Source organism: Vibrio eleionomae (assembly GCF_009874545.1).
Classification (GTDB): Bacteria; Pseudomonadota; Gammaproteobacteria; order Enterobacterales; family Vibrionaceae; genus Vibrio; species Vibrio nitrifigilis.
Map to the genome: position 1 here is coordinate 1 of NZ_WEKT01000032.1, position 55,516 is coordinate 55,516.

Annotated in this window: 44 protein-coding genes and 1 pseudogene; 21 read left to right on the forward strand and 24 right to left on the reverse strand. The window is 41.1% G+C overall.

Going from position 1 to position 55,516, the window contains the following annotated elements:
• Positions 1 to 228: 228 nt before the first annotated feature.
• Both F9817_RS23855 and F9817_RS23865 read right to left on the reverse strand, forming a co-directional pair.
• Positions 229 to 1,363 (reverse strand): annotated as a pseudogene (locus tag F9817_RS23855) (Na+/H+ antiporter NhaC family protein).
• On the reverse strand, positions 1,306 to 1,740 hold the full coding sequence (locus tag F9817_RS23865; protein ID WP_202436482.1) for a Na+/H+ antiporter NhaC family protein: 435 nt from the start codon (positions 1,738 to 1,740) through the stop codon (positions 1,306 to 1,308). The pseudogene F9817_RS23855 and the gene F9817_RS23865 overlap by 58 nt, the downstream one beginning before the upstream one ends.
• Before the next feature lie 251 nt (positions 1,741 to 1,991).
• Here F9817_RS23865 and F9817_RS15350 point away from each other — a divergent pair, with 251 nt between their 5' ends.
• The 3 genes from F9817_RS15350 to F9817_RS15360 are packed head-to-tail and all read left to right on the forward strand — an operon-like array spanning position 1,992 to position 4,791.
• Positions 1,992 to 2,978 carry a TRAP transporter substrate-binding protein gene (locus F9817_RS15350; protein ID WP_161157047.1) on the forward strand — a complete coding sequence of 329 codons (987 nt, stop codon included), beginning with the start codon at positions 1,992 to 1,994 and terminating at the stop codon, positions 2,976 to 2,978.
• A 6-nt stretch (positions 2,979 to 2,984) separates the two neighbouring features.
• Complete coding sequence (locus F9817_RS15355; protein WP_237476265.1) at positions 2,985 to 3,491, forward strand: TRAP transporter small permease subunit; 507 nt, start codon at positions 2,985 to 2,987, stop codon at positions 3,489 to 3,491.
• 1 nt (position 3,492) lies between these two features.
• The gene (locus F9817_RS15360; RefSeq protein WP_161157048.1) at positions 3,493 to 4,791 is read left to right on the forward strand and encodes a TRAP transporter large permease; all 1,299 of its coding nucleotides are present in this window, start codon (positions 3,493 to 3,495) and stop codon (positions 4,789 to 4,791) included.
• A 58-nt stretch (positions 4,792 to 4,849) separates the two neighbouring features.
• Here F9817_RS15360 and F9817_RS15365 read toward each other — a convergent pair whose 3' ends face one another.
• Complete coding sequence (locus F9817_RS15365; protein ID WP_161157049.1) at positions 4,850 to 6,235, reverse strand: amino acid permease; 1,386 nt, start codon at positions 6,233 to 6,235, stop codon at positions 4,850 to 4,852.
• A gap of 405 nt (positions 6,236 to 6,640) precedes the next feature.
• The gene (locus F9817_RS15370; protein WP_161157050.1) at positions 6,641 to 7,597 is read right to left on the reverse strand and encodes an AEC family transporter; all 957 of its coding nucleotides are present in this window, start codon (positions 7,595 to 7,597) and stop codon (positions 6,641 to 6,643) included.
• 412 nt (positions 7,598 to 8,009) lie between these two features.
• On the opposite strand from F9817_RS15370, the gene F9817_RS15375 reads away from it, so the two are divergent.
• The gene (locus tag F9817_RS15375) at positions 8,010 to 9,395 is read left to right on the forward strand and encodes an SLC13 family permease (RefSeq protein WP_161157051.1); all 1,386 of its coding nucleotides are present in this window, start codon (positions 8,010 to 8,012) and stop codon (positions 9,393 to 9,395) included.
• Positions 9,396 to 9,465: 70 nt separating this feature from the next.
• Here F9817_RS15375 and F9817_RS15380 read toward each other — a convergent pair whose 3' ends face one another.
• Positions 9,466 to 10,122 (reverse strand): DUF2057 family protein, encoded by a 657-nt coding sequence (locus F9817_RS15380; protein ID WP_161157052.1) that lies wholly within the window; start codon positions 10,120 to 10,122, stop codon positions 9,466 to 9,468.
• Positions 10,123 to 10,419: 297 nt separating this feature from the next.
• Here F9817_RS15380 and F9817_RS15385 point away from each other — a divergent pair, with 297 nt between their 5' ends.
• From F9817_RS15385 to F9817_RS15410, 6 genes are all read left to right on the forward strand, one after another.
• Positions 10,420 to 10,791, forward strand: a complete 372-nt coding sequence (locus F9817_RS15385) for a GntR family transcriptional regulator (RefSeq protein ID WP_161157053.1) — start codon at positions 10,420 to 10,422, stop codon at positions 10,789 to 10,791.
• Positions 10,788 to 11,660 carry an ABC transporter ATP-binding protein gene (locus tag F9817_RS15390; RefSeq protein WP_161157054.1) on the forward strand — a complete coding sequence of 291 codons (873 nt, stop codon included), beginning with the start codon at positions 10,788 to 10,790 and terminating at the stop codon, positions 11,658 to 11,660. The genes F9817_RS15385 and F9817_RS15390 overlap by 4 nt, the downstream gene beginning before the upstream one ends.
• On the forward strand, positions 11,657 to 12,496 hold the full coding sequence (locus F9817_RS15395) for a hypothetical protein (RefSeq protein ID WP_161157055.1): 840 nt from the start codon (positions 11,657 to 11,659) through the stop codon (positions 12,494 to 12,496). The genes F9817_RS15390 and F9817_RS15395 overlap by 4 nt, the downstream gene beginning before the upstream one ends.
• Positions 12,497 to 13,210: 714 nt before the next feature.
• Complete coding sequence (locus tag F9817_RS15400; protein WP_161157056.1) at positions 13,211 to 15,097, forward strand: methyl-accepting chemotaxis protein; 1,887 nt, start codon at positions 13,211 to 13,213, stop codon at positions 15,095 to 15,097.
• Positions 15,098 to 15,435: 338 nt separating this feature from the next.
• A complete protein-coding gene (locus tag F9817_RS15405; protein ID WP_161157057.1) occupies positions 15,436 to 16,173 on the forward strand; it encodes an IclR family transcriptional regulator in 738 nt (245 codons plus the stop codon).
• Between the two features lie 8 nt (positions 16,174 to 16,181).
• Positions 16,182 to 17,018 carry an arginase gene (locus F9817_RS15410; protein ID WP_161157058.1) on the forward strand — a complete coding sequence of 279 codons (837 nt, stop codon included), beginning with the start codon at positions 16,182 to 16,184 and terminating at the stop codon, positions 17,016 to 17,018.
• 79 nt (positions 17,019 to 17,097) lie between these two features.
• On the opposite strand, the gene F9817_RS15415 is transcribed toward F9817_RS15410, so the two are convergent.
• Positions 17,098 to 17,928 (reverse strand): HDOD domain-containing protein, encoded by an 831-nt coding sequence (locus F9817_RS15415; RefSeq protein ID WP_161157059.1) that lies wholly within the window; start codon positions 17,926 to 17,928, stop codon positions 17,098 to 17,100.
• A gap of 415 nt (positions 17,929 to 18,343) precedes the next feature.
• Here F9817_RS15415 and F9817_RS15420 point away from each other — a divergent pair, with 415 nt between their 5' ends.
• Positions 18,344 to 19,108: a phosphatase PAP2 family protein gene (locus tag F9817_RS15420; protein ID WP_161157060.1), complete on the forward strand. Its 765-nt coding sequence runs from the start codon at positions 18,344 to 18,346 to the stop codon at positions 19,106 to 19,108.
• Between the two features lie 60 nt (positions 19,109 to 19,168).
• On the opposite strand, the gene F9817_RS15425 is transcribed toward F9817_RS15420, so the two are convergent.
• Positions 19,169 to 19,873 carry a DUF445 domain-containing protein gene (locus F9817_RS15425; RefSeq protein WP_161157061.1) on the reverse strand — a complete coding sequence of 235 codons (705 nt, stop codon included), beginning with the start codon at positions 19,871 to 19,873 and terminating at the stop codon, positions 19,169 to 19,171.
• Positions 19,874 to 20,155: 282 nt separating this feature from the next.
• Between F9817_RS15425 and F9817_RS15430 the strand changes: the two genes are divergently transcribed.
• Complete coding sequence (locus tag F9817_RS15430) at positions 20,156 to 21,169, forward strand: capsular polysaccharide synthesis protein (RefSeq protein WP_161157062.1); 1,014 nt, start codon at positions 20,156 to 20,158, stop codon at positions 21,167 to 21,169.
• A 74-nt stretch (positions 21,170 to 21,243) separates the two neighbouring features.
• Here F9817_RS15430 and F9817_RS15435 read toward each other — a convergent pair whose 3' ends face one another.
• Positions 21,244 to 22,032, reverse strand: coding sequence for a DUF5718 family protein (locus F9817_RS15435; RefSeq protein WP_202436483.1), 789 nt, complete (start codon positions 22,030 to 22,032; stop codon positions 21,244 to 21,246).
• A 1,089-nt stretch (positions 22,033 to 23,121) separates the two neighbouring features.
• On the opposite strand from F9817_RS15435, the gene F9817_RS15440 reads away from it, so the two are divergent.
• The 3 genes from F9817_RS15440 to F9817_RS15450 all read left to right on the forward strand — a co-directional run bounded on the left by F9817_RS15440 (position 23,122) and on the right by F9817_RS15450 (position 27,456).
• Positions 23,122 to 24,753, forward strand: a complete 1,632-nt coding sequence (locus F9817_RS15440) for a sodium/sugar symporter (protein WP_161157063.1) — start codon at positions 23,122 to 23,124, stop codon at positions 24,751 to 24,753.
• 120 nt (positions 24,754 to 24,873) lie between these two features.
• Positions 24,874 to 26,730 carry a DUF294 nucleotidyltransferase-like domain-containing protein gene (locus F9817_RS15445; protein ID WP_161157064.1) on the forward strand — a complete coding sequence of 619 codons (1,857 nt, stop codon included), beginning with the start codon at positions 24,874 to 24,876 and terminating at the stop codon, positions 26,728 to 26,730.
• 6 nt (positions 26,731 to 26,736) lie between these two features.
• A complete protein-coding gene (locus F9817_RS15450) occupies positions 26,737 to 27,456 on the forward strand; it encodes an exonuclease domain-containing protein (RefSeq protein WP_161157065.1) in 720 nt (239 codons plus the stop codon).
• Between the two features lie 50 nt (positions 27,457 to 27,506).
• On the opposite strand, the gene F9817_RS15455 is transcribed toward F9817_RS15450, so the two are convergent.
• The 3 genes from F9817_RS15455 to glgX form a co-directional block, all read right to left on the reverse strand.
• Positions 27,507 to 29,297: a GtrA family protein gene (locus F9817_RS15455; RefSeq protein WP_161157066.1), complete on the reverse strand. Its 1,791-nt coding sequence runs from the start codon at positions 29,295 to 29,297 to the stop codon at positions 27,507 to 27,509.
• Positions 29,272 to 30,234 carry a glycosyltransferase family 2 protein gene (locus F9817_RS15460; RefSeq protein WP_161157067.1) on the reverse strand — a complete coding sequence of 321 codons (963 nt, stop codon included), beginning with the start codon at positions 30,232 to 30,234 and terminating at the stop codon, positions 29,272 to 29,274. Before F9817_RS15460 ends, F9817_RS15455 begins: the two co-directional genes overlap by 26 nt.
• Before the next feature lie 340 nt (positions 30,235 to 30,574).
• Positions 30,575 to 32,542, reverse strand: a complete 1,968-nt coding sequence (glgX, locus tag F9817_RS15465; RefSeq protein ID WP_161157068.1) for a glycogen debranching protein GlgX — start codon at positions 32,540 to 32,542, stop codon at positions 30,575 to 30,577.
• A gap of 548 nt (positions 32,543 to 33,090) precedes the next feature.
• Here glgX and F9817_RS15470 point away from each other — a divergent pair.
• Positions 33,091 to 34,335 (forward strand): tetratricopeptide repeat protein, encoded by a 1,245-nt coding sequence (locus tag F9817_RS15470; protein ID WP_161157069.1) that lies wholly within the window; start codon positions 33,091 to 33,093, stop codon positions 34,333 to 34,335.
• A gap of 167 nt (positions 34,336 to 34,502) precedes the next feature.
• Here F9817_RS15470 and sstT read toward each other — a convergent pair whose 3' ends face one another.
• The 11 genes from sstT to F9817_RS15525 form a co-directional block, all read right to left on the reverse strand.
• A complete protein-coding gene (sstT, locus tag F9817_RS15475; RefSeq protein ID WP_161157070.1) occupies positions 34,503 to 35,735 on the reverse strand; it encodes a serine/threonine transporter SstT in 1,233 nt (410 codons plus the stop codon).
• 298 nt (positions 35,736 to 36,033) lie between these two features.
• Entirely contained in the window at positions 36,034 to 36,495 is a 462-nt protein-coding gene (locus tag F9817_RS15480; RefSeq protein WP_161157071.1) for a copper chaperone PCu(A)C, read from the reverse strand.
• Positions 36,496 to 36,672: 177 nt separating this feature from the next.
• On the reverse strand, positions 36,673 to 37,605 hold the full coding sequence (locus F9817_RS15485) for a polyprenyl-phosphate transporter (protein ID WP_161157072.1): 933 nt from the start codon (positions 37,603 to 37,605) through the stop codon (positions 36,673 to 36,675).
• 389 nt (positions 37,606 to 37,994) lie between these two features.
• On the reverse strand, positions 37,995 to 38,723 hold the full coding sequence (locus F9817_RS15490) for a PilZ domain-containing protein (protein WP_161157073.1): 729 nt from the start codon (positions 38,721 to 38,723) through the stop codon (positions 37,995 to 37,997).
• Between the two features lie 503 nt (positions 38,724 to 39,226).
• Complete coding sequence (locus tag F9817_RS15495) at positions 39,227 to 39,409, reverse strand: hypothetical protein (protein ID WP_161157074.1); 183 nt, start codon at positions 39,407 to 39,409, stop codon at positions 39,227 to 39,229.
• Between the two features lie 131 nt (positions 39,410 to 39,540).
• Positions 39,541 to 40,542 (reverse strand): endonuclease/exonuclease/phosphatase family protein, encoded by a 1,002-nt coding sequence (locus F9817_RS15500; protein WP_237476266.1) that lies wholly within the window; start codon positions 40,540 to 40,542, stop codon positions 39,541 to 39,543.
• A gap of 50 nt (positions 40,543 to 40,592) precedes the next feature.
• Entirely contained in the window at positions 40,593 to 41,435 is an 843-nt protein-coding gene (locus F9817_RS15505; RefSeq protein ID WP_161157075.1) for an energy-coupling factor transporter transmembrane component T family protein, read from the reverse strand.
• Positions 41,432 to 43,126 (reverse strand): ABC transporter ATP-binding protein, encoded by a 1,695-nt coding sequence (locus tag F9817_RS15510; protein ID WP_161157076.1) that lies wholly within the window; start codon positions 43,124 to 43,126, stop codon positions 41,432 to 41,434. The genes F9817_RS15505 and F9817_RS15510 overlap by 4 nt, the downstream gene beginning before the upstream one ends.
• Positions 43,127 to 43,132: 6 nt before the next feature.
• Positions 43,133 to 43,684, reverse strand: a complete 552-nt coding sequence (locus F9817_RS15515) for an ECF-type riboflavin transporter substrate-binding protein (RefSeq protein ID WP_161157077.1) — start codon at positions 43,682 to 43,684, stop codon at positions 43,133 to 43,135.
• A 307-nt stretch (positions 43,685 to 43,991) separates the two neighbouring features.
• Entirely contained in the window at positions 43,992 to 45,581 is a 1,590-nt protein-coding gene (locus F9817_RS15520) for a diguanylate cyclase (RefSeq protein WP_161157078.1), read from the reverse strand.
• Positions 45,565 to 47,061, reverse strand: coding sequence for a tetratricopeptide repeat protein (locus tag F9817_RS15525; RefSeq protein ID WP_161157079.1), 1,497 nt, complete (start codon positions 47,059 to 47,061; stop codon positions 45,565 to 45,567). The genes F9817_RS15520 and F9817_RS15525 overlap by 17 nt, the downstream gene beginning before the upstream one ends.
• A gap of 520 nt (positions 47,062 to 47,581) precedes the next feature.
• On the opposite strand from F9817_RS15525, the gene F9817_RS15530 reads away from it, so the two are divergent.
• The 4 genes from F9817_RS15530 to F9817_RS15545 are packed head-to-tail and all read left to right on the forward strand — an operon-like array spanning position 47,582 to position 51,694.
• Positions 47,582 to 48,535 (forward strand): YbgA family protein, encoded by a 954-nt coding sequence (locus F9817_RS15530; RefSeq protein WP_161157080.1) that lies wholly within the window; start codon positions 47,582 to 47,584, stop codon positions 48,533 to 48,535.
• Complete coding sequence (locus F9817_RS15535; RefSeq protein ID WP_161157081.1) at positions 48,525 to 49,352, forward strand: MerR family transcriptional regulator; 828 nt, start codon at positions 48,525 to 48,527, stop codon at positions 49,350 to 49,352. The genes F9817_RS15530 and F9817_RS15535 overlap by 11 nt, the downstream gene beginning before the upstream one ends.
• A gap of 10 nt (positions 49,353 to 49,362) precedes the next feature.
• The gene (gene phrB / locus F9817_RS15540) at positions 49,363 to 50,781 is read left to right on the forward strand and encodes a deoxyribodipyrimidine photo-lyase (protein ID WP_161157082.1); all 1,419 of its coding nucleotides are present in this window, start codon (positions 49,363 to 49,365) and stop codon (positions 50,779 to 50,781) included.
• Positions 50,782 to 50,785: 4 nt separating this feature from the next.
• Positions 50,786 to 51,694 (forward strand): L,D-transpeptidase family protein, encoded by a 909-nt coding sequence (locus tag F9817_RS15545; RefSeq protein ID WP_161157083.1) that lies wholly within the window; start codon positions 50,786 to 50,788, stop codon positions 51,692 to 51,694.
• A gap of 56 nt (positions 51,695 to 51,750) precedes the next feature.
• Here the strand turns inward: F9817_RS15545 and F9817_RS15550 are convergent, their stop codons facing one another.
• Entirely contained in the window at positions 51,751 to 52,020 is a 270-nt protein-coding gene (locus F9817_RS15550; protein ID WP_161157084.1) for an Lpp/OprI family alanine-zipper lipoprotein, read from the reverse strand.
• A gap of 321 nt (positions 52,021 to 52,341) precedes the next feature.
• Between F9817_RS15550 and F9817_RS15555 the strand changes: the two genes are divergently transcribed.
• On the forward strand, positions 52,342 to 53,685 hold the full coding sequence (locus tag F9817_RS15555; protein ID WP_161157085.1) for a DEAD/DEAH box helicase: 1,344 nt from the start codon (positions 52,342 to 52,344) through the stop codon (positions 53,683 to 53,685).
• A gap of 86 nt (positions 53,686 to 53,771) precedes the next feature.
• On the opposite strand, the gene F9817_RS15560 is transcribed toward F9817_RS15555, so the two are convergent.
• Entirely contained in the window at positions 53,772 to 55,415 is a 1,644-nt protein-coding gene (locus F9817_RS15560) for a methyl-accepting chemotaxis protein (protein WP_161157086.1), read from the reverse strand.
• Positions 55,416 to 55,516: the final 101 nt, after the last annotated feature.

Here is a 55,516-nt window from a genome sequence, read left to right on the forward strand (position 1 = left end):
GCCACATGTGTGTATCACTGATATCGAATGAAAAAACGTTCAAAGGTGGAGTAAAACGCAAAAGGAAGATGGCCGGAATGAGTGAAGCGTATTTAGAGAAGGTTCTCGCAGCCCTTTAATGATGGGCACCTTCATGCTTTTGCCCTGCCAATAATTGGATGTACCAATTATTGGGGTTTTTTATGTCTACAGGCATAAAAAGAAGTGGTCGCACTGAAAAACAAAGGCCTAGTTAGATGTGACTTGATGGAAAGGTCTTGTATGTTCAGCGCGTAATACAATTTCGTTGTTATCTTGCCATTGTTTCCTTTCCTCGCTGGTTGCTTTCGGTACGAATTTTCCTAATGCGGCATAAGCAAAACCGAGCAGCGGGGATAACCAACAAGAGATGCTACATACAATATAAAGTAGGTTCTCTGTGTGTCCTGCCGCTATCCCTAACCCTAGAGCATGTATAACAAACGCTCCCCCTGCATTCCAAGGAATTAAGGGAGAAAGCAAGGTTCCCCCTTCTTCAATCGACCGTGATAAACACAAAGTAGAGTAACCCATTCCTCGATACGCTTGGCTATACATTCGTCCCGGTAATGCAATCGAAAGGTACGGATCGCCAGCAATGATATTGGTGCCTAATGCGGTGCACGTTGATGCTACTTGCAGACCAAAGATCGAACGAACTTTCGTTAAAATATATAAAATAATCGTTTCCAAACAGCGGGTTTGCTCTAATACACCCCCAAAAGCTAAGGTGATAAGAATAAGGGTTAAAATCCACGTCATCGATTGGATGCCACCACGATTAAGTAAGGCATCAGTACTGGCTTGTCCAGAATTGATACTGAATCCACTTTGCAAATAACTCATCACATCATGGAAGCTCGCTCCTTGAACGACCATTGCAATCAGCATACTGACTAAAACAGAAAGCATCAGTGTTGGGATCGCTGGCATTTTCTTTAAAGCGAGAACAAGCACAATCAAGACTGGAGAAAGTACGATAGGGTTAAAGCTAAAATGGCTGGTGAGTGTCGTGCTTAACGCATGTATTTTGATTAAATCAACATGTTGCCCATCAATGAGGTGAAAACCGACAAAAAGATACACAGAATGCGATAACCATTGCGGGAACAGTCGTGGGTAACATGTTCTTAATATGGGCGAAGAGTGACGTTCCGGTAACGGCTGGTGCCAGATTGGTGGTATCAGAAAGTGGCGACATCTTGTCGCCAAAAAATGCACCAGAAACAATAGCCCCTGCAGTCCAATACATCGGAATACCAAATCCATTACCTACTTCCATTAGTGCTAACCCGACAGTGGCTGCTGTTGTCCATGATGTTCCGAGACTGAGATAACCGAGCATAAAACCATAGCCGCCGCTAAAAATATCTGTGGTGTCAGTACATCAAAGCCATAATATATGAGCATCGGAACCGTTCCACTGGCGATCCAGGTTCCAATAATCATGCCGATAATCATGATTATCAGTACAACAGGTATGGCAACTTTAATCACATGGAATAGACCGTGTTCCAGTTGTTGCCAACGATAGCCTCTAAACCAAGCAAGCACACAGGTAAATACTAAACCAATCGCTATGGGCGTATGAGGAGTAAAATCATCGAAATAAAAGAGTTGAACTCCCAAAAGTCCTAAAGTAAATAAAATCGGCAATAGGGCAATAAATAAACTGGGCCGAGCGATGTTATTGTTTGATATATCTTCTGTTTTAGTAGACATAATGCCTCCTTGCAATATATTGTGAACTACTAATGATATAATGTATTAATATTTAATTTTCCTACTTAAAATATAGAAAGTGAATGATAATTGACGTGAAGATAGATATTAATAACTATTCTAGTCATTACATTAAATTAATCAGTTTCATTTGCGTCGTTATATATTAAAAGTATGTCGTTATTAGGCAGTTCTTCTCGTCTATTCCTTTTATATGATTGTTGAGAAATACATATAAAAGGAAAACACGGATGTTTGTTAAACAATTAATCTCAATAGTCCTTCTTGCTTGCAGTGTTACAACTAGCGTTTATGCCGCAGTAAGTCTCGATTTTTCAACGGAATATAATGCCCAATCAATTCATGCTCAGGGTGATACTTTTTTTATTGAGCAAGTTAAAAAGCTGACGAATGGTAATGTTAATATCACTCTTCACACTGGAGGATCTCTAGGATTTAAATCGGCCGATCATTTTTACGCTGTCTCTGATGGCGCTGTACCTTTAGCGGATACATTGGCAGGAAGTATGGCAGGGATCGATCCAATATTTTTATTGTCTTCACTGCCGTTTCTTGTCACCAATGAAGACCAAGCTGAGCTGCTATACCACATTGCAATGCCCTATTACCAAAAGGTTTTCTCCAATAATAACGAACTACTGCTCTACGCTTCTCCTTGGCCAGCTAGCGGGATCTGGTCAAGAAAACCCGTCAATACCATACAAGCGCTGCAAGGGTTAAAAATCAGAACGTACGATAAAAATGGCACGTTAACATTTAAAAATGCACAGGCAGCACCGGTAAACCTCTCTTGGGCTGATGTTGTGCCACAACTTTCTACAGGTGGAATTGATGCCGTATTAACGTCGGCAGATGCTGGCGCTAGCGCCCAATTTTGGGAGCATTTAACTCATTACAGTGCTATTCAATATGCGATTCCTTTGAACATGGTTCATATGAATAAAGACGATTTCGACCGTCTAGACGAGCAAGACAAAAAAGCGTTAATCACTGCTGCAAAACTTACCGATGAACATAATTGGAAGACAGTACGCACTCGAGTTAAGGATAACTATCAACAACTTAAACATAATAAAGTGACTATTTTTACCAATTTGCCGACAAGTTTTATCTCCTATTTGCAAAAAGCCGCTAAGCCAACGTTAGAATCTTGGTTACAAGAATCAGGCTCCAGAGGCAAATCTATCATCGAGGAATTTAATCAACGCAAACAATAGGTGGTTATGATGAAAATATTACTTCGTATTACACGGGGAATAAATAGATTAGCCATAGCGATCGCTAGCTTATTGGTTGTGTATATTCTTTGCCATATTCTTCTTGAAATTACACTACGTCTATTGGGTTCTTCAACTTATGTGTTAGATGAGTTCGTCGGGTATGCTGTGGCTACACTGACGTTTCTTGCACTCGGCTACAGTTTAGAACATGAGCAATTAATTAGAGTGAGTTTTGTTTTAGACCGGCTTCCTAAAACGCATCGTTGGATATTAGATTTTATAACGTCATCCCTAGCCACAGTATTCTTTTGTTGGATAGATACTATTTGGTGGTCAACCGTATCGCGTAACTTTTTAAGAGGTACCACCAGTCAATCTCTAGCAGCAACACCATTATGGGTACCACAAGGATTGGTTTTGGTTGGTATATCCATTCTTTGTCTCACTTTGATCACTCGATCTCTTTCACTCGTTATTTATCATCAGCCTGCCAACTCTGGAGCTCACTAACATGGATATTCTTTTTACCTCAATGGGAGTGATCGCTGTTTTGTTTGTGGTGCTAGCCTCTGGTATCTGGGTCTTTGCTGGGCTCGCTATTGTTGCATGCTTTTCGTTGGTTGTGTTTGCTGGAATGCCGATTGAGCGTGTCGGTTTAATTTTGAGTCGAATCTTATTTCGAGCGGGAAACTCATGGGAACTCGCTGCCATCCCATTGTTTATTTGGATGGGAGAGCTGATTTTTCGATCAGATATTTCCAATCGACTCTTCAAAGGTTTAGAGCCATGGACGCGAATAGTGCCTGGCGGAATCTTACACACCAATGTAGTTGGTTGCGCACTATTTGCCGCAGTCAGTGGTTCAAGTTCTGCGACAACCGCGACTATTGGCAAAATCACAACCTCGGAGCTAAAACAGAGAGGGTATGATCGGCAGCTTTCGATTGGATCGTTAGCGGGGGCTGGCAGTTTAGGTTTATTGATTCCTCCCTCGATCGTAATGATTGTCTATGGGATACAAGCTGAAGTTTCAATTAATAAGTTATTTATGGCGGGTATCTTACCTGGCGTTCTAATCGCATTACTTTATTCGGGATATCTGATGATTCACGCGACGATAAAACCTCATTGCGCCCCGAAAGAAACTCAATGTGATGTCACTTTTGCTCGAAGTTTTCGCTACCTATTGCCCATTATTGGATTAATTACCATTGTATTAGGCGCAATCTATTCGGGCATTGCTACGCCATCGGAAGCTGCGGCTGTTGGTGTATTCGCGACATTAATTTTATTGGCGATAGAAAGGCAATTAACCAAAGAAGTTCTCGTCAATTCTCTTATTTCCACACTGCAAAGTTCTACCATGGTATGCAGTATTATGGTGAGTGCGGCGATGCTTTCTACTGCGATGGGCTATTTGCACCTTCCTTCCGAATTGGCCCGTTGGATCGCGAAAGAGCATTTCTCTCCCGCCATGTTATTAATTGCTCTAGCCCTGTTTTATGTCGTTCTTGGATTATTTTTAGATGGAATCTCTATCACGGTTATGAGCTTGCCCATCACATTACCTATCATAGTTCAAGCTGGGTTTGATCCACTGTGGTTCGGTGTTTTCTTAGTTATCATGGTGGAACTTGGACAAATTACGCCGCCGGTTGGCTTTAATCTGTTTGTATTACAAGGATTAACGGGAGAAAAAATAGGTGATGTTGCAAAGGCTTCTTTCCCCTTTTTTCTATTAATGTGCACCGCTGCATTAATTATCTGTCTTGCGCCACAAATAGCATTATGGTTGCCCAAGTTAGCCTAACAAACAAAAACGCCGTGAATATCAAAATCCACGGCGTTTGGCATTGGTGTTGTTTGGATTACAACTGCTCAGCTAATTCTACTGGTTCGCTATTGGTTGAGCGTTTGCGTTTGGCGTAATAAGCAACGGCCATGGCCACAATCCATACCGGAAGTAAGTATACTGAAGTACGCATTCCTGGCGTCATATACATAATCACTAATACACCCGCTAAGAAGAACAGGCATAACCAGTTAGTGATTGGATAACCCCATGAAGGATATTGAGTCTTTTCGCGTGCTTTGATTTTAGCGAGTTTAAACTTCATATGGGTAATAGTAATAACGATCCAGTTCAGTACTAATGCAGAAACAACCAGAGCCATTAAGAAGCCAAAGGCTTGAGAAGGCATAAAGTAGTTGATCAATACACAACACCCTGTGGAAAGGGCAGACACAGTAAGGGCCGCCAAAGGGACACCGCGGCGATTTACTTTAAGCATCGCTTTTGGTGCATTACCTTGTTTCGCTAAGCCATACATCATGCGGCTGTTACTGTAAACACAGCTGTTATATACCGAAAGTGCAGCAGTTAGAATAATGACGTTAAGTACGTTAGCAACCCAATCACTATTTAATGCATGGAAAATCATTACAAACGGGCTGCCACCTTCTGCGACTTTTTGCCATGGGTAAAGAGAAAGAAGAACGACTAACGAACCAATATAAAAAATTAGGATACGATAGATAACCTGATTGGTTGCACGAGGAATACTGCGTTCTGGATGCTCTGCTTCTGCTGCGGTAATACCGATCAGCTCTAAGCCGCCAAAAGAGAACATAATCGCAGCCATTGCCATGGTTAAGCCATCAATCCCATTTGGGAAGAAACCGCCATTTTGCCATAAGTTAGCAATAGTTGATGTACCGCCATCGCCGACAATAAGAATGTAAGCACCATAAGCAATCATGCCGACAATTGCAGCGACTTTGATAATAGAGAACCAAAATTCCAATTCACCAAACATTTTAACGTTAGTTAGGTTAATGGCATTGATTACCACAAAGAAGACGAGGGCAGAAACCCAAGTTGGGATATCTGGCCACCAATATTGGACATAGATACCAATCGCGGTAAGTTCAGCCATGCCTACCAAAATATAGAGAACCCAGTAGTTCCACCCAGATAAGAACCCTGCAAAATCATGCCAATATTTACCTGCAAAGTGGCTAAAAGTGCCTGCTACTGGCTCTTCTACCACCATTTCTCCTAGCTGGCGCATAATAAAAAAGGCGATAAGGCCCGCTATCGCGTAGCCTAATAAAACTGCAGGGCCAGCTGTTTTAATAGTTTGTGCAATACCTAAGAATAATCCGGTCCCGATGGCACCACCAAGGGCTATTAATTGGATATGGCGGTTTTTTAACCCCCGCTTTAGAGGGGCATGAGAGTCACTTCCTTGCATTTCTACGATCCTGTTAATCTAACACGGGCTCTTAATGTTGTTATTTTGAGCTTGAGAGCCGAATTGATGAATTTAATAGTAAGAAAATTCATCAGGTTACCTACTTAAAATTGCAATAGATGTGCCATGTCTGAAATTGCGTATCAAATAGATAGTTTGACGACGCTTTTAAGAAAAAAAGCTGGAAAATGAATGAGTTCCAGATTTGAGTCTGTATAGCAGCCGCTGTAGAATATACCGCGACAAAAATGACCATGCACTAAAATAAAACACTGCGTACTTTTTGTGGATCTATTTGGTGCAAATAAATACAGATATGCACATCAATAATGTACATATCTGTTTATGGATGCACATTTTATTCATATAGATATCAATCTATGCAAATAAATATTTTACTTAGTCCTAAAATAGATGGAATGTTGAGAGTAAAAATATGCCAATTGTACAACTTAGTAGTGAAAATACCGTTGTGACTGCGATGATGTTGGCTGCCAACGTGTAATTCGCTCCCATTGCTCTTGCCATCACATAACTTGCAGCAGCAGCAGGTGAAGCACTCATCAAGAAAATAATCCCTAACTGTTGGCCAGAAAAGCCGAACAAGATTGCAGCAGCCGTAATAAAGATCGGTGCCCAGATTAATTTATTCATGCTGGCAAACCATGTTGGTCCTTTATCAGCATTCATCGCTTTTAGATCCAGTGAGCCACCAGTACATAACAATGCTAGTGGTAAAGTCATGTTGGCGAAGTATTGGCCTGCGTGAGAGATAATTCCCGGGATCGGAATGGATAAGAAATAACAGATCATGCCGGCTACAATCGCAATAATTAACGGATTTTTGCGCATGGTATTCAGCATCGTTTTCAACGCAGCTAGTCCGTTTGTCTCTCCTTTCGGTGTTAGGGTAATAACGGCCTGAACATTATATAACATGGTCGTTGCTGCGACGTAGATAGCGGCCAGAGCTACCCCTTCGTTACCATAGGCATTCGCTACATAAGCCAGCCCAACAATGGCTGAGTTAGAACGGAACCCACCTTGGATAATGACCCCTTGATCTTCAGCACGTCTGAAAAAGCGTTTTGTTGTGATGGTAGAAAAAAGGAAAAAAACAATATTGGCTACCACACCGTAAAGGATAAAATCCACGCTTGAACCAAAATCGTGTTTGGCTTCAACAATACTCAAAAATAGTAAAGCGGGAAGGGTGACTTTAAAGACAACTTTCGACGCGACATCGATAAAGTTTTCGTTAATTAGATCTATTCGTTTGAAAAATACGCCTAACGCTAGCATTAGGCAAATTGGCCCTGTGATAGAGACAGAAAAGGCCAGTTGGTCTATGAAGGAGGACATCTAGAATCCTTTCTAATGTATAAATTCGCAGTCAATGGACATTCATCGGTCGACTTTGATTGGTAAAAAGTGAGATATAAAGAAGCTGTGATTCTTTCATAGATTCTGCGAGCTGAGAACTCTTTCTATAGAATCTTTTCACCTTATTAGCAGAGAAAATGAGGGTTAAGCATCTAGATGATTATGTAAGATGAATGTAACACAATAATGAACTATTGATGCGTTTATAAATAACCATTTGATAGTTAGCTCTTTTTATGGTTATTTAGATGTTAAATCTATGCTATTAATTTGATAAAGATAACATAAATTTTATGCTTTTTATTCTATAAAGTCGGGGACGGAACGTCGATTTGGGTAAAGCCTATTACCCGATTGAAGGTGAAAACCTCCTCTAAAAGGAAGCATAATAATGAATAGAAACGACAGTGTCCCATTACCTACCAATACCCGAGAATGGTTAATCAGTCGCAATAGCTTAATTGTCATTGCCGATATTTTACTTTTTGCTCTGCTATACAATGTATTACCGTTTGAAAGAAACGTTGCACTTGGACTAAGTATTTTGGTGTTTATCGCCGTGTTATGGCTTACCGAAGCTTTGCACGTCACTATCACCGCTATTTTGGTTCCAGTATTGGCTATTGCCTTTAATGTCTTTAACACCCAAACGGCGCTGAATAACTTTTCTAACTCCATCATCTTTTTATTTTTAGGCGGATTTGCTTTAGCAGCAGCGATGCATCAGCAAGGATTAGATCAAATCGTTGCTGATAAAGTATTAATGCTAGCTAAAGGTAAATTAAAAGCGGCGGTGCTCATGCTGTTTGGTGTTACCGCTTTTTTATCGATGTGGATCAGTAACACCGCGACAGCCGCGATGATGTTGCCTTTAGTCTTAGGGGTGTTATCTAAAGTTGATGGTAAACAAGGACATAAAACTTATGTGTTTGTGCTGTTAGGTATTGCGTACAGTGCCAGTATAGGCGGAATCGCCACTTTGGTTGGTAGCCCTCCTAACGCGATTGCGGCCGCTGAAGTAGGAATGTCTTTTATTGATTGGATGAAGTTCGGACTGCCAACAGCTGTACTCATGTTGCCGATGGCGATTGCAATATTATATTGGCTGACCAAGCCCGATCTATCTGGGACGTTTGAGTTAAATCATAAACCGATCGAATGGGACAAAGGTAAAGTTGTTACTTTGGCGATTTTTGCTCTGACCGTTTTCATGTGGATTTTCAGTAAACCTATTAATGGCATGTTAGGCGGCATTAAAAGTTTTGATACGGTTATTGCGCTTGGTGCGATTATCCTGGTCAGTTTTGCGCGCGTTGTTCACTGGAAAGAGATAGAAAAAACCGCGGATTGGGGAGTACTGATTTTATTCGGTGGTGGTATTTGTTTGAGCAACGTTTTAAAGCAGACTGGTACCAGTGTGTTTTTAGCAAATGAACTGAGTGGCATGATTTCACACATGGGGATTTTCTTTATTGTGTTAATCATCTCTGTGTTTGTTGTTTTTCTGACAGAGTTTGCCAGTAATACGGCGAGCGCAGCACTGCTGATACCCGTTTTTGCAACGGTTGCAGAAGCGTTTGGTGTATCACCTGCATTACTTTCAGTATTAATCGCAGTGGCGGCTTCTTGTGCCTTTATGTTGCCAGTAGCGACGCCACCCAATGCCATTGTCTTTGGTACAGGACACATTAAACAGCGTGAAATGATGCGGGTTGGTATGTATCTCAATATTGCTTGTGTCGTGCTATTAACCTGTATTGCTTTATTGGTTTGGTAATACGAACGATCGCATTAAAAAGAGAGAGGTGATGTTGCCTCTCTCTTTTCATTTCAATGTATAACTAATATTAGTGCTTGCTTAGGTATTCTTTAAAGCGAGCTCGCGCTTGAGCATCTGCTTTGTCATACCAGAAATGCAGCATTTGCTCAGCAGTATTATCGCCAGGCGTTGCTTTTGGTGCTGGTGCTGGCGTTGTCGTATTGTAATTAATACGCGGTTGAGCAGGTTGAGAAACATACACCGCAGCAACACCACCATGAATGTTGTATTGGTTGATTTCATCACGGTAGTTACGACCGATCTGCATCCCTTCTTTAATCAATTTGTCTTGTTTTACACTGACCGCGTTCCCATCAGCATCCACCAAAGACCACTTCATCGTATCAATATGCTTTTTCGCTTCAGTCGCGTCACGGTATTTAGGCATATCGAATTTTAGTGTGGTGTCATCTGCTTTGAACTTAGCGATGATCGCATCACTTTCAGTACTTACACGTTCCTGCCCTTCAGAAAAAACCGCTTGATAACGGAACACTACTTGATGTTCTCCGTTAGGCACTTCGATGGTTTTAGTTGAAGAAAGAAAGTTACCTGATTCATGTGGTTTCGCACCATCCACGACCAGTACGTTAACGCTACTAGGAACTTCAAGAGTCACTTTCGCAGAGGCAGAGGCAGCAAAAGCTATAGCCAAAAGACATGGTAATGCCTTGAATGTATTCATTAGTTTTATCCTTTTTATCGCTTACGCGTATAAGCTCAAAAGGATGCCGACTATTGCTTTGATAAGCAAGTCTAGAACAGAAAACAGTGAATGAATTTCATCAAAATTTCATACATATTTTCTATCACCAAAACTAAATTATTTTTATCTCAACAGGGATGCCAAATATTGGAATGTATATCTTGATTTGGTTTTTTCAGACCTTTTGATCTTTTGTGATTATTTTTTGTTTGCCAAAATCCTCATTGAAGTATAGTGTTATACATGTGTATAACACTATACTAGGTGTATTTCTTAATGGAATGGCATGATAGAGAACCCATTTTTCGTCAGTTAGCTGAAACGATTCGTCAACAAATTGTGGACGATGTTTGGCAAGAAGGGGCGGCATTACCTTCGGTAAGAAAAGTGGCAACAGATTTAAAAATTAACCATCTAACGGTAATGAAAAGTTATCAGCTCTTGGTGGATGAGTGTTTAGTAGAAAAGCGTCGTGGACAGGGAATGTTTGTACTTAGTGGTGCAAAGTCACGGCTGCTGAAATTGAAAAAAGAAGCTTTCATCCGCGAAGAACTTCCACAGATCGCCCATACATTAGAGCAAATTGATATGGGGTTACCTGAATTTATAGAACAGCTAAAACAAGCGCTAGAGGCACGTCAGTTATGAAGCCATTGATCCAAGTTCAAGGCCTAGGAAAGCAGTACCATAAGGTCTCTGCTAAACAGGCTTTAAAAGACGTTTCATTTACTTTAGAACCCGGTCAAATATTAGGGTTACTTGGGCATAATGGAGCGGGAAAATCGACACTTATTCAATCTTTGCTCGGTTCTTTGCGCTACGAAGGACTAGTTAGAGTCATGGACCTTGAGCCTATACGCGATCATGCAGCAGTGATGCGACACTTAGCTTATGTATCTGATGTAAATAGTTTGCCTGACTGGATGACGGTGGCACAGATCATTAAATATATGCTTGGAGTGAACCCTGATTTCAATGCTAATTTCGCGTATAAGCGTTTAGCAAAGACCGACATTAACAGCAAAACTCGCATCGGTGCGCTTTCAAAAGGGATGAAAGTGCAACTTCATCTCGCATTGGTCATGGCAACCAACTGCCAAATTCTCATTCTTGATGAACCAACATTAGGTTTAGACCTGATGTATCGAGATACATTTTATCGTCATCTTCTCGAATGGTTTGAAGCTGGAGACGGTAAGCGTTCTATTATTATCTCAAGCCATGAAGTTGATGAAATAGAACATTTATTAACGGATGTCCTGATTTTAAAACAAGGGAGATCAGTGATGTCTAGTTCGCTTGAAAGCGTGACAGAAGATTACTTTATTCTTGATGCTGCCCATCAATATTCAGACCAAATCCAAATGATGAATCCATTAGCGAGTGAACCTGGTTTAGGTACGTATCGTTGGTTACTGAAATCTGAGTATCAACAGCAGGTACAATCATTAGGAAACATTTACAGTGTAAAACTGGCTGATGTCTTCCTTGCTTTACAGAAGGAGGCAGAAAAATGAGAACAATGATGGCTCTATTGTATCGAGAGTGGATTGAAAATCGGTCAGTCGCAAGAACGCCATTGTGGATTGGTATCGCCAGTATCGCGCTATTTCTTTGGGTGGGGGCATCAGGCAATATCCAATGGTCAATGCAATACAATGGCTCGAATGATTATCTATCATTTCTCAATATCTCTGGCCCAAGTGTGATAGTTGCATTGATGGTGGGGGGATTATCTCTGCTTATGACCACCGTGTATTTCCCCAAAACACTGCGTAAGGAGCGATTGGAAGGAAGTTTCATGTTCTGGCGTAGTATGCCGGTATCTAGCCATCAAACGCATATCGCCAAATTGATTTTTGGGTTAGTGGTTATTCCCTTGACTTGCTCAGGTTTAGTGGTGGTTTTTGATCTCGCTGTGTGGATTATCGGTAGCATGATGACGGGAAATGTTAATCCAGTTGGTCTGGTTCAAGTCGGGTCTTTTTGGATTGAGTTTCTTGGCCAAATGTTACTTATCGCTTTGTTTTTGATTCCCACAGCGTACTTAACGTTGTTAGTGTCTCAACTGGTTAGTTCGCCTTTGCTGGTACTATTGATTATTGCCTACGCAATTAAATGGTTGTCTCCGACATTATTGCAATCAGAGGTATTGAGCCATTACGTCAATGGTATTTTCAATATTCCGTTTAAAATTCTGAGTGGGGAAAATGTTTGGCATGTGATTACTCAATTTGGAGTTGGTTATTGGGTACTGTATATAGCAATGGGGTTGGTTTGTGCTTTGGGTAGCATCAGTTATTACGCGACGAATGAACTCTCTTGGCCTAACTGGCTGCCACGTAAATCATGATCTCATTTAGAATAGGGTATTAGCTAACAGTATCCCGCCTAAAAGGAGAGGTTCTCTCTCCTTTTTGATTCATATCCACATTTGTTTACAGTGTTTTGTTGCTTATGTCTCATTAATTTTTTGTATGGCTCAATAAAATTGACAGTGCATAGGTCTTTTTAATCGGCCTTGTATCTGTTCATTGATGAGAAACCGCGCCGTAATTGCTGTAACGCTATAACCCAACTCAGTTGTCTATAAAGTTAACCGGGTCTTATCCTTGTCCAGATGAATTCATCCTTAGATAAGATTTTTTGCTATTTGAAGTGATATAGACGAGTCCAAGCCCTGTCCAATAACGAAAGGAATGGTGACTCCCTTTCAACGTGATTGCACGGTGTAGTGGTCCATGCTGCCAAACGTATCTTACTAAGGGAAATATACCCAAGTAACCTCAAGATGCTGTTTCAGCGAGAATGTATTCGCTCTTAGGCAAGGCATTGATTTGAAGACATAGTCATTCTACGTTGAAAATCAGTAACACAGCCTAGGAGCGAATACAACTCGCCCTTTGGGAGCTCATCAACAAACCTATTTCTGCGCTCAATCACGTTGAAAGGGAATAACCAACCCTGCCGTGATTGAGCTTGACCTAGGCTCGTTGATGAAGCTCTGAATCCTGCATCTTGAGGTCATTTGGGTATAATAATAACGACATTCCAGAATAGGATTCTCATGTTTACTACAACCTCATTGCGAACCAAGCTAGCCTTGGCTGCGGGACTTGCAATCATTCTTGGGGGAGTGATTGTTGAAGTGTTATCATTTCGTGCGTCGTTAGTGCATTTAGATCAACAAGTCGAAAAAAACCTCCAAAGTACAGCGGCTTCTTATAACCAATATGTAACGGATTGGCTCAAATCAAAAGAGCGTTCTCTTACTTCAATTTCTTCAGATGTAGATTCAGATCAAGTCAAAAATCAACTCATTCAAGCTAAAAAATCGGCTGATTTTGATAACGTTTTTCTCGCTTACCCAGATGGTTCGCAACAAAATGCGAATGATGCAACATTGGCACCAGATAATAATGATCCACGTATTTGGGGATGGTATCGCAACGCGAAAGCGAATCCTGGTGAAGTGTATATGGACAATCCAACCGTAGCCTCTGCAACGGGGGCAAATGTTGTATCTTTAGGCCGAGCCATCACTTTACATGGGCAGATGGTCGTATTAGGTGCGGATATGCAAATTACCGATATCTTGAATACGATGAAACAAGTTATATTGCCCGGCGATGGCTATATGTTTATTGCTAATGCGCAAGGTAATGTGTTTGCTCACTCAGATACATCACTATTGAATCAGAGCGTGAGTAAACTAGGGCTAAGCTATGATGACATCAAACATAGTGCAACGTCACAACGCGATATTCGCACAACGGTAAATGGTGAGGATGTGGTGTTGTACGCTCGACCCATTAAAGGCACTCGTCTTCATAGTGTCATTGTTGTCGATCGAGACTCTTTAGTCGATCCATTATTCGCTGGTTTATGGAAACAAATTTTCGCGACCCTTATTGTCGTGGTTCTTTGTGCGGTGCTGTTTAATCTGCTATGTAATGCGTTATTGAAACCGCTTAAAAATGTGTCTAAAGCCCTTGCCCAAATTGCAGAGGGTAATGGTGATCTCACTTTACGCATTAAAGTGGAACACCAAGATGAAATTGGTGAATTAGCCAATAACTTCAATCACTTTGTAGGTAGCCTACAACAGCTAATTAGCAATATTCGTCACCAAGCTGAACAGTTATCTGAACAAGCTGACCAAGGTTCGAAACGTGCTCACGATACGGCCTCTGAATTGGCTATGCAACAGCAAGAGATTACGTTAGTTGCTACTGCTGTTACTGAAATGGCTTCGGCCACTCAGGAAATTGCCGCACATGCAGAGCAGACTGCTCGAGCGTCACAAGATTCGACAGAAAGTACTCATCAAGGTTATGAACTGGTTGCTAATTCTCGTCAATCAATTACTGAGTTAGCAAGTGAAGTACAACGTGCGAGTGGAGTTATTGCTGAATTAGATAAGCACTCACAAGAGATTTCTAATGTTTTAAATTCTATTCAAGAAATTGCGGAACAAACCAATTTATTGGCGCTTAATGCCGCGATAGAAGCCGCTCGGGCGGGTGAGCAGGGCAGAGGCTTTGCCGTGGTAGCTGATGAGGTTCGAATTCTTTCTCAACGTACTCATAGCTCCACTGATGTGATTAATAAAACTATTACGACATTACAAACGAGCACTGCACAAGCAGTAGCAATTATGCAAAACAGTGAAACGTTAGCGCTTGGATCTGTTGATGATGCTGACAAGGCTGCGGGTTCTCTAGAAGAGATTAAACAAGCCGTGGCTATCATCAGTGATATGGCGACACAAATCGCAACAGCGGCAGAAGAGCAGACTCATGTCACCAGTGAAATTACTCAAAACATTACTTCTATAAAAGATGTAACGGATTTGTTGGTAGAGGGGGCTCAAGGCAGTTTAGCTGAAGCAAATACGCTGAATCAGCAGTCTGAATCAATCAAAGAAAAAGTCGCTATGTTCAAACTTGGATAGTTGATATCACTTGTTAAGTGATTTTCTACTATCACTCAAGTGATCATTTTCGAGGCTTTTATTATCCAATGATAAAAGCCTCGATAGTTTATACCGCACTTCCTCAACCACTTCTCGGATTTATACAGCAATAAGCTGAATACTACATTCATCACCTGTTAGTGATCTTATTCGATAAAAAGGCTTTTTTACCAATAAAATGCCGTATATATGGAAAATTTGTAAAATTTTATTCTTATTCTCACTATTTGATAATGCAATCCTTTAATTGGGATTAAATTCTCGATATATAAGAATATAGATTTGAGATGAAAAACGATAAAGGCTAAAAAGAAAACATGAAAGGAACCAATAAAGCAGCGGCTAGTCCCGTTAATGAAAAAGCATTGCAGTTGTTGATGCAAGTGGCTGTGAATGACGAGCCCGTACCTGCAAAAGTTCTCAGCGAACAATTGCAAGTTCCGTTAAGTAGTCTTTATCGACATTTAAAGTTATTGAAAGAGTGGAACTTAATTGAAGAAAGTTCCCATGACAAAACGTTGATCATTGGGCCTGCCGCATTATTGCTGATGCGCAGTTATGGCACGAGTCAGCACAGTCTTGAAGATGTCGATGCTGTATTAACTCGTTTGCAAAAACAAACGGGAGAAATGGCGGCTTATATGGTTCCAGTTGGTTATCGCGCTTTATGTGTGAGCCAAAAAGAAAGTATGCAGGCGCTTCGTTGTAGCTACGTCCAGGGTCAAAGTCAACCATTGCTTCGTGGCGCCTCTTCTAAAGTAATGCTGGCATTTTTACCCTCACAAAGGTGTGAAAAAATTCTTCGTTATTTCGGTGAAGATAGCCGATTAGATAAATGGCAAGCCGAGTTCGAAGTTATTCGTCAGCATGGATATGCTGTGAGCACGTCTGAAATTGATCCCGGGGTCTCGGGCATCAGTGCTCCAGTAATGAAAGGGAGTAAATTGATCGGTGCAATATCAGTGATGGCTCCAGCACATCGTGTTGAAGCACACAAGCAGCGTATCATTTTACATGTATTACAGGCCGCGCGAGCGTTGCCACCAGAAAGGTAATATTCATCATGTTAGGTTTGTTCAAACGCTATCGCTTGAATCGACATCATCCAGTTCATGTTTCTCCGTTCACGTTCCTAACTGCTTGTGAACGTGTAAAACCGATGTCATTGCTAGAGTTTGAATCTGCACAACAGAGCTTAGAATCAGTGTCTGATTGGCTGTATCAACAAACGTCACCAACACAATATTGTGATGGTGGACATTTGATTCTTCGCGACGAAGCTGATTACCGTTACCAAGATTTACTTTTAAGACACATGACAATGCAATCAGTGCCTGTTTCTCTGGTTAATTGTCATGAATTGATCCTTGATGCTTTGCCAATATTGACGGCTAACGAAGAGTCGGTTGGATTTGTACATATTGGTAATAGCTTTGAAATGAAACAAACATTAGATCCACAGTTAGGATCCGCATACCATTTCGTATTGTCACGATATTCAAACACCCAATTGTTTTGTATCGGGGTCGATCCAGAACACGAGTCGAGCCAACGTTTTGAATACGCAGAAGATATGGGATGCAATTGGTTAACTGCAGAAGAGAGTGGCTTTGGATATCGTAGCCAACTTAAAAGCCAATTAAGTGATTACATTGATCGCTCTGAACATGTAGTACTAACTGTGGATCTAGCCTCTTTAGTACCAAGTAATGGTGTTAACGGCCCTAAAACGCTCGATTTGCAAACCGTAATAAGTGTATTCGTGCAAGCCGTAGCATCGGGTAAACTCAAATTGATTCAATTGGTGGGTGGGAGTGATAAATTAATTTATTCACGCCAAACTAAAGCGCTTATCGATGAACTGTGTCTCTTATCGACTGAAGTGATGCATGTTGCGTAGTTTGTATTGCTGTCGGGGCGATATGAATGAAAAACAATCCCTCGCTTGGCGAGGGATTTCTCTATTTGAAGGGTAAGAATTAGGCCGCGATCATTTGCTGAGCTAATTCCTTGCCACTCCCTCTGATTCGAGACACTTTTTCTTCAAAGGAAGCCGGTATATTAAGTACTTTGGCATCTTGGTGTTCAGCAATATAAATAATCTTTTGTTTTTCTCCTAATAACTCATCCCAATTTTGGTGGATATCACGAGAAAAATGCAAAGTGAACGCCAGTTTAGACGAAATCTTTGCTTTGTCAGGGCAGTCAAAATGTTCGATTGCATCGACCATATTTTCTGGGAATTTCCAGCTCTTAGCTAGCATTGCCCCAAGTCTTGGTGATGATACGCCGAGTAATTCTTCTTCCACTGCCAGAGCTGATTCTCCGGCTTTCACTCGCTCGCTAATGAGTTTTGCTTGTTCGGGTATCAGTGAGTGAATAATCAGTTCACCTATATCATGCAAAACACCTGTAGTAAAAGCTTCACTGGTATCTAAACCAATCTGTTCTGCGATTTTTTTGGTAATGAGGGCTGTTTCAAATGTATTGGTCCAGTAAGTATCAAGATCAAGTGTCTCTAGATCTGAGAACGTATTTGAGAGTACTGAAGCAACGACTAAGGTTCTTACGGACTCCATACCAACTCGAATCAGTGCATCATTAATTGTTGAAACATCTCGTTGTCCACCGAAGTAAGCTGAGTTAGCCATTCGTAGTAAACGTGCGCTTAGTAACTGATCCAACTCCATTTTTTGTGCCAATAACTTAAAGTCGATCTCTTCTTTATTGACTAAGTCGAGTAAGTCTTGCAAAACTTTCGATAATCTTGGAATTTCGTTTAACCGATTGAGTATTGTGGCTTGAATCATTATTTTTCTCTCCAATCATAGGCAACCAGGCAAACCTTATTGCTATATGGTTGTATATTTATTAGGCCTATATTCAAGATTCCACTCACTGCTGGTGAAGTATCACTTACTGCATGTACGTCGGTGTATGGATCTCGCCCCCAAGGTCATCTATTTTTCGTGCGCATGATTCAGGGTCTATTTAATATAGAACAAGATATGAGTAACTGACAAAAATCGAAATAGAACACTACTTTAGGGTAAATATCGAGGGTATTAAAATAGTAGGGGTACTTAAGATTTTGAATTTAAATGATATATTTTTGATTTCTGGCTCATTATTAATCAATATGACAATTATTTGACCTATGCTTGATACAAAACTGTTGGCAGGCGTTTTAAAATTTATCCCATAACTTTATGGGGAGATTAACTCATGTCATTACATTGGCGCGGTACAAGAAATAAATACGGTTTTGTCATGCTTGGTGCGTTTGCTGCTTTGTTACTACCGACTTGTTTTATCACCACGCCTATTAATCTCCTTTCTGATCCAAACTCTGCTTTGGCTGGCTTTTGGTATTATTTGTCTGCGACCGGCACGGGAATCGGGGGGATCATGACACTTGCTGTTCTCTTCATGTTGAGTTTTTGGAAGTCGCAATATTCTCGTAAGCAAAAGCTCAATTTTGTGTTGCAGTTTGTTGTATTACTGCTGTTGGCATTTATGTTGAAAAGTGGGATCAAATCAGTCACTGAAAGCCCTCGCCCTTATACTCAAGCAATGACTGAAGCGTTAGTTATTCCTGAGCCTCAACATTTTTATAAGCTCGATGAAGCGCAAAAAATACGTGCAATGAAAAAGATGGAAAAGAGAGTGTCACCTTGGCGTATAAAAAGCTGGCAAAGTGAAATGAACTATTCATTTCCATCAGGACACACAGTATTCGCCGCCATTTGTTTAGTCTTTTTTGGTGCACTATTAATGGATCAAAAACGTTATGCGACGTGTAACTTACTATTAATATGGGCGTTAGGTGTCGCCTATTCACGTATGTGGTTAGGCATGCATCGTCCGGAAGATTTATACGGAGCTGTGGCTTTAGCTACCTTATTATATTGGCGAGTACCAAAGCGCTATCTTGTGGTAAATCATCCAAGGGTTATGCCATGGTTGCAAAAGTTTCATTTGATGGGATAGAAAAGGGCCATGGTTAATGGCCCTTGTAGGTGTTTTCCGCTGGTTAAGGAAATATCTGTGTTACATCACTAGTGCAGAAATCACACCAATTATGCCGCCGAAGACACCACCCCAAACCACGAGCCATCCTAGATGTTCGCGAATCATTTTTTGTACCATCTCTTTGACCATTTTAGGTGTCAGTTCGTTCAGACGCTGCTCAATGATGGCTTCTACATCGTCTTTAATACCGTCTTTCATTGAACCTGATTGTAACTGCTCTTTTAACGCCTGCTTAACGGGTTCACTCTGACTGATATCAACCATAGCGTCTTGCATTTTTTCAACAAAAGGTTGTTTAAGCGGTTGCAGAGCGTCTGTGCCACCGAACATTGAAAGCATTCCACCAAATGAAGAGTTACTGATTACGTTAACCAAAGAATCGAAGGTTGGATTAAAGTCGACTTTAGCGATGACTGGTTCTAGGTTAATGCCTTTGTCGCCAGACATTTCTTTATTTAAAAAGCGATCAATATTCTCAGCAGTAAAAAACTGCTCCATCATTAGTGTCTTGATTGCACCTTTAAAAGCTTCAAAACGAGCCGGAATAACACCTGAGCCGTATAATCCAGGTACCTTCTCAAATAGCATGTGGATAGCTAACCAGTTAGTGATCGCCCCTGAGAAAGCGAATAAGCCTGCATACATAACAATGGTGTTTTGAGTGTAGTAGCCAGCGCCAAGCAAAATCAGAGAGATAATATTAGTAACGAAACTCTTATTCATATTGTTCTAGGTTCTGTTCGTGATGGAAAGAAATGCTAGAGATTTTAAGAGAAAAATGAACGAGGGGAAAGAGTTGAATTTGTTAGTAATATTTTATACCCACAATGACCTCTTGATATAGGATTCAGTGTTTCATTAACAAGTAAAATCTTACTATTACTCTGTTAATCTCACTAAGCTTACGAAAGCACTTTATTGGGACTTATCGTGGAGAACTTTTATGATAATCTGTTGACTATTAAGGTAATGGAACAAACTATTCGCATGTGATTAGAGAGTGTTATGTCTAAGTTGAGCAACTCCATAGAAAAAAAACTGCGTCGATGGGCGTTTAACTCCCCGTGGTTAAATAAAAGCTGTGTGTGGTTAGATAAACGAAAGTCTCTGAATATTCCTCTTTTATGTAAAATTTATCCTAACAACATTGACTTGAAAAATAAGCTTGTTATCGCTCAATCCACTTTAAACTGCCTGTTTTCAGACATCCGTGTACGTGATGATAATGATATTCCTAAAAAAATTTGGATCTATTGGGCGCAGGGATACGATAGTGCACCTGATATTGTCAAGGTCGCTTACCACTATTGGCAAACAATGAATCCCGACTATGACGTATGCTTTTTAGATGAAAAAAAGATCCAAAGCTATTTTGATTTTCAGTCCTTATTTTATAACTTTAGCCTTGATGCTGGCGCTGCTCACAAATCAGATTTCATTCGGGTGTATTTATTAAGCCGCTATGGTGGCGTTTGGGTGGATAGTACAACGTTTTGCTGGAAGCCTTTGGATAGTTGGTTGCAGTATGAAACCAAAGGCTGCGGTTTATTTTTATTCAAACAAACACAGGATAGACCGGATAGACAAATTAAAAATTGGTTCATGGCATCAGCAAAAGGAAATCCAGTGATGGTTTCTTTATTACATGCTTTGGCTGCATATAATTTTAAACCTCGACAACAAACCTTATCGATTACTCGTTTTAAAGAGTATCAAGATTGTCCGGGCATTAGCCATGAAGGTACGGGATTAGAACTTCTTAATGCGTTAGAAGAACAAGGTAGATTCCCATATTTTTATTTTCACTATTTATTTAATGAAGTGGTCAAAAGTGGCGATGCGTTAGCATGTTGGAGTATCGCCAAGCATACACGTAATGAACATACTAATGCTGGCAGTGAAATCGGCGATGCTCTAGTTAGTAAGCAAAATTACAAGACTAAATATCGTCAATCGGATGAATATCGAGAACGGGTAGCGTTATTAGAAAAAATAACCGCCTCACAAAGAGACGGTTAATATAGGAAACGATCGATAAGAAACGACACAGGACGACGACGGTCAAATCAAATCGATCGTTATTGGATGTTCAGTTAGTCAACGAGTGCTGGCTCAACCATTTGTTGTTTTAGGTACAACACATTGGTTAGTCCAACAAGCTTGTTTTCTTTAAATAAGTTATCAATTTGCTCATCACTAAAGTTATCGGTTTTGTAACCGATGATGTGCATAGAATCACCAGGCTGAAGGAAGTTTTCTGTGCCCCAAGTGGTATAGTTTGGCGCGCCTGTATAAAGAATCAGTTCTTCAGGATAACCTTGAGCAGCTAGTGTTGGTAGAATCTCATCAAATATACCGTGTTCTTGTTGGCCATTGATTGCTTCAACCATCCAAGTATCTAATGCTTGACCAAAGAGTTTCATTTCGTCAATTCGTAGTGGTTGAGTCGTCAGGTGTGCTTCTTCACCGTCACGTTCAATATAAGAAACTAAGCTTAGGTTATTTAGATTATCAATTTGGTTGATTGACCACCAAGTTGGGTGAATCCCTTTTGATGCTTGACCCCATGATTTACGTGAACTGATTTTTGTTGCACCTTCTAAGCTACGGATAGTCACGTCATTACCGACCGTAAGTTGAAGTGGGATCAGTTTTGATACTTTGTTGTCTGTATATTCGATGGTGTAACGAATAACAAACTCAGGTTCAATATCTACTTTGCTGCCGCGCTCCGGATAATGAGTAGCATCACCATTCGTTAGCGAGCTAGCGTTTTGATCGATAATGAAAATACCACTAGGGATCTCAGATTCATGTACATTTTCTGCACTTGAAAGGTGGCCAAAGTAATTACCAATAACTCCGATTGTAATAGAACTCACAATATCTCCTGGATCTTAGATCTGTCTAATTATTTGCAGGATTCTCACTACACCAGCTCGATAGTTTGAATCATTATCATGTATTGAGTGGCATAGGGCTGCTTTGATTTTATAACCAAGCTACCTTATATGTTTTAACTCTCTTGGACGCGGAGCTATGCAAACATTGGCAATGAAAGCAACTTGAGTATAACGGCACTAAACTAACATAAGTGGAATTAAGTTTTGTCTAAGATGGGGCGGTTTAAGTGTTGGGGAAATCACATAATATAGTGGGGGAAATGAGTTTTATGGTTTTTATGTCTTTAATCCATCATTTAGCCATCTAGATAGATAAAAAGCAGTAAAAAGGGCGAAATGTTAATTTTTAAAACATTTCACTAATCTTTAGAGAAGAAATTCGCTAAAAGTAACATTTTAATCGCATTTATGTAGCAAATTTATCTATAAACCTTTATGTTATATGAAATTTTGTACTGTCATTGATGGTGAAGGATTCATCATAGCTCAATCAAATGGACAAAATGTTTTATAGATCGAGTTTTTTCAAATAATGAGAAATTGTTAACTTAATAGGGCGATAATATCACTTTGATATGAAATGGCATTCATTTTTGACAGTAGAAAGTCGATTTTGTGATGTCCCATAGTAAAAATAGCCTTAACGTACAATTTTCCATTCTTTCTGCTTTAAGACGGCCGCTAAACTCGGCTGTTCTCTTCAGGTTTTCTCACCAAAAACGCTTCGTGTAAGCGTTTACATATAAATTGTGTAAATCCTCTGTTTGTTAATAGAAATAGCAATGTTAGTAAGTGATCTTTATCACTAAAATAGATAGTCATTACCAATTTTTTATGTTTTTAATTTAAAATTTATACATTAAATTCAACATATTATATGGATTTAAACGGCGTTGATAAGGCTTTTAATTGTTGTGATTAATCTTACATTTTACGTTATTGGAAACGTTTACAATCCTCGCCATTACTTATAACTATTACACAAATGTAATCTCGTTATCGCAAAGACCTATTTGGCAAAGGTAGCCTGTCTTTTAGATGCTTGATTACGAAAACAGGACCACAATAATGTCGAACATAGAACATGGTTTGGGATTCATTGACATTTTGGTATTCGCCATTTATGTCGCGATTATCATCGGGGTTGGCCTTTGGGTTTCTCGTGATAAAAAAGGATCTCAAAAAAGCACAGAAGATTACTTCCTTGCTGGTAAATCCCTACCTTGGTGGGCGGTTGGTGCATCTTTAATTGCTGCTAATATCTCAGCTGAACAGTTTATTGGTATGTCTGGCTCTGGCTATTCTATTGGTTTAGCGATTGCCTCTTATGAGTGGATGTCAGCGTTAACGCTAGTTATCGTTGGTAAATACTTTTTGCCCGTTTTTATTCAAAAGGGTATCTACACTATCCCTGAGTTTGTGGAAAAGCGTTTCAACAAACAGTTAAAAACCATTTTGGCCGTATTTTGGATAGCACTTTACGTTTTTGTAAACCTCACCTCTGTACTTTATCTTGGCGGTCTGGCTCTTGAAACTATTTTGGGTATTCCATTGATGTATTCCATCATTGGTCTTGCCCTATTTGCTTTGGTTTATTCGATTTATGGTGGTTTGTCCGCTGTCGTTTGGACCGATGTAATCCAAGTCTTCTTCTTAGTACTTGGTGGCTTGCTAACGACTTACATGGCGGTCGGTTTCCTCGGTGGTGATGCGGGTTGGTTTGCTGGCTTTAACAAAATGATGGATGTTGCACCTGAGCATTTCCAAATGATACTTGATCAGAGTAATCCTCAGTTTATGAACTTACCTGGTATTGCGGTATTGATTGGCGGTTTATGGGTAGCGAACTTGTATTACTGGGGATTCAACCAATACATTATTCAACGTACATTGGCTGCAAAATCAGTTCCTGAAGCGCAAAAAGGGATTATGTTTGCAGCTTACTTGAAATTGATCGTTCCTTTCCTTGTTGTATTACCAGGTATTGCCGCGTTTGTGATTACATCTGATCCGTCTTTAATGGCGTCGTTAGGTGATGCTGCTCAGCAAAATATTCCTAGTCTTGCTCATGCGGATAAAGCGTACCCATGGTTAACTCAGTTCTTACCTGTGGGGGTTAAAGGGGTGGTATTCGCGGCTCTTGCGGCAGCGATTGTGTCTTCTTTGGCTTCTATGCTGAACTCGACAGCGACCATCTTTACCATGGATATCTACAAAGAATATATCTCACCGAAAGCCGGCGATCATAAATTGGTTAATGTTGGTCGTTTAGCTGCCATTGTTGCGCTTGTTATTGCGTGTCTGGTTGCGCCACTGCTAGGTAATATTGGTCAAGCATTCCAATATATTCAAGAGTATACAGGTATTGTGAGTCCTGGCATTTTGGCCGTGTTCATGCTTGGTTTGTTCTGGAAGAAAACAACGTCTAAAGGGGCAATCGTTGGTGTTGTGGCATCAATCCCTGTGGCGTTGTTCTTAAAACTTATGCCGCTGCATATGCCATTTATGGACCAAATGCTGTACACATTAATTATTACTATCGTTGTCATTGCTCTAACCAGCTTGAGTACGTCTGACATGGATGATGATCCAAAAGCGATTACGATGACTGCCTCTATGTTCCATACCGAACGCAGTTTTAATTTAGCTTCTTACGCAATCATGATTATCCTAGCAGTGTTGTACACCCTGTTCTGGTAATATTCGTGCTATTAAGTAGCGCTATATGACATTAAAAACCTCAATAGTGATATTGAGGTTTTTTTATATAGTTGAATGATGGTTCGCCGATAGCATAGCGAGTTTCGAAAGGAGAAATGCATGGAATCTACCTTGCTACCCAATATCACCAGTTTTCTAAAGGGGTTAGCGCCTTTTCAGCAATTGCCTTTTGAAGTGCTGGAAACCATCTCAACCCAAATCGAAATTGTTTTCTTGGGTAAAGGAGAGCCATTAAACACCCCATCTAAGCCCCATCAACATCTTTATATTGTTCGAACCGGAGCCGTGGAGCAGCGCTTCCCTGATGGTTCATTACGCTCTAGGCTGGGGGAGAATGACCTTTTTGGTTTTAGCCTCAACAATGATGCCGACATCCCGGCTTATCAGACGACAGCACTGCAAAATACCTTATTGTATCAACTAGATTATTCTGATCTGTTACAAGCCATCTCTGATTTTCCTGCGGTAGCGGAGCAATTAGCTTTGAATGCTAATTCTCGTTTGCAGTCAAGTTTAAACGTAAAGTGGAATCAAACTGATAAAGGGCTGTTTTTTGAGCCGATTAAAGATGTCGCGAGTCGTAATATTGCGGTCGCAACACCAGAAATGACGATTCAGCAGGTCGCTTATTTGATGCGTCATGAGAAAAATTGTACGTGTGCGGTTATCGTGGAAGACCATCGTTTGGTTGGCATGGTGACAGATAAAGATATGACTAAACGGGTCGTGGCTCTTGCTGTTGATGTCCATCAACCGATTACCACGATAATGACCCAGACGCCATTTACCGTCATGCAAGATGAGCTGGTGCTGACTGCGGTTTCTATTATGATGAAACACAACATCCAGAACTTACCCGTACTGGATGATGATCATCAGGTCGTTGGGCTGATTACACCGCAGCAAATGGTCTTGCAGCATAGTGTGCAAGCTGTTTTCTTGATCGAAAAAATCAGCCGAGCTGAGTCGGTGGATGAACTTGCATCGTTGAAAGCCGAGCGGCAAGCAGTATTTGAAGCGATGGCTGAAGCCAATTTGCCTGCGAAGTTGATTGGGCGAGTGCTCAGCATGATTTATGACGCGTTTACACGTCGTTTAATTGAGTTCTCAGAATTAGCATTGGGGCCTGCCCCCTGCGCTTATGCGTGGATTGCCGCCGGTTCTCATGCGCGAGAAGAAATCCATCTCGGTTCGGATCAAGATAATGCGCTCGTGTTAGATAGCCATGCGACTGAAAGCGATCGTGTTTATTTTAGTCACCTTGCCATGACGGTGTGTAAAGGGTTAGACCAATGCGGTTACACGATTTGTAGTGGGCGATTCATGGCCGCTACCCCAAAATGGTGTCAGACCCTACACGTGTGGCAAGAGTATTATCGAAAATGGGCCAGTAACCCAGAATACGACATGTTACTTAATTTGACTGTATTTTTAGATATCCGTTTCTTACATGGTGATGAGACGTTATTTGAACAATTAGAGCAGTGGCGGATTCAACAAGTAACGGGCAATACTGTGCTCATGTCGGCTTTGGTACGAAATACGTTACGGATACGTCCACCGCTAGGGATTTTCCATAATTTAGTGTTGGAAAAAGACGGTAACAATGAAAACAGTTTGAATATTAAAAAGGCGGCGATCAGTTGTTTGGTGGACTTAGCGCGTATTTATGTTCTTCATGAAGGTGGTAAGTCTCTTAATACGGAGGAGCGTTTTCAGGAAGCGTATCAGTGTGATGTGATCAACGAAAGTTCCTATCAAGATTTACTGGGTACTTATCACTTTGTTAACCAACTGCGTTATCGGCATCATTTGGAATGTTTACAGCATAGCGAGGAAGTGAGTAATTACTTACAGCCTGACCACTTTAGTAGTTTTGATCGTCAACATCTCAAAGACGCTTTCCGAATTATTTCTGGATTTCAAGATGCGCTAAAAATGCGGTTTGGCGGGTAAGTAACGATGCGGTTTGGACTAAAGCTCGATAGTTATCATCATTTGGCTAAGCAGAAAAAGGAATTTGTTAAGCGATACAGCGATCAAAAAGAGGACCCACTATTAAAGCCGTACTTTGAGCAGATATTGCCGAGTCGGAAACAGGATGTTCGTGAGCTAAAACTGCTAGTTTTGGACTTTGAAACCACAGGATTTGATCCGATGAATGATTCTGTGTTGAGTATGGGGTGGGTCGAAGTGTCTCATCGTTGTATTCAACTGACTTCGGCCAGGCACCTGTTTGTGCGTAACCATACTCCGGTGAAGGTTGAATCGGTTAAAGTGCATCATATTGTTCCAGAAAAGCTCAATTCAGAAGGTATCGGTATCGATGAGGCTTTTGGTCAACTCCTAGAGGCGATGGCGGGGAAGGTAGTGGTGGCACACGGTTGTGTCATAGAAAGACGTTTTCTTGCGCATTATATTCAGTCTCGTTTTGAACTTTCTGAACTGCCAGTTATTTGGTTAGATACCTTAAAAATTGAGCAAAAGCGGCAAGATTTTCATAAAGGCGATCCCGATGTGAGATTGGCTGTAGTGAGACGTCGATATGGGCTACCCGCTTATTTAGCGCATCATGCATTAGTCGATGCATTATCTACAGCCGAAGTGTACCTCGCGCAGATACACGCATTATTCAATCAAGATAAAGCCCCGCTTGAAGTGATGATGAAATTGTCACAATAATAAAAAAGCGCATTCATTAACATGAATGCGCTTTTGATGTGTTTTTTCGGTTAATAGAAATCTACATATAACGTTCGATCTTTGATTTTGACTTTGGTTTCGCCTTTTACCGCATCCGATTGTTTAATGTATTTCACATCAATATCTTTGTCTGGAATCCCCACTTTATAGAAATAAGGGCGAATCATATGGTATTCCAAATTCGCCAAGTTTTTAAATTGCTTAGAACCAGTATGTTGGGTCATCCATTGGCTCATTTTTTCTTTATCAACAGTGGCGACTACATGATCATACTGAGCGGTATCATCGATATAATCATGGACATCGTTATGTTCGATGACTTGCGCCATCACAATCCTAGTGGCGTTGTAGCGAGTGTTGTAGGTGTAGGTTTGGAATGCTAGAGGAATAAGCAATAGCAAAATATTCACATAGCGTAACCAAGGTGTTTTGACCAAAAATACCACCATCGCGATACCTAAAGGCAATGTGATCCCCGAACGTAGCGGAACATGAACCCCTAACACGATAACACTGGCATATATAGAAATAATGACGGCGACTACAGTGAGGTAGTATTTCACATTGTCTTTCACCGTCAGTAGGGCAATCACCAACGCTGGTAAATAGAACCAAGCGCTGAGTTCTGCAATAAACTTCGCGTTACGGACAAAGTCATCTAAGCTTCGATCAAAGTTAGCGACTAATGAAGCTAAACCATGTACTGGATTTTCTTTGCGCCATGTTGCCATCTGCATAAAATGCGCGTTGCCTTCAACTAATCCGGTATATAGGTAAATTAAACCGTTAGCAACTGCATACCCTAATACGTAGCCTGCTGCCCACCAGAGCATGAAGACTATCCATTCTTTGAAACTGCTCTGTTTTAGCTGTGCTAGATAAATCAAAGGCATGACAAAATAAAACGCTGGGTAGGTAGCAAACAACAACACACCAGACAGAAGCAGCATTTTAGCGACAGAAATACGTTCTCGGTAATAGCTGAAGAGTGCCAGCATAATACAGCCTGGATAGAGCGTCATTGGCCATTTGAACAGCATAGTGAAATATGGAATGTTCATGACTGTCATGGCAAAAAGCAGTGCTAGCCATTTGTCTTTTTTCAGCGCCATTGACACGTTATAACCAAAAATACCAATGAATAGATAACAGATAGCATTGGCCAGTTGCGCGTTCATCGAACGGCTAAATTCAAAAAGTGCAAAGTTTATCCATCGACCTTCAGAAGTAAACTTACCTGTGTAGTCGGCCATATAAGGTAGCGCGTCATGAGCGATATTGACCAACACCGAGGTGTAGGCGTTATGAACAGTTACAGCAGCACATACAAGCAAAATAAGTACTCGAATAATCGTATAGATATTCCAAGGCTTATTTTCATTTAGTGCAGAGCCAACGATAGTATTCATACTCACCCCTTGTTTAAATATTCGTTGGTAGCCCAGATAATTCATCGTCATCGAAACGAAGATACTAAAGAATTGACCTAGGTAAGCATTAAGGTGCAATTCCGAAACAAGTAAAAACAGACTTAGTGTACTAGCCCCTAATGAGGCTAAATTGACAATCACAAACGGAATAAATTGGCCAGACTCACTTTTACTATTAAATACGAAACCTCGATTTAATAAAAAACTGCATAAAACACCGATACAGTAAGCGAGTATGGAAGCCAAAATATAATTATTAATTTGTTGGTAAATAGCAACAAAAGAGAGATAAGAGACGGCGGTATTAAAACCGCCGACCATAATAAAGCGCATCTTTTGCTGTAGGTTCGTACAAATTAACGCATTAACTTGACTGAGACGTTTCATCATCGCGCTCTTTACCTACATTTTTCTTCACAATATACAGTGGACGATTTTTCGACTCATTGTAAATTCGTGCAATGTATTCACCAAGAATACCAATTGAAATCAGTTGAACCCCGCCAATAAAGAGCATTGCCACGAGCATCGATGCCCAACCTGATTGCCAATGATCAGTCGCCAAACGCACGTAAACGGTATAGAACAACATTAAAATGGCGATAGCCGATGACGTAAAGCCCATGAAAATAGAGAGCTTTAATGGCTTAACTGAGAAAGATAAAATGCCATCTAACCCAAATTTTAGCATTTTGCGTAATGGGTATTTCGTTTCACCAGCAAAGCGCGGGTTACGCTGATAACGAATTGAGGTTTGATTGAAACCAATCCAACTTACCATACCGCGGATGAAGCGGTTTTTTTCTGGCATCGCATTAAGCTGATCAACGACTTGGCGGTCCATCAAGCGAAAATCACCAGTATCAAGAGGAATCGGCACCTCTGATAGGTAATTCAGAATTCGGTAGAACCATTTGGCTGAAGCCAATTTAAAAGGAGATTCCCCTTCACGAGATTCACGCGTACCATAAACCACATCGTAGCCTTTTTGCCACAAATCGATCATGTCTTTAATTAAGTGTGGTGGATCTTGCAAATCAGCATCAATTAATACGACCGCATCTCCACTGGCTGCTTGAATACCCGCACTGACTGCTGGCTGGTGGCCAAAGTTTCGAGAAAATGAAATGAGGTGAACATTACTGTGCTGTTTACTGTGTTTCAACAATTTTGCTTCTGTATCATCGGCGCTGCCGTCATTAACAAACAGCAGTTCTAGGTCATATCCATCGATACTATTTGCTAGGTTAAGTAACTCTTCTACTGTGTAGTCGATCACCTCGCTTTCGTTATAGCAAGGCACGACAATCGATACCGTTTTATTCATATTCGTTACCTACATTTTCCCAAAAATGGGGCTCAAACCATTACTTGCACAATGAGTGGGGCACTAGTTAACCTTTTTCTTTCATTTAAACAAAGAGTTATTTTACTTTGCTTCTATTGTAAGATTAAATTCTAGTCGCTTATTTTATTGATGAATAGGTTAGGTGCTTCTGATATTCACCGTTTTATTTAGTCAGTGTATTTGAACAAGGTTATATCAGGGAAAAAACAAGGCAATGTAAATAATCTGCCACAACTAAGGCATCTTTTTATTGGGATATAAAACTGAGTTCTTATTTGCGAAATAGAAGGGATAGCATGGGACTATCCCTTGAAATGCGTCATTTTTTTGATGGGTGATAATACAATATTGACATGGAAACGGGGAGCTGTAACCGCTCTTTTTCTGCAGTAGTCGGTTTATGATTGTGAATATCATTTGTGTCGCAAATAATTGTCCACTGTTGTATTTTATCATGAGGCAGTGTAAATCGTGCTGGTGCGCGGGTTTGGTTTATTAAATAGAGTAACTCGTCGCCATTATCACCAATGCCTAAATGTAATGCGACGCATGATAATTTGTCCCAATCATCCATTTCCATTAATTCGCCATCAACTCGACGCCAAAATACTCGGTTATGATTACGGCTTTCGCCGCTAAATGCGCGAATAAAAGGCACCATATAGGTTTGTCTTGCCTCGACCAGCTTACCAACCCACCGCTTAAATGCTTGCTTTGTGGGCGTCAGTTGCCAATCTAACCAACTGATTTCATTATCTTGGCAATAGGCGTTGTTGTTTCCTCCTTGGGAATGAGAAAGAAGGTCTGCAGTGAGAATATGTGGAATACCAAATGCGAATAGTAGGCTAGCGATCATGTTCCGTTTTTGTTTTTCTCGTTTACTACGGATGGTGACATTGGTTGTTTCACCTTCTACACCATAGTTATCAGAACGGTTATCACCATGGCCATCTCGGTTTTGTTCTCCATTAGCATTGTTATGTTTGTGCTTATAAGAGACCAAATCTTGTAATGTAAATCCATCATGGTAGGTGATGTAGTTGACGGTTAATTTAAACGGCCAGTTAGAGGCGCTATAAAGATCGCGTGATCCCATGATTCGGGTGGCAAACTCTTTTAAATAGCCGGAATCACCACGCCAGAAACTACGTGCAATATCGCGTAATTTATCATTGGTTTCATTCCAACCAAATGGAAAGTTACCGACCTGATAACCATTAGGCCCAATGTCCCATGGTTCTGCAATGAGCTTAATGTCTTTCAATATTGGGTCTTGAGCCACGGCTTTGAAAAAAGCCGCTTCAGGGCTAAAGTTATCGCCATTGCGACCTAATGTTGCCGCTAGATCAAACCGAAACCCATCCACATGATAATGTTCTACCCAATACCGTAACGTATCCATCACGAGATTCAGTGAAGCTTGATAGGACAAATTCACCGTATTACCACAGCCAGTAAAGTTGGCAAAGTGGGGGCCGTGGATCAGGTAATATCTTGGATCAAGGGCTTTTAAATTAAATACCGGCCCGTTTTCCCCGCCTTCAGCGGTATGGTTGTACACCACGTCTAATATCACTTCGATGCCCGCTTTATGAAGCTCTCGAACAACGGTTTTAAATTCAGTGACAGCGTCGTTATCGGCATAGCGAGGATCTGGAGCCATAAATGCGTATGGATTGTATCCCCAATAATTCACTTTGCCGGTTTCTAACAAGTGGGGTTCATGCATACAGGCTGCAATGGGCAGTAGTTGGAGGGTGGTAATATGTTGCTCATGGTAAAATTCGAGCATAGATGGGCTAATCAAGCCTAGGTATGTTCCCCGTTGTGATTCGGTTAACTCAGGATTAAGCTGTGTTGTTCCTTTTACGTGCGTTTCAAACAGAATCATTTCATCACGAGCATAGTGTGGTGATGTTGTTTGCTGCCAATCAAATTGATCATTTACGACAATACATTTAGGGAGTGTAAAGCTTTCTTCACTATTAAATGGTGGTTCGTAAGTTAATGGGCCTGATAATGCTTTAGCGTAAGGATCTGAAATATAATGAGATTGGCCGCTTGATTGAATAATAAACCCATAGTGTTGCCCTGCTTTTATATCAGGAACAAAAATATGTTTGATCCCAGCATAGTCGCTAGGAAAAGAGTGAGTTGTGTAGCTACCGTCAGAGGCAAACAAGGCTAACACAATATCACGGCTAGCCGGAGCGTACACTGCAAAGTTACATCCGCTATTATTCAAAGTCGCCCCAAGCGGGTATGGACGTGAGACCATGTTATTCATATTGTTATCGATATCGTTCTTCCATGTTGCTGAACTAACGTTGTTGCATACATTCAGTAAAAGGCTTTGTTACTGATTGGTCAAGTAACTTGTACAAAAAATGACAGGAATAACCATATGATTATACCCAAGTAACCTCATGATTCTGTCTCATCGATAGTGTGCTCGATCTTAGGCAAGGCACTGATTTGAAGTCATATCATTCTTTAAATGAGTATGCTTGATTAATACATGGTGGTTGGTATAACGATAGTGACTCAAAATACGACGTCTAGAAGTGTATGATTCAATTAAAGTTTGAGGGGATTTTCTAACGGATAGGTTTTCTTGCTAGGGTAAGTGGAATCGATGATGCCACTTTTAACAATAGTAAGGTAGTATATACTCAAATGACATCATGATACTGGATTATTCTTAACCCTTTTACAGAAAGCATTGACGATCAATCCAGAATCAATACAGCAATACGTGAAATGGTTTAAGGATAAGAACACTGACGTTCATGCCCTGATAAACGATTTCCCCTAGAGAAGAAAGAATACGATTAGATGAATACCATTGGGATTGCCATTGGTGTGCTGGGTGTTTCGCTCATTCTTATTTTCGTTTGGATGATTACGCTATCAATGCGTCGCCGCCGAATGGAAGCTGAAAAAGTAGCGAAAGAGGAAGCATATCGAAAAGCACTGCAACGCATGCGAGATCAGGAACATAAAGAGCGTTTGTTTAAAGCGGAGTCTGGTCATGTGCCTACCATGCTACATTTGGCAAAGGAAGCTGAACGGAAAAATTATAAGGAAGCTTTGTTTTGGTATGAAAAAGCGGCGCTAATGGACAACCTTAACGGTATGTATGGTTTAGTTCGTATTTGTCGCCGTATGCAAGAAGACTTGATTTTACGTGAGAAACTCAAATTTTGGGAACTCTATATAAAAGCGATAGAGGGAGATACTCATGCAAAATTGGAAGCGGGTAAATTATTGGTTTATGGCCGTGGTACTGAAATTAATGTCACAAAAGGTTTGCAGCTAATTCATGCTGCTGCAGAGAATCGCCTTATCGAAGCGATGATTTTCTTAGGTGATTGGGCGACATCCAAAGACAATATTTCACAGTCTCCTAGTGACTCTACTTATTGGTATTACAAAGCCGCGAAACTTGACGACAAAGTTGGAATGATGAAGCTAGGGCTCAATTACTTGCATGGAATTGGGGTGTCTATCGAACATCGTAAAGCCTGTTATTGGTTAGAGCGTTCTGCAGAGCAAGGTAATGCTGAAGCGATGTATTACGCTGGTGATGCTTGGATGGATTACGGGGTCAATGGGAACGCTATTTCTTATATATGGCTCTTTTTGTCGGCATACTTTGGGTTTGAACCAGCGGCAGTATTACGTGATAATGTGGGGACAAAAATTGGTGTTGATTCTGTCGTCGGGCTTCAATCTCTAGCGAAACCACTCCAGAAAAAAATCTCGACCAATTCGGTTCACAAACATTCCATTATTCGTGCCTTAAATAAACTCTATAAACGACCAATTCCCATTCCACATAAGGGAGAAGAGGTTGATGATGAAGAAATTGTTGAAGCGCCAAGCCGTGATGTTATAGAAGAACTCGAAGACAATGTTGAAGTGCCTTTTGAGCCTACTGATGAAGCAGAATTGGTTCCAGAAAAGGCAAAACTGCAGTCTCAAGTGTCACCAGCGCCGTCTCCAGATTTAGGGCACTATGAAGAACACTTTGAGCCGGCCCCTAAAATCTCGCTTGATTACACTCAGAAACGTTTTTAATGCTTATGCCCAAGCAGTCTCTATTGTTTCAGCGGAAATGTATTCGATCTTAAGCAAGGCTCTGATTTGACGCTAGAGTTATTCAACGTTGACAATGTATATGAAAAAGGCCCGAGAATGTATCTCGGGCCTTTTCGTCTGTCTTTAAATCAAAGTGATGACAGCGATTAGTCTTCTGCTAATTCATACTGCTTCTTTTGCTTACTCTGACATACAGCAGCAGTGAAGACGACATCCGTTGAGCTGTTCAACGCCGTTTCTGCTGAATCTTGTAGTACACCGATAATGAAACCAACGCCAACGACTTGCATTGCCACATCATTAGAAATACCAAATAGGCTACATGCTAGTGGAATAAGTAGTAATGAACCACCAGCGACACCAGATGCGCCACATGCAGACACGGCAGCAACGAGGCTGAGTAGTAGAGCCGTCAACAAATCGACGTGTATGCCAAGCGTATTAACTGCAGCAAGAGTTAAAATGGTGATAGTGATCGCCGCACCACCCATATTAATGGTCGCACCAAGAGGAATTGAAACTGAATAAGTATCTTCATCCAATTCTAATTCTTCACAAAGGTTCATATTAACTGGGATATTGGCTGCACTTGAACGGGTAAAGAATGCAGTCACACCACTACGATATAAACATTTGAAGATCAGTGGATATGGGTTACTACCTGTTTTAATGAATACGATTAATGGGTTAACCACTAATGCAATAATTAACATTGAACCAAGTAACACTACGAGAATGTGTAAATAGCCGACTAAGGCTTCAAAACCAGTGGTGGCAAATGTTGAAGATACAAGACCGAAAATACCAAATGGTGCAAGTCGAATAATGAAGCGAACAATTTGCGATACGCCGTGGCTTAAATCTTCAAACAAACCTTTGGTGCTGTCCGATGCATGGTTTAACGCTAAACCTAAACCAATCGCCCACGCAAGAATGCCGATATAGTTAGCATTCATGAGAGCGCTAACTGGGTTATCAACCAGTTTAAATAATAGGGTTTGGAGAACTTCTGTGATGCCCTGAGGTGGTGTTGTACCTTGAGCACCTGAAACTAGCGCTAGCTCAGTTGGGAAAAGGAAGCTCATAACTACCGCTGTTAAAGCCGCAGCAAAAGTGCCAACTAAGTAAAGCACGACGATTGGTCGCATGTAGGTGCTTTTGTTTTTATTTTGATTCGCAATAGAGGCTGCGACCAACACAAACACGAGAACTGGAGCAACGGCTTTTAATGCGCCGACGAATAGACTCCCAAGTAAACCGACGCTTTTCGCGAAGTCAGGCGCTACATTGGCGACTATGATACCAAGAATGATACCTGCCAAGATTTGTAGAACCAGATTACCTCGCGCAAAACGACTTATTATATTGTTGCTTTGCATAGTTATCCCTGTAATGAATAAATTTTATGTATAGTTTTTTTAGTGCCTGCCACTAAAAGTGACCAATATTAACGTTACCAGACAATGTGTCTAGGATTTATTGTCTCACAGCAAAAAAAATTGCTTAATAAGGGGATGTGCGACAGATTTTAATCAATTTGACGCAAGTGTGTAGTCTAATTCGTTGTTAATATACGCGAGCCTAGTGGCATGTGAACTAGGCTTGTTAGGCAACAAGGTGGATATTTGGGGCGTGGGTAAATTAGTAGGAACGAGAAAAGAGTGAGTGAATAAACACTCACTGATCCATTTTTGCTTTTTGATGCATGATATCGGTAACCACAATCGTGATAGGAACTCGAAGAGTGAGTTGTTCTCCATTTTTAAAATTGAGTTTTAACTGAATGTGTTTGTTCTTTTCTAGAGGTTTGACTAAGCCAATCAATTGGATATAGCTAGTATCTTGAGATAGTTGCAACGTGTTTTGTGCTGGAATAGTAAAGAATGGTGCTTTGCGATCACTGTCTGTGCCGCCACGAGAAACTTGGTCATATAACTCTGTCTTTGTCGCTGCGGTTGATGTGGCGCTAACTAAAACGCGATCTTTATTTGAGTTATTGACGATCTGAGCATAGACAGGAGCGCTGAGTTCGTTAGGTTTTGATACTTGAACATAAGGGTGAATCACTTCAATATCAGCGCTAGCAATGGCTGATTGAGCGATAAATAGTCCAGAGAGTAAAATTATCAGTGATTTCATTCGGTCATTTATTTCCAATCTAAAATGGTGAGCAGCTGAGAGAATGTAGCAATCATGTGCTAATGATCGACAGTCTACCATATTGGCAAAGTGAAGGTCGTGATAGTGGTTAGGATTAGAAGATCTGTGGCCTGTAACTAGCGGGCATTGGTGAGATGCCCGCATAGTAAATTTAGGTCATTTGGCTATATCATCATCGTCTTGCTTGGCAAATTTTTCCAATCCAAGAACAACAGCGATGGCGCAGAGCATTAGAATAACAGCTAACAGAAGTTGAGCAGGTTGTGATGTCACAGACTCAAAATGAGAGGGTGATAGGTTGTTTTGCAACAGCGGTACTTTTTCACCATGTGAGTTAACGCGCCAGCTTACTGTCTCTTTCCATGGCCAAATTTTAGGCAATGTGCCGAGCATCAGGCCTGTTAGAAACATGAGCGTTGTATCTCGGTGCTTTTTCAGTAACCAAGACAGTAAATGTGAAAAGCTTAAAATACCGACAAGGCAGCCAACGGCAAATAAACCGATAACGTCTAATTGCATTCCTTTTATCGCGCCAAGAATGGGCGCATACATCCCCAGCAATAATAAAATGAAACTACCTGAAATGCCGGGTAATATCATCGCGCAAATAGCAATCGCACCAGCTATCAGTATGTTGATACCCGATGGCTCCATAGATATAGGCTTGACGACAGTAATGCTATAAGCGATCGCAATACCTACACAGAGAAAGATCCACTGTGGTATTTGTTTTTGGTCAACTTGTTTGAGCATGTGGTACACAGAAACCAAAATTAAACCAAAAAAGAAAGACCAAGTAGGAATGGGATGACTGACCAGCAACCAGGATATCAGTTTGGCTAGTGTCAAAATACTTGTAAGAATTCCAGCAAATAAAGACATTAAAAAGAATAAGTTAATATGCTGACAAACGGCTTTAAACCCTTCTTTACGCCAAATTCCCCAAAGACTCGGGTTGATGCGTCGAATACTCTCTAACAAGGTATCGTAAACCCCAGTGATAAATGCGATTGTACCGCCAGAAACGCCAGGAACAACATCAGCAGCACCCATTGCGATGCCTTTCAAATATGTGCTTAAGTAATTCATTCAATACCTTGAAGATGTCAAATTATGTCACGCAGTATATCTAACTTTTTTGGCGTTGCGTGAAGAGTTCGTTCAGGTTTGCAAAGATTTTGCTTTTGCAAATGGTCATGAAAACGCAATTCTTGCATAATGCGAATTGCAATATGCGAAAATTTGGTCGCAAAATATCCAGATCGATAAGGGGACAATAAAAGTTTCCTTTAAAATAGGGAGTTTTAAAAGTTGGCACGCTTTCTGCTTAATACTAAGTGACCCTTTTAAAGCCGAAAGGGTCACCTAGCCAACTGACGTTGTTAGTGAATACAAATTGTTCACACTATATCTAAGCCAATCGTAGTTTTACGGTTGGCATTTTTTTTGTCTAAAGAGTCATGAACACTCAGCCATTTTTATAATGAGAGCATCGAACCATTAAATTTCATATGCTTAAGCAATTCAGATGCGGCTTTTTTTCCTTGTTCATCAAATTTCAGACCGTATACGGTGTAATGCATTAAGTCAGTGACATTACAGATGGTACCTGTCAATGGGGAGAGGTTTGAAGCTGCTGAAGATTGTAGTACTAGGCTAAGTTCATTGCCATGATCAAAAGGGCGGCTTAAGGGAGATGTGACGAAGCGACAGCCATTTTTGGAAAGGTCACGAATCTCACAGTTTGTGGTCCCTGACTGACGAATGACGTTAGCGTCAAGGCTAACACTGTATCGAGGCTCTTTACGCAGTTGAGTGACATGCATATTATTCGGTACCGACAATGCAATCATCGGTATGGGTGAGCGTTGTCTATGGACAATTTGACTACGAAAATTGATGACTGAGCCGTGACCTCGTTGTCCAATTGCCTTGCCATTTAACCAAAAACCTTCTTGGAAGAAATCATTAAAATCATCAACAGATATTTTGGGGGGCTCAACCAGAATAAATGGCAAAGAGTGACTACCAATAAAACGTGTTTTACAGGAATATTTCATCCCTACTGGTGTTGTTATATTTAAAGTAAGTTCACTGCCGTGTTCTATCAATCCTAATGCATCAGTACTATTCAATATTGTTGATGATGAATCATGCTCTGATGCTGTTGCATTTTTTTTAGGATGAGAGAGTAATTGAGAATTCATTAACCATTCCCTAGACATAATCGCGTATTGTTATTCTTACCTACTCTGGTTATTCAATACACAACACCCTTATATATAGGTGAGTATTAAATAATCACGAGATAGGTTATGTATGACGTTGTTTATACCCAAATAACCTCAATATGCTGTTGTATTGGGAATGTATTCGTTCTTAAGTATGAATACATACTTATTTTATATTGAAAATCAGTAACGTTATAAGAGCGAATAAAACTCCCCTTTGCTCGTTAATCAAGCACTGGACCTGTCACCGTAAGGATATTTGGGTTTATAAGTAAAGAAAACCGAAATATTAATAGAGTTTACTCTACATCAATTTTTTTGATAAACAAATCAGATATCTAGGTTATGTTGTTATTAACAATGTACTTAATAAAAAGAGAAGTGTATTTCTGGATAATACTGAGGGAATTAAAATAAAAAACAGGTGCGCTCTGTCACCTGTTTATGTTGATTGATTGTTTGTACTTATTAATGGTGGGCTATTCAAAAATATTAGGTTCTTTTGCTAGTTCTCGTTCCATGTCAATCAATTGCTGGCGATGGGTGAGTACGTCAGGGTTACGTTTAAGTTCTTCAATGAGGGCTTTGTCGACTTGGGAGAAGTAAATATTCTCAGCCGCTTGTCCACGCAGTTTCATCGTTTCAACAAAGTCTTTCATCATAGTCGCTCCAATCTGAGGGCTATTATTTGTGGCTAAAAGTGTGCAGCGGTGAGCTACACAACCTAGTCGGAAGTATAGTTACTAGATTGTTAAGATAAAGTTTTATGATGTTAATAAATGTTTCGATTCAATCAGAGATACGGAATCAAAGTAATAGAGACAATCGCATGATCGCTAGCTTGGGCATCATCAGCGTAATGAGGGTTAATGAGGTGACGGTCCCAAACTTTATACTCGCTGAGTGATGCGATTGGAAATTCTGCAAGCGGAGTAAATTCGCATGAGTATAGGATGTAGTCCAAGATAGAGCCATTAGCACCATGATAATGGGTCGTGGGTCTCCGTTGTGGGCTATTTTGATACCAAAATGCTCCTGAATCAAACAGTCGGTAAGGGAGAATAAGAGGCTCAGTCTCAGGTTGACGAAAGCATTGCACTGAAGTGAGTGGTGCGAATTCTTGTTGGCTAAGCTCTTGATTAAAGTCTCCCAACAACAGCACTGGATACTGGGTTTCGAGTTTGCGTTGAACTATCGCTTGGTAAAGCTGGTGGAACTCCAAAGCGCGTTGCATGGTTGAACGACATTCACCCATCCATTCTTGTTGCCATTGCTCTACGATGTCCTGATGACTTCTTTCGTTTTTAGATGTTGTTTGAGAATCTAGTCGATTGTCGTTATCAATAAAAATTGGCCGTTTAGATTTAAAGTGAACCACATAGATGTCTAACCAACCGAGTTGTGGATGATGGATACTGGCGCGAAGCGGCTGACGACTAAAAGAGAATTCTGCAGAGCTTGTTGGAGCAGTGACAGCTTGTGCATTATGAATAGGAAAGCGACTGGCTAAGGCGACTACTGGCGATGAGTATACGTATTCTTCGGATATGGTTGGTTTATCAACGCAGGCAAAATACGGATACCCCAGTTCTAGGAGTTGTAGCCGTAGCTCCTCAATAGAAAACACTTCTTGAAAGCCAATAATGTCGGCATTAATGTCGTTAATCTGGCGCGATAGCCAATCTGTTTTGGCTTGCCACTGGGCGCTATCATATATATTAAGAAAATCATAAAACGCATCGGGGGGCGCGAGATAATTGAGTAAATTTATTGTCGCGATGCTCAATGACATCATTGCCTTCCTCGGTCAAAAAAGCCGTTTGATTTCTCAAACGGCTTACGTGTTTAACTCAATGGATACCAAAATAGTTCGGCTGCTGTAAAGCGTTTTATTAACGCTAGTACCACGATAAGGACGATTATCCCTATCCAAAGTTTGTCTTGTCGATTGAGTGGTTTCAAGCTGTACCAGCTTCTCGTTTTGTGGCGCCCAAAACCTCTTAATGTCATTGCATTGGAAATATCATCAGCGCGGTCGAGACTTGAAAAGATCAAAGGCCCCAAGATTTTGGCCAGATTTTTTAATCTGGTAATGAGCGGAGCTTTGTTCGATAGCTCTACGCCACGAGCTTGCTGCGCGTGCATGATATTGATGTAGTCTTTTTTTACCTCTGGTAAATAGCGCAAAGTGAGGCTGACTGCATAAGCAATCTTATAGGGTAGTCCCAAACGGTTTAGGCTGGCAGCAAATTCCGTTGGGTGTGTGGTAAAGACAAATACCAAAGCGATCGGGAACATACTGAAATATTTTATGGTCACCGTAATGAGATAAAACAGTGTTTCCTCGGTGAGGGAATAATCACCGGGTAAAGATAGCAGTACGTGTCGAGTGCCAATAGCATCACTTCCTAATGAAGGCGAAAGCAAGTACATAAAAAGTGCATTTAGCAGTAGCACAGTACCTGTACCAATTAATAGCGGGCGATAGACTTTAACCGGAACTCGCGTACTGACAAGTAGCCCGATTCCCAATGCGATCATCGTAACGAGAATTCGCAAATCAAATGTTGTGAGCACCACGGTTACCCAGCCGATGAATAGCAAAAACTTGGTGATGCCATTAAGCGCGTGTAACGCTGAGCCAGTATCGATATAGCTGATACCAAACGTCATTTTTTCAGTTTTCATACGCACTCTTTGTCTTGCTGGATAAAGTGATTCATAAACGCGAGCGGATCTGGTAGTTCTAGCCGTTGTGCCAACTCATATAAACTGGTTGTGGCTAAGTTAGCTTGGGCTAATAACTCAGGTTGAGTAAATACCTCTATCATGGATTCATCGGCTAATAATTGACTATCAGCGATGACAATCGAACGAGTGGTATATTCCAACACGAGATGCATATCATGAGAAATGATCATAACCGTCATGCCCATTTCACGATTAAGGCGTTCAATAAAAGTAAGCATTGCGGTGTAATTTCGATAGTCTTGACCTGCGGTTGGCTCGTCTAATATCAGTAACTTAGGTTCAAGAACGAGTATAGAAGCGATGGTGACACGTTTCTTCTGGCCGTAACTTAGAGCTTCAACCGGCCAATGACGATATTTACTTAAACCACAAAGTTCTAGTGTTTCGAGTACTTTTTTTTCTACCGTATCTTCACTATCGCCACGGTTACGCAAACCAAAAGCGACTTCATCAAAAATCATATGATGGGAAATCATATGATTCGGGTTCTGTAAGACAACGCCAATATGTTGGCAACGTTCAAAAATGGAAAGTGCTTCAAGAGGTTGACCAGCAAAAGTCATGGAGCCTTGGTCTGGTGTCAGTACACCCATCAATAATTTCGTAATGGTTGATTTACCCGACCCATTTTTTCCAAGTACGGAAACGAATTCCCCTTGATGGATATCAAACGAAAGATCATCAATAGCTGGTCGTTCTCCATCGTAAGAGTACGTCAGATTACGCACTGTCAGTAAGGGTGAAGTGCTTTCTTTACTTGGATAACGTAGTGCATTGTGACACCAAGTCACAACGGTTTGACGATAGTGATCGAGCGCCATTGTGCTCAAAGAAGAGGGGGGATTAGTGGCGCTGATTTGGCATCCTGCCGCTTTCAATGCTGATAAATAGAGTGGCTCACGAATACCATGCTCACTCAGAAGAGAAGAACTCAGTATTTGATCTGGAGTCAAATCTGCAATGATTTCACCATTATCCATTAAGATAACGCGATCAACTGGACGATGGAGTACATCCTCAAGGCGATGCTCAATAATAATAACGGTTTTGTTTGATTGTTGGTGCAATTGGTCGATGATTTCGATAGTGCGTTTGCCACTTACAGGATCGAGAGCGGCCAATGGCTCATCAAATAGCAATACATCGACATCATTGACTAACACGCCAGCGAGTGAAACTCTCTGCTTTTGTCCCCCAGATAAGTCATGGGGTGATTGATTAAGTAAGTGACTCAAGTCAATCATTTGCGCAGTGGATTTAACTAGCGGGTACATGTCTACAGTGCTTACATTTTGGTTTTCTAATGCAAACGCAATGTCTTCACCGACGGAAAGACCGACAAACTGGTTGTCGGTATCTTGTAAGACGGTGCCCACTTGTTGGGTTAGCCAATCCATTGAGCTTTGAGCGGTACTTTGACCGTTGATTGTTAAAGTACCTTTAATTTCCCCTTTGATACTATGAGGGATAAGTCCATTTAGGCATTGTCCGAGAGTTGATTTACCGCTGCCGCTAGGGCCGATAATCACGACTTTCTCACCTGGTTTAATGGTGAGATTAATATGCTTTAGAGTTGGCTTATCCAGAGACTCATAGCGAAAAGAAAAATCAGAAAACTCAATGGTCATGGCCGATTATGATGCCTCGGTCAGTTTGCTACTTTGTTTGTTGCGTTTCGCTAAAGCTTTCAGAATAAAGTAGCCAACCACAGCAATTAAAATGGTGTTACCCGCAGACACGATAGCCATCTGGGTATAAACTTTTGCTTCTGGCTCGCCATAAAGGATACTGTCTAAAAATGCAGAGCAGCCATAGCCAATCACATTACCTGCCAGCGCTAAACCAACAAATAGAACGAAGTCGCGAATCGGGAAAAGACCTTTTTCAAGATTACGTTGCGTAAGCGATGGGAACATACCCATGATGAAGCCCACGATACCTGAACCAAGAATCCAAGTAAGCCATACCCCCCAACCTGCGAATAAATCGGTCACCCAGTGTCCGATGAATCCAACAAGAAAGCCGACTAAAGGGCCAAACATAACAGAAAATAGAGCAAGCACTGCCATGGCAGGCTTTAAAGTCGTATTAGCAAAAACAGGAATACCAAACATAGGTAAACCACCAATGCCATAAAGTGCTGCACCAATAGCAACAACAACGACAGTTTTCGCTGAAAGATTCATAGCGAGATCCTTTGTATAAAGAACGATTGAGGCCAGTAGAACAATCGAATTAAGCTGACTGTAAAATTAGGGGGCGCATTATATACTCAACTAGCCTTAAGATGCTAACAATGACGGACATTTCCTGTCGATTCTTTCCCTGATTTTTCCGGTACTAGTTTTTCATCCATATTATACCCAAATGACCTCAAGATGCAGGATTCAGAGCTTCATCAACGAGCCTAGGTCAAGCTCAATCACGGCAGGAATGGCATTTCCTTTCAACGTGATGAGTATCAAAACGTAATACATTATCTCTGAAACGATATTATTCGGAGCAAACTTGATTACGGCCATTTGCTTTAGCGCGGTAAAGCGCTTTATCTGCTCGATGGAAAGTACGCTGGGTATTCTCTCCAAGTCGATGTAAGGTTACTCCAATACTCACCGTTAATTGCCGATCACCCAATACGGGTTGCCAATCAAATTGAGCAATATTGAGACGTAGATTTTCGGCCTCATCTTCCGCCTGTTTAAGGTCGACATTTTCTATGATAACGAGAAATTCCTCCCCACCAAAACGGATACAATGGTGATTCGACTGAGCAAACAAATGTCTAATTTGTGCTGATACGTTCATGATGGCTTTGTCACCCACTAAGTGGCTGAGTTCATCGTTGATCGATTTGAAGTGGTCGATATCAATAATCAAAAACGCGAAGTCGGCTTCATGAATCAATAAATCCTTTAAACAGCTATCGAGCCAGCGACGGTTGTGCAGTTGAGTAAGAGGATCGGTAAATACATCTTGTTGTAGTTGAGCTACAGTGTGCTTTTGACTCTCTGTAGTTTCTTTTAACTCGCGGTTTTCCATTTCCGATAGAATGAGTTTTAGTTGTAAATCAAATCTCGATAAGCGTCTTAACTGGTTGGCGCCTAATTCAGCAATAGGGATTCCCTGTATCATTTTCGATTCGATGGTGAAGGACTTTTTCTCATATTCGAGAGCCGCAGAATACAGCCCTTGCTGTTGGTAGATGTCACTAAAAGCATTGTAGAGAGAAATGATGACTTCAGACGACAGTTTGGCATTCTCTGCTCTTTTCTCTGCTTGAGTGAGCAGATAAATAGCCACATGAGGTTTATTACTCTCTAGTAGACAATAGGCCTGTTCAACTCGACTCATACAGGCAAACCAAGACGATTCAAAGTTGCCGACTGCATAAGGAATGGTGGCTAAAACATGTAATGCTTGATTAATATCGCCTTGTTGGCGATATAGGCGAGTTTGAAACAGCATCATTTGCCCTGTCAGTAGTTTGTCACTGACTAAAATTGAGAGTTCTTCACATTCCTTTAAGATTTTTTGGGCCAATTTACGCTTGTTTAAGCGGATATAGCAGCTCAACTTGTGCAATTTATAGTGCAAACGTAAGCTACGACCTGAAAGAGCATGATCAACCGTATCTATTTTATGGTAGTACCGGATGGCACGTGACGTATCACCAAATCGTTCGCACAGTTTACCCATACCTAAGATAGCTATCGCGTACGAATCAATATCGCCAAACTCAATCGCAAGCCGAGTGAGTGTAATGTATTCCTCTAGCGCTTTATCATACTGGTTTGTTGCGACATACCGCTCACTTAAACTGTTGCGCAAAGAGAGCATCAGATCTGCTCTAGGGCTGTCGGCATTCTTGAGTAGTTGCAGAGCGGATATTAGTGTATCAATACTTTGTTTGTGATAATCAAATGTGGCTTGATGCTCAGCACATATCATTAAGCAAAGCACTTGCTCTTCAGTGGTCGATGCCACTGTTTCTTGCATGTTATGCCAAAACTCAATCGACTCTTCACCAACGAGGCTCGTCACATCGTAGCCGGCTTCCTGAACTTTATTAAGCAGGTTTTCCACGGTCTAGATTCTCCTCGTTGTCGGATTCTTGCTCTAGTTGTTCCAAGGTAAATGGAAACATTAGAATATTCTGTAATATCACGGAAGGGAGCTCGCAGCTCAGTCCTTTACGATGCCACGGGTAGATAGTTAGCATTTGTGACAGCGTTCTACAGAGTTGTTCTGCTTCTGCTCCTTTATCTGCGATTAGCCAGCCCACCCGTTCACTACTAAGGCGAGTTAAAAAGTCATTGGAGCTACTCAACGTATGCGTCAGTTCGGTACATACGTCGATGATGCGCGGATCATTATGACGAACAACGATCACGGAATAGTTGGACTGACGTAACTCTGTTTTTAATTGAACTAACTGCTCCCACCAAAAGGTTTCGGAAACCATATTAGAGTAGCGTTTATCAGGGTTGTATTCGTGTAACCCACGAATACGATTAATGAGTTTACGCGCTTTCTGTTCAAGCTGTTGTTTTGATAGGCGCGCTTTATCTGAGCCCAGTTGAGCAGTTTGAGAACGCACATAGGCAAGTGAGTGTGAGCGAAAATGTTTGAAGGCAAGATAGGCACTTTGCATATCTCCCATTTGTTCGGCAATATCGGATTGTTTTTGGTAAATGCGAGCAAGGATCTCATCACTGTTTACTTCCGAAAACTGCGCGTGACTTTCTGCTTCACGTAACCACTTTAACGCCTGCTCCGTTTGCCCTTTTAACAGTTCAATTTTGGCTAAGCTCATCATTGCCAAGGTCTTCATCCATACCGACTGGTATGTGTCAGCAAGGGCGTGTGCTTGGTTAGCGGCTTTTTCAGCGGCATCGACTTGCCCTAATTCCAGTAATGCCACCGCGCGAAAATCCCATACTTGAGCTTCCAAAATTTTGTCGGGATTATGCTGTAGAAGATCGTCTGCACCTTGTAATACCGTCAGCATTTCTGGGTAGCGTTCAAGATAATAGAGATCCCATGAGAGAAATATTCGGGCTCGAGCTTCTAACTCTGTATGGCGGATACTGTTAGCTGCTCTGACGGCAAGTTCGTGAGTCGCTTTGGCGAGTTTGTATTCCTCAGTGACCCGCCATACATTACCCAACCCAAGTAGCGCTTCAATTTGAATACAAGGATTATCAGACCAAGCAGATTGTTCAAGCGATTGAATCCAATATTGTTGCGCGGTGTAATACTGCGCTTGTTCCCAATAGATAACAGCATGATAGTGATAAATATCAGCAAGATAGTCGTCATTATCAAGGGATTGCTGTAAGCGAAGCGCTGCGCGTATATATTTTAAACTGGCTTTTAATTCTTTAAGGCGCCATGAGCTTTGGGTAATGAGGAGCAAGCACTGCAATGTTGCTGCATTATCGTTGTAGGTTTTGGCTTGCAACAAACAGTCATGCGCATCAGTAAGGACCTGTTCAGGGTCTTGAACTAAGCGGTTTGTTAGTCGTTGGATAGTTTGCTCTAAAGCGAGACTTCGGTTACTCAAACGTCGATATCCTTAGGCTTACATCGTTCTTCGGCTAGTTAGTTTGTTGCTATTTGTACTTTGGATTCATCATAGAACAGCAGCTAATCAATCGTGAGCATACACATCTTGTTGCTTTTATTACAGGGATTGTGTTCTAGATCGTTATGAAACCAGATAAAAATCTATATACAAATTATTTACTGTCTAAAATTAGCACAATTTATGCCAATCATGGGTTGTTCTCATGCTTAGGTTATTTGTATTTGTGTTATCTAAATAAATTTTATCTTATATTTTATTGAGTTAACGCAACTTTACTTCAAAAATCAATTTTAGTAATCACTTATTTATCGTGTCGTCACAATATTGAGATGGAGAAAGTGAGGTGTAAACGTTAGTCAATAAATTGGCTGAATATATCGTCATGCCGTAGTACTTAATTAGTGATATTTTTCTTATACAATAAAAATATTTGTACAATTGTGAATAACTGCTATATCTTATACAAGATAAATTTTTGTATAGCTGGGGATGAAGCATGGCATCTAACGCAATACTAGTAGGCATAAGCTCATGTGTTTATGGGGATAAAGTCCGGTTCGATGGGGGACATAAAAGTAATGCTTTTGTGCAACAAGAACTGGGGCCACATGTAGTTTTCCAACCAATCTGTCCGGAAATTGGTATGGGGATGCCTGTTCCTAGGCCGACCATTCGCTTGGTTAGAGATCAAGATCGTATCGCTTTGGTGGAAACCAAAAATCCGAATAACGATCATACAGATGCCATGCTTCGATACTCAGAACAAAGGGTTGCTGACCTTGTTGACCAACCTATGTGTGGCTATATTGTGTGTGCTAAATCACCCACATGCGGTATGGAGAAAGTCAAAGTATATCAAGAGAATAATGCTGAAAAATCGGGGATAGGTATTTATACCCGAATTTTAATGGAGCGGATGCCATGGTTACCTGTTGAAGAAGATGGTCGGCTTAACGATCCGGTTTTACGGGAAAATTTTGTCACCCGAATCTTTTGCTTGCACGATTTCTATCAATCGATGGGGCAACAGCCTACGGCAGGGAAAATTGTGCAATTTCATAGTCGTTATAAATTAACTTTGATGGCTCATCATCCAGAATCTTACCGTGAATTAGGACGTTTAGTCGCCGACATTGCATCGTATGATATTGAGGATTTTTTCCAGGAATACCGAGTTGGTTTAATGAGAGCACTTGCACACAGAGCGAGCCGAAAAAATAATACTAACGTACTGATGCATTTGCAGGGGTACTTCAAGCGTGCACTTTCTAAATCGCAAAAAGCGGAGTTAGCTCAAACCATTGATGATTATCGCCGCGGAGTCTTGCCATTGCTAGCCCCGATGACCCTGCTAAAACACTATTTGTCTATGTATCCTGATGCTTATTTAAGCCAGCAGCGTTACTTAGACCCTTATCCTCAGGAGTTGAAACTCAGATATGGGTTGTGATTCATTTAAAGACAGCGTGAAGTTATACGCTATTCGTGAAGTCGCCGAATTAACGGGTGTTAAACCAGTCACTTTGCGTGCGTGGCAACGACGTTATAACTTAGTTCAGCCGCAAAGAACAGATAAAGGACATCGTTTATACACAGAACAGGATATTGAATTAATTCGTGATATTCAGAGCTGGCTTGCAAAAGGTGTTGCGATCGGGAAAGTGAGCCAGTTGCTATATGGGCCATCTGAATCTCAATATGATGAAAATGATACCGCGACAGCACTGGATGAAAATCAACGTTTACTTGACTATTTGGCGCAATTTAAGCGTGCCAAGGCCCAACAGTTGATTGCTACGGTTTTCAAAGAGTATCCACTCGCTCTGGTTGAGCAGCAATTTGTTTTACCCGTTTATCATGCGTTAGAGCAAGTAAAAGGTCCGCTTAAAACGTTACAAAAAGGGCTCTTTCAGAGCTTAATGGTGAGCCGTCTGGCTTCGATTCTTGAATCTGAAAATAAATCCAATTCGAAAGGTCAGAGCCTTTGTATTAGTTTCGATCCAAACGGGAGTGTTCTCGCTTGGCTTTGGGCGGTTGCTCTAAGTGAACAAGGTTGGTCTGTCACCTATCTAGAAGGTGTCGAAGATATTTCAGGTTTAGAAGAACACTCAGGTTTAAAAAACTACCAGCACATGGCGTTGTTTTCCAATCATAGTCTGCCTGAAAGCCAATACGCAGCAGTGCGTCGCTTAGTTGAGACGTTTAATGGCACAACACAGTTCTCTGAAGTGTTGCAAACCTTAATGTCTGACCATCAATTACCATAAGGATCTGATCATGAAGCTCGTATGGTTTAGAAGAGATTTGCGTGCGGTTGATAATCAAGCCTTACATTGTGCCGTTGCAAGCGGTGAACCTGTGCTTGCGTTGTTCATCGCTACTCCTAAACAGTGGGCAAGCCATGATATGGCCCCTATTCAAGCGGATTTCATTTATCGCCGTTTAACTGAGCTGCAAAAGGAATTATCGGCACTTAATATTCCTTTGTGTTATCGACAAGTCGATGATTTTTCAGCGTCGATAGAGGCCGTGGTTGAATTTGCTAAAGGTGTGGGTGCTACTCATGTTCTGGGTAATAAAGATTATGAAATCAATGAAGTTTTACGTGACCAGCACGCAGAAGCTGCACTGGCAAAAATAGGGATTGAATCCACTTGGTTTGATGATAAGTGCGTGCAAAAGCCAGGAAGTGTCTTAAGCAAACAAGGTACTTATTTTAAAGTGTTCACTCCCTTCAAGCGGGCTTGGATGCAAAAGATGTCGCGGCCAGTGATTGAGAAAATCTTGCCGGTTCAATGCTCTGTGGCTCAAGAAAAAAGTATGTGGCAGCGATTCGTATGGTCTACAGATCAGCCCTTTGATTATCCAAGAAAATCAAGTGAGCAATGGCCTGTTCACTTTGATGCAATTCGCCAAGCATTACGAGCTTTTTGTCGTGATAAAGCCTTTCGTTATAATCAGGAGCGAGATTTCCCAGCTCTTGATAGTACTAGCCAGCTATCACCTTATCTCGCCATTGGGGCTCTCTCCGCTCGCCAATGTATGGCACGGCTTTTTGCAGAAAGTGAGGTTGGATTTTTATCGGACGGAGCTGAAACCTGGTTAAGTGAATTGGTATGGCGTGAATTTTACCAGCACCTTTTACACTTTGAACCTAAGTTATCGAAAGCAAAAGATTTTCATCATTGGGGAGCCAATCTCGTTTGGCATAATAGCGATACTGCGTTTCAGGCTTGGTGTGAAGGTCAGACTGGATTTCCGATTGTTGACGCTGCGATGCGACAACTTAATGCTACCGGTTGGATGCATAACCGTTTAAGAATGGTTGTTGCCAGTTTTTTGACTAAAGACCTACATCTGGATTGGCGTGCTGGAGAACGGTACTTTATGCAACATCTGATTGATGGTGATTACGCAGCAAATAATGGTGGCTGGCAGTGGTGTGCTTCTACTGGATGTGATGGCCAACCGTACTTTCGCATCTTCAACCCAGTGAGTCAGAGTGAGCGTTTTGACCCTAATGGAGAGTTTATTCGTCAATGGATTCCCGAACTGGCGTCGTTAGATAACAAATCTATTCACCAACCTTGGAAAGCACCTAATCACCAAGCGTTATCTTATCCCCAACCGATAGTTGATCATAAAGTGGAAAGAGAAGTAACCTTAAGTCTGTATAAACAGGCTAAGGGAAATTGACTTAATGTTGCGTAACTGGTTAATAGTGGGATGTCTTGTCGCGTGTACTTACGCGAGTTCTGTGTGGGCTGCCACGTATTCGTTTCCCGTTAAAGGTAGCCGTATGGTTGGTAGTATTCAGTACCATGAGGTGAAAAAACACGAAACCATGGCGCAAATTGCCAAACAATATGATGTCGGTTTTCTTGCGCTAATGGCGGCAAACAAAGGGGTTGATCCGTTCTTGCCTCAAGAAGGTTACGTATTAACCATTCCATCGCAAATCATCTTGCCTGATGTCCCTTACCAAGGCATCGTCGTCAATTTAGCTGAATTACGTCTATATTATTTTGAGCCTAAAAAGCACGTAGTCCATATCTTCCCTGTTGGCATTGGGCGCATTGGGCGAGATACGCCAGTTATGGAGACAAAGATCAGCCAAAAACGCCCCCATCCCACTTGGACCCCACCGCAATCCATTCGCGAAGAATATGCCAAAAAAGGGGTGGAGTTACCGAAAGTGGTGCCTGCCGGCCCCGATAACCCGCTGGGGGATTATGCATTGCGTTTAGCTTATGGTGCTGGCGATTATCTCATTCACGGCACTAATAAAGATTTTGGTATTGGTTTGCGCGTAAGCTCAGGCTGTATACGCATGGAACCAGAAAATATTGATTGGCTATTTCATCATGTGCACACCGGTCTAAAGGTAAAAGTTATTAATGATCCGATTAAAACAACACTCGAGCCTGATCGTAGTGTTTATATGGAGGCTCATGAACCTTTAACGCGTAGCGATGGTGTGAAAAAACGTCTGACGATGCCAATAGAGTTAAAGTGGTGGCTAGATGAATATGGAATATCAGCAGTAAAAGCGCAGGCGGTCATTACTGCACAAAATGGTGTTCCGGTTCAAGTTGCGGAAGGCAGATAGAACGGATATGAAAAGAGACAGGGAACTGTCTCTGTTCATATCATATTGCAAATATCTTATTTAGTATAAGATTGTGCAATGTTATCAATACGTTCATTTGCGCGAGCGGCTTCTTCTTGAGCGGCTGTTGCAGCATCAGCTGCTTGGTTCGCTTTAGAGGCCAGCGCAGCATTTTCACTTTTAAGTGAAGCCACTTCATCATTCAATTGGCTAACTTGATTACTTAAGTCATCAAGTTTGTCTGACGTTGCTGAATCTGGACCTGAGGCGCACCCAGCCAGTAATAACACTGAAGATGCCGCAGCAGCCAGTAAAATCTTGTTCATATCGAACTCCTTGATAGATAGTTTGTATCAAATTGACGCTCTATATTTTTATAAATCTCAATATAGTAGCTTTTTCAGTATAATCAGTATTTCTAATGATTTAGTAAAAATAACCCAAAAAATTCAAGACTAAAATGCAGAATTGTCGATGAAGTTAACATCATCTGTAACAAATCGTGAGAATAGCTTGGATTGATCATCTTGAGTTTTCCCTACCGAATATTTTTTATCTTCACTATCCTTAAACTAGCGTTTCGCGGTAGTATACGCAGTTTTAAAGTTAAACCCCTTTCCACCTCCTAAATTGGTGGAATTTTGTATTTGGAGAATCCTTTGCAGTTTAAAGATTTAGGCTTAGATAACCGATTATTGAAGACACTTGCGCACTACGATTTCAAAAAGGCAACTGAAATCCAACAACAAGCTATCCCGTATGCGATTGCAGGGAAAGACTTGCTTGCGTCTTCGAAAACCGGATCTGGTAAAACATTGGCTTTCTTACTTCCAATGTTACATAAATCGCTCAAAACAAAAGCGTTCTCTGCAAAGGATCCGCGAGGCGTTATTTTGGTACCAACGCGAGAGTTGGCCAAGCAGGTGTATAGCGAACTGCGTTCAACGTTAAGTGGTTTATCCTACAATGCGGTATTAATTACTGGTGGGGAAAACTTTAATGACCAAGTGAAAGCATTACGCCGTTACCCTCGTTTCATTGTGGCTACGCCTGGTCGTCTAGCTGATCACCTTGATCATCGTTCCGTATTCTTAGATGGTTTAGAAACGTTGGTACTCGACGAAGCTGACCGTATGCTGGATTTAGGTTTTGCGCCTCAGCTACGTCGTATTCATAAAGCGGCTAAACACCGTCGCCGTCAAACCTTGTTGTTCTCTGCGACGTTAGATCACGACCAAGTTAACGATATCGCTGCGGAAATGCTTAATGAACCACGTAGCATTTCGATTGGTGTCTCTAATGAGCAACATAAAGATATTACGCAACGTTTTTATCTATGTGACCACCTCGACCATAAAGAAGCGTTATTGGATCGTATTCTCGAGCAAGAAGATTATCGTCAGGTGATTATTTTCACTGCGACTCGCGCTGATACAGAACGACTGACTGAAAAGTTGAATGAGCGCAAACTGAAAGCGGTCGCGTTAAGCGGTAGCCTCAATCAAGCGCAGCGTAATACCATCATGAGTCAATTTGAACGGGCGGTATTTAAAATTTTGGTCACGACCGATGTTGCATCACGCGGCTTAGACATTTCAACGGTGACGCATGTCATCAACTTTGATATGCCAAAACATACAGAAGAGTATGTGCATCGTGTAGGGCGTACCGGCCGAGCGGGTAACAAAGGGGATGCGGTTTCTTTTGTTGGACCTAAAGACTGGGATAGCTTTAAACGTGTTGAACGTTATTTGCGTCAAGATCTTAACTTTGATGTGTTAGAGGGGTTAGAAGGTAAATTCAAAGGCTTGAAGCCACGCAAACCCGTTAATAAAGGAAATCAAGGGAACAAAGGTCCTGCGAAACCTAAAGTTAAGCAATCTGCGAAGAAACCAGCTAAACGTGATAAGAGTTATTATAAGAATGTTGCAGTGGGCGATAGTGTATTTATTCCACGGAAAAAAACAGCACCTAAAGTCGATGACGAATAATCATCTCGTTTAAGTAAAACAAAAGGCAGCGTCTCGCTGCCTTTTGTCATTTTTTAAGAACTAAAACAAATTCGCTTTACAGTCTGTTAAACCTTGAAGTAACCGAGTTCTTGTTTTTGTGTCTCAGCTAAGTTCGATAGCTCTTGGCTTGCCGCGGCTGACTGAGTAATGCCCGTAACGTTTTGACTCACCAGCTCATAGATATTCGCGAGGTTTTTGTTGATATCGCTTGTTACTTGATTCTGTTCTTCCGAGGCGCTTGCAACTTGAGTATTCATTTCACTGAGCTGGGTAATTGATTGATTAATGTTATTCAGTGCTTGGCTCAGTTGTTCGGCTAAACTTTGGTTCTCATGCAGTGTCTCTAAGCTAGATAGCACTTGATCATTAGCAGAACCTGATTGTGATTGGAGCTCTTCAATAATAGCTTGAATCTCTTTCGTCGATTCTTGGGTTCGAGCGGCTAACATACGTACTTCATCCGCAACGACTGCAAACCCTCGGCCACTTTCACCGGCTCGGGCGGCTTCAATAGCGGCGTTGAGCGCTAACAAATTCGTTTGTTCCGAAATACCTTGAATCACTTCAATGACTTGGCCAATTTTCTCTGACTGAGCTTTTAAACTGCTAACGACATCGGCGGCATGACCTAGTTGACTGACCATTTTGTCATTCGCACGACTACTGGTGGCAAACATAGTTAAACTATTGGTGGCTAACTGTTTTGCATCTTGAGCCGCTTGATCTGCATGATGGGCATTATCTGTTACGGTTTGGGCCGCACTTTCTAGTTGGTTAACCGCAGAGGCCACTTGTTCAACTTCTTGTTTCTCTTGGTCTGAATTGACAGACGATTGGGTCATTACAGCAGCAAGTTCTGTAGACGCAGAGGCAACATCGACACTAATACGTACTAAAGCACCGACGGTTGAGCGTAACTGTTCGACAGTGCCATTAATATCACGCGCTAAAGCTGTTACTTCATTATTACCATCTACTTTTGCTTTTACTTTTAAATCGCCAGATGCTACATCACGCATGACTTCGCGTAGATGTCGGATCGGTTTAACAATGATTTCAGCGAGAATCCAGCTAGCAATAGCCGCTAAAACAAGAATGACGATCAAGCCAATCGTTGAGTTATTGATCACTGAAGAGTGGATGTCTTCATTCTTTTTAATGTCAGCAATGGCGAGAGTATTTAATGTTTTTGAAAGATGATTAATTGCAGCGACCATCTTTGCTCCGGCGTCTCGATAGGCAGCGCTTGCATCATCATACTTCTGATCAAATTGAATAGAGGTTGAATTTTGTTGATGCCTCTCATGTAAAAGTGGAATCATCGTGTTAATTGAATAATTAACGTAATAATTCATCGCCTGATCTAATTGCGTTATTTCATCATGAAGTTCTGGTACATCGCTTAAGCGAGCGAGCTCTTGCTTGTTCTTTTCTTGTTTACTTAATAATAAAGCTTTTAATTCAGCAACATCTTCGGGTCTGAACAAACTGTATATGGCTTTAATGCGCATACCGTAAGTATTATCGATGATATTTATAACTTCTTCTTTATGTTGAATAAGCTTCTGAGTGGAGTTAGAGGCTTCATCAAATGCTGATTTAAGCGTCGATGTACTGTAGGTAATACCCGCTATTAATAACAGCATGGTAATGATTACCGGTATCACAACCTGTAACTTGATCGACAAGTTACTGAGTAATTGGCGCATACTATGGTCCTTTTAAATAAAGCTGAAAAAAAATGTAACAAAAATGAATGAATTATATTATTTGAGACAGATAATAACGATTCCTAATAAGAATTCAATCC

Excerpts from the sequence above, each read along its gene's own strand:
- F9817_RS23865 (WP_202436482.1), bottom strand. The coding sequence starts at position 1,740 with ATGTCTACTAAAACAGAAGATATATCAAACAATAACATCGCTCGGCCC.
- F9817_RS15350 (WP_161157047.1), top strand. The coding sequence starts at position 1,992 with ATGTTTGTTAAACAATTAATCTCAATAGTCCTTCTTGCTTGCAGTGTT.
- F9817_RS15355 (WP_237476265.1), top strand. The coding sequence starts at position 2,985 with ATGATGAAAATATTACTTCGTATTACACGGGGAATAAATAGATTAGCC.
- F9817_RS15360 (WP_161157048.1), top strand. The coding sequence starts at position 3,493 with ATGGATATTCTTTTTACCTCAATGGGAGTGATCGCTGTTTTGTTTGTG.
- F9817_RS15365 (WP_161157049.1), bottom strand. The coding sequence starts at position 6,235 with ATGCAAGGAAGTGACTCTCATGCCCCTCTAAAGCGGGGGTTAAAAAAC.
- F9817_RS15370 (WP_161157050.1), bottom strand. The coding sequence starts at position 7,597 with ATGTCCTCCTTCATAGACCAACTGGCCTTTTCTGTCTCTATCACAGGG.
- F9817_RS15375 (WP_161157051.1), top strand. The coding sequence starts at position 8,010 with ATGAATAGAAACGACAGTGTCCCATTACCTACCAATACCCGAGAATGG.
- F9817_RS15380 (WP_161157052.1), bottom strand. The coding sequence starts at position 10,122 with ATGAATACATTCAAGGCATTACCATGTCTTTTGGCTATAGCTTTTGCT.
- F9817_RS15385 (WP_161157053.1), top strand. The coding sequence starts at position 10,420 with ATGGAATGGCATGATAGAGAACCCATTTTTCGTCAGTTAGCTGAAACG.
- F9817_RS15390 (WP_161157054.1), top strand. The coding sequence starts at position 10,788 with ATGAAGCCATTGATCCAAGTTCAAGGCCTAGGAAAGCAGTACCATAAG.
- F9817_RS15395 (WP_161157055.1), top strand. The coding sequence starts at position 11,657 with ATGAGAACAATGATGGCTCTATTGTATCGAGAGTGGATTGAAAATCGG.
- F9817_RS15400 (WP_161157056.1), top strand. The coding sequence starts at position 13,211 with ATGTTTACTACAACCTCATTGCGAACCAAGCTAGCCTTGGCTGCGGGA.
- F9817_RS15405 (WP_161157057.1), top strand. The coding sequence starts at position 15,436 with ATGAAAGGAACCAATAAAGCAGCGGCTAGTCCCGTTAATGAAAAAGCA.
- F9817_RS15410 (WP_161157058.1), top strand. The coding sequence starts at position 16,182 with ATGTTAGGTTTGTTCAAACGCTATCGCTTGAATCGACATCATCCAGTT.
- F9817_RS15415 (WP_161157059.1), bottom strand. The coding sequence starts at position 17,928 with ATGATTCAAGCCACAATACTCAATCGGTTAAACGAAATTCCAAGATTA.
- F9817_RS15420 (WP_161157060.1), top strand. The coding sequence starts at position 18,344 with ATGTCATTACATTGGCGCGGTACAAGAAATAAATACGGTTTTGTCATG.
- F9817_RS15425 (WP_161157061.1), bottom strand. The coding sequence starts at position 19,873 with ATGAATAAGAGTTTCGTTACTAATATTATCTCTCTGATTTTGCTTGGC.
- F9817_RS15430 (WP_161157062.1), top strand. The coding sequence starts at position 20,156 with ATGTCTAAGTTGAGCAACTCCATAGAAAAAAAACTGCGTCGATGGGCG.
- F9817_RS15440 (WP_161157063.1), top strand. The coding sequence starts at position 23,122 with ATGTCGAACATAGAACATGGTTTGGGATTCATTGACATTTTGGTATTC.
- F9817_RS15445 (WP_161157064.1), top strand. The coding sequence starts at position 24,874 with ATGGAATCTACCTTGCTACCCAATATCACCAGTTTTCTAAAGGGGTTA.
- F9817_RS15450 (WP_161157065.1), top strand. The coding sequence starts at position 26,737 with ATGCGGTTTGGACTAAAGCTCGATAGTTATCATCATTTGGCTAAGCAG.
- F9817_RS15455 (WP_161157066.1), bottom strand. The coding sequence starts at position 29,297 with ATGATGAAACGTCTCAGTCAAGTTAATGCGTTAATTTGTACGAACCTA.
- F9817_RS15460 (WP_161157067.1), bottom strand. The coding sequence starts at position 30,234 with ATGAATAAAACGGTATCGATTGTCGTGCCTTGCTATAACGAAAGCGAG.
- glgX (WP_161157068.1), bottom strand. The coding sequence starts at position 32,542 with ATGAATAACATGGTCTCACGTCCATACCCGCTTGGGGCGACTTTGAAT.
- F9817_RS15470 (WP_161157069.1), top strand. The coding sequence starts at position 33,091 with ATGAATACCATTGGGATTGCCATTGGTGTGCTGGGTGTTTCGCTCATT.
- sstT (WP_161157070.1), bottom strand. The coding sequence starts at position 35,735 with ATGCAAAGCAACAATATAATAAGTCGTTTTGCGCGAGGTAATCTGGTT.
- F9817_RS15480 (WP_161157071.1), bottom strand. The coding sequence starts at position 36,495 with ATGAAATCACTGATAATTTTACTCTCTGGACTATTTATCGCTCAATCA.
- F9817_RS15485 (WP_161157072.1), bottom strand. The coding sequence starts at position 37,605 with ATGAATTACTTAAGCACATATTTGAAAGGCATCGCAATGGGTGCTGCT.
- F9817_RS15490 (WP_161157073.1), bottom strand. The coding sequence starts at position 38,723 with ATGAATTCTCAATTACTCTCTCATCCTAAAAAAAATGCAACAGCATCA.
- F9817_RS15495 (WP_161157074.1), bottom strand. The coding sequence starts at position 39,409 with ATGATGAAAGACTTTGTTGAAACGATGAAACTGCGTGGACAAGCGGCT.
- F9817_RS15500 (WP_237476266.1), bottom strand. The coding sequence starts at position 40,542 with ATGATGTCATTGAGCATCGCGACAATAAATTTACTCAATTATCTCGCG.
- F9817_RS15505 (WP_161157075.1), bottom strand. The coding sequence starts at position 41,435 with ATGAAAACTGAAAAAATGACGTTTGGTATCAGCTATATCGATACTGGC.
- F9817_RS15510 (WP_161157076.1), bottom strand. The coding sequence starts at position 43,126 with ATGACCATTGAGTTTTCTGATTTTTCTTTTCGCTATGAGTCTCTGGAT.
- F9817_RS15515 (WP_161157077.1), bottom strand. The coding sequence starts at position 43,684 with ATGAATCTTTCAGCGAAAACTGTCGTTGTTGTTGCTATTGGTGCAGCA.
- F9817_RS15530 (WP_161157080.1), top strand. The coding sequence starts at position 47,582 with ATGGCATCTAACGCAATACTAGTAGGCATAAGCTCATGTGTTTATGGG.
- F9817_RS15535 (WP_161157081.1), top strand. The coding sequence starts at position 48,525 with ATGGGTTGTGATTCATTTAAAGACAGCGTGAAGTTATACGCTATTCGT.
- phrB (WP_161157082.1), top strand. The coding sequence starts at position 49,363 with ATGAAGCTCGTATGGTTTAGAAGAGATTTGCGTGCGGTTGATAATCAA.
- F9817_RS15545 (WP_161157083.1), top strand. The coding sequence starts at position 50,786 with ATGTTGCGTAACTGGTTAATAGTGGGATGTCTTGTCGCGTGTACTTAC.
- F9817_RS15550 (WP_161157084.1), bottom strand. The coding sequence starts at position 52,020 with ATGAACAAGATTTTACTGGCTGCTGCGGCATCTTCAGTGTTATTACTG.
- F9817_RS15560 (WP_161157086.1), bottom strand. The coding sequence starts at position 55,415 with ATGCGCCAATTACTCAGTAACTTGTCGATCAAGTTACAGGTTGTGATA.